Consider the following 57,671-nt stretch of genomic DNA (forward strand, 5'->3'; position numbering starts at 1 on the left):
GGGACATGACCCCCATAACCAGCGCGCCCGGAAGCAGCAGCAGACCGGACTGGAGCGGCGTAAAGCCGCGGATATTTTGCAAATAGATCGGCAGCAAAATCATCGCCCCGAGCATCGCCATATTGACCGCCGCCCCGATGATGGTGCTCATCGTGAACACATCGTATTTGAAGACGCTCAGATTGAGCAGCGGCTGGGCCGTCGTCAGCTCCCGCCAAATAAACAGGAGCAGGAAGATGACGCCGATAATGAAGCTGCACACGACTAGAACGTCGGTCCAGCCTTTGCTTCCGGCCTCGCTGAAGCCGTAGAGCAGAGCGCCGAAGCCGATCGTCGAGAAGATCGCTCCCGACAGGTCAAGGGGCGGATAGGTGAGCTTCGTGACGTTTTTAAGCCATTTGGCCGCCAGCAAGATGTCCAGGATGCCGAGCGGAATCATGGCGTAGAACAGAATACGCCAAGTATAGTTCTGCACGACCCATCCGGCCAGCGTAGGACCGATAGCCGGAGCGAAGATCATGACGATCCCCATCGTGCCCATCGCCGCCCCCCGTTTTTCCGGAGGGAATACGGCCAGGAACACGTTGGTGATCATCGGCATAAGCACACCGGCTCCGATCGCCTGTATAATTCTCCCGAGCAAAATGATCGAGAAGTTAGGGGAGATAGCGCAGATCAAGGCGCCTACTGTAAAGGCAACCATCGCGAACAGAAACAGCGAGCGGGTACCGTACGTCTCGATCAAATACGCCGTAATCGGAATCAGTACCCCGTTCACAAGCATATAAGCGGTGGACAGCCATTGAATGGTCGTGGCAGAGACGTTGAAATCGTTCATCATATGGGGAATGGCTACATTGATGAGCGTTTGATTCAATATGGCCACGAACGCCCCGGCCATAAGCACCGTCAGCGTGCGGCCGATCGATATATTCTCCATTCAAACCCCCTGCTAAATATGAATTCGTACGGATACGTTCATCCCGGGTACGATGGCCAGACCGTTGTAGCCGTCAAGCGTTATCGTAATAGGAATAACTTGAGTGACCTTGGTATAGTTTGCGTTCGTATTGGAGCTCGGCAGCAGCGAAAACGTGCTTGCCGTCGCCAAGCCGATTTTATCCACCCGGCCCGTCAGCGTCGTTCCCGGGAAGGCATCGGCGTAGATGTCTACCGACTGACCGATCTTGACGTTATTGATCTTGGTCTCTTCGATATTGGCCGTTACCCACAGATGGCCCATATCGAATCCGCGCGCCAGCGTGGAGCCGGTCGACACGAACGAGTTTGGCACGACCGATTGCTGTACGATCGTTGCATCGATAGGCAGCGTCAAATCGACCTTGGATGCGCCTCCGGCGGTTTGTATGCTGCCGAGGCGGTCTCCGGAACGATAAGCTTTGCCGACTTGGCCCGTCCATTCGACGAGCTGGCCTGAAGCTATGGCGGCAACCGTAACAGGCTGGCCGTCGAATTTCGCATTGTCCGTAGTGACATAGTTAATTGAACGGTTATAGTAGTAAATTGCTGCGCCGGCACCGCCCAATATAAGGATCAAAACCAAAATATTGATCAGTATTACTCTGCTCATGTTTTTTTCATCCTCCAAACATCCGATTTTCTGTAGACATTTTCCCCGATCGGCTGGCCGTTTATGCAGCAATTTCTAATTCGTTAATTTGCGGGAACTCTCATACTTTGTCGCTTCATGGGGAAAATTGATGAGGAAGCACTAGGACAGGGAGGACATACCATGAAAATCATAGTGGTTTACGATAGTGAGAACGGCCATACGGAAGCACTCGCCAGCTCCATTTATGAGGGAGCGACGAGTCATCCGTACGCCGAGGTGCATCTGCAGCACGTCAATCAGGCCAATCCGAACGATTTGGTCCATATGGATGCGATTATATGGGGCTGCCCGGGCCATTTCGGTACGATCAGCTCCGGGATGAAAACCTGGATCGATCAATTGGGTTATTTATGGGCGCAGGGCAAGCTGATGAACAAGATCGGCGCCGTATTTTGCACGACGGCTACGGTTCATGGCGGCATCGAAGCGACGATGCTGAATCTGATCACGCCGATGCTCCATCAAGGGATGATTATTGTCGGACTGCCCGGCAATGTTCCGGAAAATGCGCTGTACGGCTCCTATTACGGGGTCGGCGTCACTTGTCCTGTCGAGGCTTCGCCCAATGATCCGCCGAATTTGCCTAAGGCAAACGACTTGGCTTTGGGTCGGGCGCTGGGGAAAAGAGTCGCCGAGATCGCCTTCAAAATGAATCCAAAATAACAACGAATCGGGTGCTTTGCATATGCTATATATTATTTTTGGCGCGATAGCAGTAGTCGGCTTAGCCTTTTTAATCGTGTATAATTTGCGGGTGGATGCCGCACGGAAGAAGCGGGAGCAGGCGACGGAGCGGTCCGGCGAGCCGCCCGTTCGGGCGATGGAGCAGGAGAGTGCGGCCCGGCCTGCGCAGGAGGAACCGGCGCCTCCGGCCGAGCCTGCCCACGCTGCGGTGCCGGCGGAAGCCGCTGCTTCGCGGCCGGCCGCAGCAGCCCCCGTCGTAAGAGAAGCTGCGGCGGAGCGTCCGAAACCGGCGCAGCCGCCCGCCGCTCCGGCGGTTTCCGCCAAGGCGCATAGCGATAGCGATTACCGGCAGGCGCTGCGCAACTTCGGCGGCACAGGGGAGCAGGAGCGTCAGGATGAGTCGGCGGAGACGCCGCCCGGGAAAATCCCCACCGATCAGCAGTTCCGCGAAGCACTGCGGTCTATGAAAAACCAGAGGGAATAATGCGCAAAAAGGCCCGGCATCCGGAGGGGATCTCCGCGAGCCGGGCTTTTTGCCGCACCTACTGAATCTCTACCGCTTTGATGGACGAGGAGTCCTGAATCAGCGAAAGCAGCGGCCCCGCGCCGGTCGAGGTGGGAAGCTGGACCGTCATGTCCAGGACGATCTCGTCCGCATCCTTCTCCTCCGTTTCGGCGTGAAAGCTGAGTATCGACACGTTCCTGTCTTGCAGCAGCTGCCGTACCCGTTCGATGCATCCGGGTTCGTTAGCTACGCGCATTGTCAAATGCTCCGTCTTGGGCGCGGCCAGCCAATGAAAGCGGCTGTGCAGCAGCTTCTGGGCGGCCAGAATGATCAAGGTGACGCCGCCTCCGACCCAATACAGCCCGGCGCCGACCGCCATCCCCATGCCCGCCGTCGCCCAGACGCCTGCAGCCGTAGTCAGCCCCTTGACCGTCTGCTTCTGCATGAAGATCATCCCGGCGCCGAGAAATCCGACGCCGCTGACGACTTGAGCCGCTACCCGGGACGGGTCCAGCGTCAAATTATGCCAGCCGGTCTGGTCTTGAAAGCCGTATTTGGAGATCACCATCATCAGGGAAGCGCCGACCGCCACGACAAAATGGGTGCGGACTCCGGCTTCTTTCATCCGGTTTTTCCGTTCGTACCCGATCAGCGCCCCGCATATTCCGGCCAGAAGCACTCTAAGCAAATAATCGAATTCCATGCGAATCACCTTCCCGATCGTTCATATTAAGATATGATGAATGCGCTGCCAATTTCATCGGCGCTGCACAGAGCTGGGGTTCAGTATTGTTCATTTATATTACCATAACGGTTTTATAATTAAAGTAAAATCGTTCAAATTGAAAAAAGCAGACCCGCGCCTGTAACGGCGTCCGGATCTGCTGCATAACCCGATGCGATTAGAGCGCAAACGAGCTTTTCAACGATACGATGCGATTATATACGAGATGCCCCGGCTTGCTTAAGCGGGAATCGACATTGAAGTAGCCATGGCGGAAGATTTGGAACTTATCCTGCGCTTTCGCGTCCTTCATATTCGGCTCGACGAAGCCTTGAACGACCTCCAGCGAGTTCGGATTAATGTGCTCCATGAAGTTGTCGCTGTCGCCTTTTTCCTCATCCAAAATTAAAGGCTCGAACAGGCGGAACTCGGCGGGAAGCGCATGTTTGGCGTCGACCCAATGGATCGTTCCTTTTACCTTGCGGCCGGTAAAGCCGCTGCCGCTCTTCGTTTCGGGATCGTACGTGCAGTGGATTTCAACAATATTGCCTTCCGCATCCTTGATAAAATCATTGCATTTAATGAAATAAGCGTGCTTCAAGCGGACTTCATTACCGGGGAACAGCCGGTGATACTTGCTCGGCGGATTTTCCATGAAGTCGTCCTGCTCGATATAAATCTCCCGGGAGAACGGAATTTGCCGCATGCCCATTTCCTCGTTTTCCGGATTGATCTCGGCATCCAGCATCTCCACTTGATCTTCCGGATAATTCGTGATAACGACCTTCAGCGGGCGCAATACCGCCATCGTCCGGGGAGCCTTCAGCTTCAGATCCTCGCGGATAAAATGCTCCAGCATCCGCTCATCGGCGACGCTGTAGCTTTTGGCGACGCCGGTTTCCCGCACGAAGCTGCGGATCGCTTCCGGCGTATAGCCTTTGCGGCGCAGGCCGCTGATCGTCGGCATCCGCGGATCGTCCCAGGCGTCGACGATCTTCTCGTCGACGAGCTGCTTCAAGAACCGCTTGCTCATGACGGTATTCGTAATGTTCAGGCGCGCAAATTCGTACTGTCTCGGTCTATGCTCCATCTCGCATTGTTCCACGACCCAATCGTAGAACGGACGCTGGTCTTCGAACTCCAGCGTACAGATCGAGTGGGTAACGCCTTCGATCGCATCCTCCAGCGGATGAGCGAAAGCATACATCGGATAAATGCACCATTTATCGCCGGTGTTGTGATGGGTCGTATGCGAAATACGATAGATGACCGGGTCGCGCAGGTTAATGTTCGGCGAGCTCATATCGATTTTGGCGCGCAGCACCTTTTCGCCGTCCTTGAATTCCCCGGCCCGCATTCTTGCGAACAAATCGAGGTTCTCTTCAATGGAGCGATCGCGGTGAGGGCTGTTTTGCCCCGGCTGGGTCAAGGTGCCGCGGGTCAGACGGATTTCGTCCGCGGACAAGTCGTCGACGAAGGCAAGCCCCTTGTTGATCAGCAGCACGGCACGGCTGTACATTTCTTCGAAATAATCCGAAGCGAAAAACAATCCGTCCCATTCGAAACCAAGCCAAGCGACATCTTCTTTGATCGACTTGACGTATTCGGTATCTTCCTTCAACGGGTTGGTATCGTCGAAGCGCAGGTTGGTTCTGCCCTTGAATTCATCGGCCAGCTCAAAATTCAGACAGATCGATTTGGCGTGCCCGATATGCAAATAACCGTTCGGTTCCGGGGGAAACGGGTGACAATCTGGTCGACTTTGCCGGATTTTAAGTCTTCCATGACGATGTTTTTGATGAAATTGGATGATGCAGACGGGTTCTCCAACAGAATCAACCTTTCTTACGTAATAGTTTATCTTAATATAATACACAAAAATGCGCTGAAATATAATGGTCCCGTCTTTGAATCTATGAATTTTTTGGGGGAAATCCCGAGGTTTGCTTATACTTTAGGACAACACATACACCTTGACGTTTTTCTTGACGCCGAATTGCCGAGCCTGCGTCACATCGTCCATGAATACGTCGATTCGAGCTCCGCGTACGGCCGATCCGGTATCTTCCGCGGTGCGGATGCCGACGCCGTCAATAAAAACGGTAGAGCCTATCGGTATGACCTTCGGGTCTACGGCGATCGTCCGTCCTTCCTCCGCTTTGCTGCCGCTGTAGGTAATGCCGTAGCCGGTGCTGGAAGGGGTCTTGCCTGTCGATTCGATACCCGCCGTATACGCGGTGAGCGTGGAGCTCAGCACCTGCTTGATGACCTTCTGCTGTCCGTCCGGGAGCGGCAGCGTCGCCTCGGAGTCGGGGATTCTCAGCTGCTGCCCGACGGTAAGCAGGCGGGCATCGACGATATCATTCTCGGCCATGAGCGAGGCGACGCTCACATTGAAATCGCGGGCAATTTGGTACAGCGTATCACCGCTATTAATCTGGTAGACAAGAGGTTCGGGAACAGCCTCTTCCTCCGGCGCCGGGTCATCGCTGTCCAGCGATAGATGATAGGACGTAATCTCCAGCAGATCGTCGCCGTCGTCGGAGACATGATACGCATAGACATAAGAGGTTACAGTCAGGTTTATGGCGAGCAACACAAGCACAAGCAGAGTTAGATTCGGTTTAATGGGCATGATCGGTTATCCTCCTTACTTGAATCGATTCTAGTAACTAGATTTACCGAATCTGCTAGATTATAAACATCCGTTGTTCGCGAAGGCGGCATTAGGGTATAGTACGATTAGGATTGGAAATCTGCGGAGCCTGTGCCGGCCGGGCATGACGTTCGCGGCAGCGGGTACATCAGTGAACAAGAGTATATGAAGAAGAGGTGGCTGCATGATAACAAAAGCAACCCGGGGTGAACACGATGCATGTATGGACGGCGGGCCTATGGAAGGCGCTGAACGATTGGCTGCCGCTAATTAATTTGCTGTTCGCGGCGGCGATCATTTTTTTGGAACGGCGCAATGTGGGAGTTACATGGGCTTGGCTGATGGTGCTGCTTTTGCTGCCGGTCGCCGGTTTTTTGTTGTATATTTTCCTCGGGCAAAATTTAGCCAGACAGAAGGTATACCGCATACGTCCGCGAATAGAGCAGACGGTTCGCGAGGAGATGCGGGAGCAGGCGCAGAGCTTGCAGCGCAATACGTTTGCCTATAACGATCCGGCCGTTCGAGATCACCGAAGGCTGATCTACATGAATTTAATGAACGGGTTTTCTCCGCTGACGCAGAACAATGAGGTGACGCTGTATACCGACGGCGTCGAGAAATTCGAGGCGCTTATTCAGGAGATTGCCGGCGCGCGGCTGCATATTCATCTGCTGTATTACAAGATCGGCAGCGACGAAACGGGCGGCAGACTGGTGGCGGCGCTGACGGCCAAGGCGAAGGAAGGCGTGCAGGTCAAGCTGCTGTACGACGATATCGGATCGCTCGGAGTGAAGCGGAGCATGTTCGATGAGCTGCGGGCTGCGGGCGGAGAAGTGTTTCCCTTCTTTCCGGCCAAAATTCCTTATTTGAACTTTCGGCTGAATTATCGCAACCACCGGAAGATCGCTGTCATCGACGGGAGGAGCGGATTTATCGGCGGTTTTAACATCGGGAATGAGTACTTGGGTTTAGACCGCAGCATCGGCTACTGGCGGGACACGCATCTGAAGCTGCAGGGGGACGCCGTTCACCGTTTGCAAATCCAGTTTCTGCTCGATTGGGGCATCGCCTCGAATCAGGACTCGATGGTGGAGAAGGGGATGTTTCCGGAAACTCAAGGGAATGCCAAGACCGCCGTGCAAATCGTAGCGAGCGGCCCTCATTCGGCCAGGCAGCAAATCAAGAACGGGTTTATCAAATTTATATTTGAAGCCCAGAGGCGCATTTACATTCAGACGCCTTATTTTATCCCCGACGACAGCTTGCTGAATGCGCTGAAGATTGCTGCGCTATCCGGCATCGACGTACGGATCATGATTCCTAGGAAGAGCGATCACCGCTTCGTGCAATGGGCCTCCTTCGCTTATCTGGGGGAGCTGCTGCGCGCGGGGGCGAACTGTTATTTATACGATAACGGTTTTTTGCATGCCAAAACGATGGTGGTGGACGGGCAGGCCGCGTCCGTAGGGACGGCCAATATGGACCGCCGGAGCCTTGAACTGAATTTCGAGATCAATGCATTTTTATTCGATGCGGACGTCGCTTCGCGGCTCGAGCATATTTTCGAACGCGATATCCTTCACTGCCAGCTGCTGACGCTGGAGCATTACGATAATCGGCCGGCGCTGAAGCGGGCCGCCGAATCGGTGGCGCGGCTGTTGTCTCCGATTTTATGATTGAAAAGGGAATGGTTTCCATTATACAATGAAATTCGGACGAGCAAGCCGAAACAAGAGGTGACTTCTATGATACAGATCGGGCTCGCCGGCTGGGGGGATCACGACGACCTGTATATGCAAGGGACCCCGGCACGGGACAAATTGAAAGTATACGGCAGGCATTTTCCTATCGTCGAGGTGGACAGCTCCTTTTATGCGGTGCAGGCGGAGACCACGTACGAGAGATGGGTTCAAGAAACGCCGGACGGCTTCAGTTTCATCGTCAAGGCGTATCAAGGCATGACCGGCCATCTTCGGGGAAAAAATCCGTTCGATTCCGAGGAAGCGATGTTCCGCTCGTTCTGCGAATCGATTCGCCCGGTGCAGGCCGCGGGCAAGCTCAAAGCGGTGTTATTCCAGTACCCGCCCTGGTTCGACTGCACGCGAATCCATGTCGATTTGCTGCGCGAGGCGAGGGAACGCATGGGATCGATCCCGCTTGCGCTGGAGTTCCGGCATCAGAGCTGGTTTACCGCCGATATGAGGGAGCGGACGCTGAACTTTATGATGAAGGAAGGCTGGATTCACAGCATCTGCGACGAGCCGCAGGCGGGAGAGGGATCGGTGCCGATCGTGCCGCATCCGACAAGCCGCGAGCTGACTATTGTTCGCATGCACGGCCGCAATCAGCAAGGCTGGAATCAGGGAGGAGCGCCTAACTGGAGGGAAGTGCGGTATTTGTACCGGTATAACAGCGAGGAGCTTTCGGAGTGGAAACGGCGTTTATTGCACCTGCAGGAGCAGACGAAGGAGCTGTGCGTCATATTCAATAACAACTCGGGCGGGGATGCTGCGGCGAACGCCAAGCAGTTGATGGAGATGCTCGGCATGCAGCCTGAAGGCTTTTCCCCGAAGCAGCTTGATTTATTTTGACAGGAGGCGTGATTGATTGATCATGAACCACCGTTTGGTACATGAAAATGAGACGGCTTTATTTATTATTTGTGCGGTGATCAGTTCGCTGATCTATGTAAGCTTGATTTTTTCGGTGATCGGTATTTTTTATATTATTCTGGGAGTCGTGATTTCCGTTATTTTTCACGGGCTTGCCGTAGCGGGCATCCGCAGCTCGGGGGTGAAGCTGTCCGCACAGCAATTTCCGGTCGTTTACGAAAAAGTGCAGGAGCTGTGCGTCCATATGGAGATCGCAAAGGTGCCCGATGTGTTCATCGTCCAGTCGGGGGGCATTCTGAACGCTTTCGCTACCCGGTTCATGGGACGGAATTTCGTCGTTCTATACTCCGATATTTTCGAACTGGTCGAGCAGGGGAGCGACGAGGAGCTGAGCTTTGTGGTCGCGCATGAGCTGGCGCATATTCAGCGCAACCATATCCGTAAGCACGTATGGATTTGGCCGGCGCTGTGGATTCCGTTTCTCGGCAACGCCTACTCGCGCTGCTGCGAGTATACTTGCGACCGGATCGCGACGGCTTACACCGGCAACGCCGCGGCGGCCGTTCGTGCTCTTACGGTGCTTGCCGTCGGCAAGCAGCTGTTTGCGCGCGTCAATATCGGCGAATATGTCGAGCAAAGCCGCAATGAGCGAGGTTTTTTCGTCGCGTGGTACGAATGGTTATCCACCCATCCGCCGCTTCCGAAGCGAATCAATGAAATTTGGCGGTTTCATGCCTACCCGCAGCTGCTCGGCTATGAGACGAGCCGGTTTGAAACGGAGGATCGAACCGCTGCTTTATAACAAATCAGGTGGCATAAAAGGCCTCCCTTTGTTCCATAGTAAGCAGGGAATGAAGTTTATATCAAGGGAGGCGTTTCTTATATGGCACGACATGATTCCAGCTTGCAATCGCAAAATCCGATCTCGCAGGCACAGAACTCCGTTCATACGGCGCATCATGCCGTCAAGCAGGCTCAGAGCCATCCGAGCGCGCAGCTGATCGAGCAGGCGGAGACCGCAGTCGAGCGCGGGGAGCGCGCAGTGGATCAGGCGGGCTTAAGCCAAAACCGGCAGGCGGTCGAGGAAGCGCGCGCCGATTTGGCGGAAGACCGGGCGGCGCTGCAAAGCCTGGCGCCTATGGAGAGCCCGGAAGAAACGGAAACGAGATAAACCGGCTTGCGCCGCAAATCACGATAAGCATTAGACCTGGATCACCGGAGTCATCCGGCTTTCCGGGTCTTTTTTTTGCCGGTTCCGTTGCCGGAAAGCCCAGATGCCGCTCTGTGCGCTTCATACCGGACATAGGCGAAGGCTTTGCCTTTCGGATGAGCCCCTGGCGGCAGGCGGGGGCTTAAGGCTGCGTTCTGCCGCCGCCTTCGGGAGGCGTTCCGCTCTGCGATGCAGGCAGCCCGTTAGGCCGCTGCATGCCGGGGCCTTTCTCCTTATGCACCATCTGCCCGCCCAAATGCCCCGTGTAGGTAATGAGTAAAACGCCCACCAATGCGGCTGCCAAATAAGCGGGATTCCTGCCGTTTTCTTTTTCCATATGAACCACAGACGTACGAGCGACAGAACGATAAACAGCGCCATCGACAGCTGGCCGTACAAGGCATGCTTTTGGACGGCCGGATTCGGCATGGAAGGGCCGGTCAGCACGGATGCCACGGCCCCTAGCGTGCCTGCAAACAGGCAGAGCGCCGCCGCCGTGTGCCATTCGCGTTTGTTCAAGGTCCAAGCGAGCAGATCGAAGATGAAGCTGAAAATGAGCATTGAGAGCGGAATATGAATCAAAATAAAATGCAAATTTTTCACGATATAATCCATGCGGTTCTTCCTTTCTTTTTTCATACATCTAAACAGATCTCGGCAAAATTTCAACGAACGGAGCATCACACTCGCTTTTTTTGAACTTTTTACACTACATTATGTAGTTCTATTGAGGCTTTTACTCACTACATGACGTAGTGTTGTCTTCATTTTATCAGAACAGCGCCTCGCGCAGCCTTAAAGTATGCTTAAAATTTGTTTTTCTCCCGTTGTTCTTCACTGAACCTCCAACATACTTCACCGGCAATAAGGGCATAATAACGTCCGAGTTCGACAACTTAAGGAGGGTATTGTCAACTATGGCTGATGATAAAAGCATGAAGCCGGTATCCGGCGAAGAGGTTGAAACGGACGGAATTTACGAAAACGAATGGGGACGGGAAGAAACGCTGAAGCGCGGCGACGAATTTCCTTTCGATCCGGTCATGGGCCAAACCGAATGGGAGCTGACAAGCTTTCCTCTCGAAAGCCAGGAACAGGAAATGTATAAAGATACGAGCGGCAATACCAAACCCAGACTGCATATCGACCGCGGCGACAAATAAATGGGCTTAAGATCAATTATTACAGACAGGAGCGTGAATAATTATGGCGACAGCAACTACGGTGTCGGTTGAAAAGGTGTTAAATAAGCAGGTGGCCAATTTCGGCGTGCTCTATATTAAGCTGCATAACTATCACTGGTATGTGAAGGGACAGCAATTTTTTACGCTGCATGTCAAATTCGAAGAGCTGTATGACGAGGCTACGCTGCATCTGGACGCAATCGCCGAAAGGCTGCTTACGTTGGGAGGCAGCCCGGTCGCTACGATGCAGCAAATGGTGCAGGAAGCTTCCATCAAGGAAGCCGTCGGCCGGGAGAAGGCCGAGGAGATGGTCCGGCATTTAATCGAGGATTTCAACACGATCAATAAAGAGCTGCAGGAGGGTATGGAAGCCGCTGAGCAGTCCGGGGATGAGTCGACTTCCGATATGCTTCTCGGGATCAAATCGAGTCTGGAGAAGCACACCTGGATGCTGAAATCGTTTTTGGGTTCATAATCGACAATATGACGGCGCTCGCTTTCGGCGGGCGTTTTTTAATTGTTCCGCGGAAATGCCGCGGCTCGCTTTCCCAAGGGGCGTTTAGGTATAATAAGGAAGACGGGATAAGAACAGAAGAACGGAGAATGAATCATCATGGAATCGATAGCTTCATTATTGCAAGAGCTTGCCGAGAGCCGCGCCCTTATTCAGGGCACGTTCAGCCAGCCAAGGAAACGCGAGCAAGACGGGTGCGCCAAAGTAACCGTGAAGCCGGTGGAACTAAAGGGGGGATTGTTCTATCAATTCAGCTCCTTTGTCGGCAAGAAGGTGCTCCACGATAATGTAAGACCGGAGGAAGCCGCGGAGAAGATGGAAGCTTTGCTGGGGGAGACATTCCGGCAGGCGCTGCTTCAAGCGGCGGAAGCGGACTATCAGGTGCTGATCAGCAAGAAAGGAAAGGCCGGCATTCTGAAGAAGCCTCCGACGAAGAAAGCGGCGGTGCAGCTGGACCATAACCGCAAAAAAAATTATGTGCTGGAAGAAGGGAAGCCTGTTCCTTTCTTGGTCGAACTGGGCATTATGAATGCCGAGGGCAAAGTGCTGGCCAAAAAATACGATAAGTTTCGTCAGATCAACCGGTTCGTTGAAATGATCGCCGATGTCGTTCCTCATTTAGCCAAGGACAGAACGCTTCATATTGTCGATTTCGGGTGCGGAAAGTCTTATTTGACCTTCGCCTTGTATTACTATTTGCAGGTAGTTCAAGGATTGGACATTCAGGTCATCGGACTGGATCTGAAAGAAGACGTCATCTCGCATTGCGCCGGGCTGGCGGAGAAGTTCGGCTACGACCGGCTGCAGTTTCTCGTCGGCGATATCGCGCAATATGAAGGCTTGGAACGCGTAGACATGGTCGTGACGCTCCACGCCTGCGATACGGCTACGGACGCCGCTTTAGAGAAGGCAATCCGCTGGCGGGCGGACGTGATTTTGTCGGTGCCGTGCTGTCAGCACGAGCTGTTCCGTCAGGTCGAAAGCGAAGTGCTCGGACCGCTGCTTGAGCACGGCATCCTGAAGGAGCGCTTCTCGGCGCTGGCGACCGATGCGCTCCGCTCCAAGCTGCTCGATATTATGGGTTACAAGACGCAGCTGCTGGAATTTATCGATATGGAGCATACGCCCAAAAATGTGCTGATCCGCGCCGTTAAAGGTAAACGCCCCGCCCCCGCAGAGCTTGCCGCCCTTGTCGGCAGCTACGTAGAGTTTCGCAGGTTTCTGCATGCCGATCCGTATTTGGAGCGGGCGCTGCATAAAGAGCTTCAGCCGCTGCTGGAAGCATATGCCCCGGCTTCGGCGGCCGGAAGAGGTTAACCATCCCGGAAGCCCGGCTGCAGCTGCGAGCGGAGAACGTTTTTGCAGGCGCAGTCGGCGTCTTTCACATAGACCTTTGTAAACAAGGAGGGAGCCGGAAATGGAGAAGAAGCTGGTTAAAGGAGGCCTGTACGGCTTTGTTATCGGCTTGTTGCTGGCGCTGCTGTTTTGCTCCGACAAAGAGACGGTTCGTCAGGCGGGGAACGTGATTGCGAGCCGGGATTTGCCGATGAGGGATTATATTCTCAAGCTGCTGCGGTATGCAGCCGGTTGTTCCCTTGGCACTGCGGCGGTATTGTGGCTGCGGGAGTGGATCGAGCGAGACGGCGCCGCGGGCAGGGAGCCTTCCTTTTGGGCCGGATATTTCAAGGCCTTCTTCGTCGTGCTGGCCATCATTATCGTTCTGATGCTGCTAAGCGCTTTAGTTTCAAAGTGGCTGTAATCGGTTGGAGCACAAAAGAAACGCCGGAGCGAATTGTCGAATTGTTACATGAAATGTCATATTTGTCCAGTTGATACTAGGCCTATTTTCCTAAAAACATTGTATAATGGGTGGTATGTTTTGTCAGGAAACGGGGGGCTCTTACGATGAACTGGTTCTCATCTTTAACGGGAAAATTTATGATGTATACCGGCGTTATTTTATTATTGCTCATGAGCGGCATTTATGCTGTGGAATGGCACGAAATTAGCAGGGATGCAGAGGCTCAGCTGTTGGATAAAGGAAGCAGCCTGGCCATTGCACTGTCCAAAACGCTGCAAAGCATTACCGAAGACGATATCCGCAACGGAATCGTGATGAAAAACGGTACCCGGCTGTCCGGAGAGGAACTGAAGCAGCGTTTGTTCGACGATCGGCTGCAGGTTGTACCGGAAAGCGAGGAGGAGGCCAAGAAGCGCTCCAAGAGCGGCGGCTATGCGGAAGAGACGCAGAAGCTGTATGATGGCCGGTCCATCCCGCTTTCCCAATATGAGCTCAAATATATAAGCGCTTTCGACGATTATACCGACGATCGCTGGCAGGCGGTCATCGACAGCTTTCTGACCGACGATAATGTGTTGTTCGCCGTCCCGGCGATGAATTCGAGCAATCCGGATTTTGCCGGCTACATAGCTACCCATAACAGCAAATACAGCCTGCAGGGAGAGAACTCCGAGGACGAATGGGGCGCCTCCGGACTGCTGAGCCAGCAGTATCGCGCCAATCGGGTATTCAATGACGAAACCGGCTACAATTCGGCGGCAAGCCAGGATACGTCCAAAGCTCTGCTGCAAAAGTATCCCCGCAATATGGGCGGAAAAGTGGTCGAAACGTGGAATATCTCCTATCCGCTTGTGATCGACGGCAAGCATTGGGGCGGAGTTAGGGTCGCTTTATCCAAAGAGGGCTCGGACGCTTTGGTTGCGAAGCAGCGTACGCTAATGGGCGGGGCGTTCGCAGCCCTGTACGCCGCCATTCTAGTTCTGCTGTTCCTATTGTCGCGGTTCATCGTTGCCCGCAGGCTGCAATCCGTGCTCAAGGCGGCTGCGAATTTGAACTCGCATGAAGCCGACTTGACATACCGCATTCCGGTGAAAGGAAATGACGAGATGGCTATGCTGGCCGCCGAGGTGAACCGGTTCATCGTTCATTTGCATACGATGATCGGTACCGTACGGGACATGTCCGACCGAATCGGCGGTATCTCCGGGATGCTGACCGAGAGCGCCTCCCAGTCGACTGCAATGGCCTCCGACATATCCCGGACAGTGGGAGAGATGGCTGCGGGAGCCGAGAGTCAGGCTATCGGAGCGGAGGACAGCGCCAAGGCGATGGAGGAAATGGCCGCGGGAATTCAGCGTATCGCCGAAGCCTCGGCGCGCGTATCGGAAGCGACGCAGCAGCTTGTGCAAGAAGCCGAGCAGGGGAGCGGCGCCGCGGAGCACGCTATGCACCAGATGGGGACGATGAGCGAGGCCGCCCGCAAGGTCGGAGAGGCGATCCGCAAGCTCGATGAGGGCATGCAGACGGTCGGGGATATGGCGCATGTCATTTCCGGCATCGCCGCGCAAACGGGGCTGCTTGCACTGAATGCCGCGATTGAAGCGGCAAGAGCCGGGGAGCACGGCAAAGGCTTCGCCGTAGTGGCAAGCGAAGTGCGGAAGCTGGCGGATCAATCGGAGGCTTCCGCCACGAGCATTCATGAGCGGGTCGACGGACTGCAGGCTTCGATGAGGGAGGCCGTCGAAGCGATGGAGCTAGGCGGGCGCGAAGCCGATCTTAGCGTTCGCCAGGTAGGACATGTACGCGATGTCTTGGGCCAGATGAGCGAAAGGATTCACCGTATTTCCGAGCAGATGGAGGAAGCGTCGGCTGCGGCGGAGCAGATGACGGCAAGCACGGAGGAAGTGACCGCCGGCATCGAAGAGATGGCACGGATTGCCGGATCGGCATCCGATCACTCCCGGAAGGTGGCGGCCGCTTCGCAGCAGCAGCTGCGGGAATCGGAGGCGACCCGGGAGCAATCGGACAAGCTTGGCGAGGCGGGACGGCAATTACAGGAAACGGTGGGCAGGTTCAAGGTTTGACCGGTGCCCGTTCGGGCGCCTTCCTTCGGCCCGGCGAAACGGCTGGACCCTCGCCGCGTTGATCGGTCTCGGGCCGATTACGGGACTCAGCTTCAACTGGTTTGCGAAGTGCTGCTGAGTCGGCTTGTAAAGCAAGAGATCAAACCGGGAAGGACGGGAAGGTTCGAGAATAGACCGCTCGGGAAGCGCGGGGGTTATCGTTGTCGCTGGGATGACATCCGTTTAATGGCGGATACGGGCGACTGCGAACCCTCCGCCGCAATAACGGAAGAGGTGAGGGGGAGTTACGTTGAGTACGGAGCGAGAGAAATTGCAAGGACTGCCGCCTGTAGCGGGCGTTGCATGCAGGACGCTGGTGCTCGGCTCGATGCCCGGAGCGGCATCGCTTGCCAAGCAGCAATATTACGGCCATCCCCGCAACCATTTCTGGCGGCTGCTCTATGCGGTGTTCGAAGCCGGGGACGGCTTGAATGGCTCGGAGTATCCGGAGCCGGATGACAGCTACGGCCAGCGGTTGAGCTTCGCTCTGTCCCACGGCATTGCCTTGTGGGACGTGCTGGAGGCTTGCGAACGGAAAGGAAGTCTGGATACCGATATCCGCAGACCGGAAGCAAATGATTTTCCCTCATTTTTCCGGGCGTACCCGGCGATCGACAGGGTGTTCTTTAACGGAAAGGCGGCGGGCGAGCTGTTTCACAAACAGGTAGCTCCTCGCCTCAAGGAACAGGGGCTCGGCGATCGGATTCGCTGCGCGGTACTGCCTTCCTCCAGCCCGGCTCATACGGTTCGGTTCGATGAGAAGCTTGCCGCTTGGCGGCAGCTGCGCGATGCCGGGCGGTCCGAGATGCCGCAGGGAAGAACGGATGACGCCGACGGCGAACGCTAAGCATCGGCGCCTGCCGGAACGACAAAGAGGGCCGATAAGGCCCTCTTTATGCAATAACGCTTTGCATCGCTTCACTGGATACCTCATGGCCGCGGCGAAGGGGTCATTTTTGCATAAGCGCAGCGATGCAGCGATCTCTCTCTGATTGCTGCGGCAAGAAGCCGTGTTACGGCTTCTTTTTCGTTGTTTAGGAAATTATGCGCAGCAATATCCTGTGGATATCCGGGGGCTCCCCCGAAAGTAATCGGAATAAGCTTCAGAGCATCACGTCACTTTTGGGGGATTTGTTCTAATGGCCCCGTTCAAATTTTTGGTCGTTTTTACGCCTTCGACGGTATCGTTAACGAACTCCATATCCTGATTTTCCGCTTTCATCGAAGCGGTTCCTTCGTAATTGCCTTGATGCTTTTTGTTTTCGGACATGATTGCCACAACTCCTTTTTCTATTGAACTGACAATAGCGGTTGCCTCGGTCGTCCGCGCCCGCTGCCGACGGCATTACAGGATGCGAAGCGGCGTCTGTTCTTAAACTTGCCTTGACGGTGCACATTTATTCTTCGTGGCCGCATCGGCATGTTTAGAAACGCTGTTGGTATACTAAAGTGTAGCGGAAAACGATCACTGCGCATGTGAAAACGTCCTCTAGTCTCGGCCCTCCCCCGATTTCTTGAAACCCCGGGAACAAAGGGATATGCCAACTTTCTATAGACGTTTTTTGCTTAGCGAAGTTTTTTCAAACGCAGGTTTTAAGAGTAAAAATGACCGATGCTGGGAGATGGAGATATGGCTCGACAGACGGGTAAAGTACCTTTCGGTTATGTGGAGGAAGATGTACGCAAAAAGGCGAGAGGCACCGTATGGGTATACGACAGCTTCGAAGCATTCGGAGCGGAGCAGCTTGCAAGGCTGATCGGAATGGCCGAGCACAAACAAGTAACTAAGCTTGTATTTTATCCGCTGCATGAAGAGACGTTAAAAAGGATGGGATACCGCGATACGGCCCCGTGGTACCGCAGAGCCGAGGAGCTTGAGCTGCTTATAGAGCGGACGGAAAGTCCGGTCGATATCGTCCTGGACCGTTTCGAAAGCAAGCGCAAAAAATATACTCCGGCCGACACCGCCTTCCGCTACCTGGCGGAGAAATACGCTTCTCCTCATTTTGTTTGGGTTACGGCGGAAATGGCGAGCAAGCTCGCGTCCTTCGAATCGTTTAAGGAGTGGATTAAAAAACTGCGGCTTTGGATCGATCTGAAGTCGGCGGGGCAGACGCCGCAAGAGCTTCATCCCCGGCTCAGGGAGGCTGCCGGAAGATGGGATGCGGTTGAATAAGCCGCCGGTTGCAAGGCGTGCTGCGGATGAACCCGGAACGGAAGTATCGCCGGCCGAGATCCAGCGCGGTTGAATTCGGATATCTCAAGGACCCAAAACGGCCGTCCGGTTGCGAAGCTTATAGTAACCTACAGAAAGACAAAGAGTGCAGGAGGGGACTATGAGAACAATCGCATGGATCATCATCGGCTGCATATGTATCGGGCTGGTTTCCTATGGCGTTTTCGGCTATGGAGACGACCAAGCGTCGGCGGAAATTTCTCAGGAAGCCGCGGGGCAGTTCGTGCGGATGGATGACGACGGGAAGAAGATCGTTATGACTGTTGACGGCCAGCAGGAGGTTTATCCGGTTTCGTCAACCGTGTGGGTATACCGCGATAATCAAAAGTCGGGTACAGGCGATTTGCAAAGCGGCGATACGCTGGATGTTATCCTGAACAGCAAGCATCAGGTCGCGTATATAAAAGCCGCAAGCACGGGACAAGCCTCATCGGCTGCGTCCGAAGCGCCCGAAGCCTCCGGGGCGCCTGCACGGGAAAGAGAAGAAGCGGCGGCTTCGCAGGCAGAAGCGTCGCTATCGGCCCCATCGGCTCAGAAAGCGCCGATGGATTCGGCGACCGGCGATCAGAAGCTGATCGGTCCGGAGCTGCCGCAAGGATCGTTCCGGGCGGACGAGGCGCCGGCAGCGGGGATTGCCGGCAGCCCGGTTGACTCCGGTCAGCAGCCGAGAGGAGACGCGGCTTCCGGGGCCGGAGCGTCGGCATCTCCGCCGGTTTCCGCGAATGCGGGCGGCTGGGAGAAGCTGAGCTTCGATTGGAAGAGCCGCGGCTTCGAACTGAAGGTGAAGCAGGAGCCGGGTAAGCAGGGAGCTTCCTCCAAGGGAAAAAGCGAGCTGTATTTGAAGACGGACGATCGCTCCGTCATTCATCTGGACGGAAACGAAGCGGACTCTTTTATCCGTACGCTTATGCAGGGGCTTCCGATGGAGCCGAAATCGTTTGAACAAGCGTTAAAGCAAAAGATCGCTTCGGAATTCCGGTTAAAGAGCGTGCCGGCCGATTGGAAGGTTGACGTCAAATGGCCCGAAAAAAAGCCCGCAGATTCAAATCCGCCTGGGACGACCCCTGGAGGCAAGGTTAAAGGTTACGATAAGAATAAAGAGAAAGCGAACGATTATGGCAAGGGGAAGTACGGGGCGCGCGATGATTGACGGGCGGCCCGGACTAGAAATCCAAATACTGGTAAACAAAACTGCGTGCAGGCGGTATAAATAGAACGGCCCTGTCCATAACGCCCGATTGGGCGGCGGACAGGGCTGTTCTCGTATGGCTGCGGAAGGCGTCAATGCTCCTTCGGCTTGTTTTTTCCTTTGGACGATCCGCGGGAATTTCCAGGCGTATCCTTAGCTTCCCGTTTCCCCAAGCCCAGCTTCTCCCGAAGCGTTTGCTCCCAGGACGAGCGGACATTGGGCTGCGGACCGGACTTCGGCTCAGACTGAGGTTCAAGCTCCGGTTCGGGCTCATAATCGGGAGGTACGGTGAATGGCGCGGACGGTACGCCTTGCAGCGCCCGGCTCATGATTTCCTTGAACAGCCCGGCAGGCGCGGCTCCGCCTGTCGTCAAATAATGGTTCTTGTCGGTCTGGTCGTAACCGATCCAGACCGCCGCCGTCAGTTCGGGCGTGTAGCCGACGAACCAGGCGTCCTTAATGCCGTTCGCGCCGATATCCGCGAACTCCGCGGTGCCCGGCAGCTGCGTCGTGCCGGTCTTGCCTGCGATCGGCCGCTCCAGCTTAGCGGCCTGCCCGGTCCCTGACTTTACTGCGTCCTGCAGCAGTAAAGTCAGGGTATAGGCCACGGCCTGCGTCGTCACCTGCGCCGGCTGGGCCTTGGCCTCGACCAAGGGGAGACCCTCCTTGGTCGTTACCTTCACGATGGCGTGCGCCTGCTGCCGCACGCCGAGATTGGCGATGGCGCCGAAGGCCTGCGCCATCTCAAGCGGGGAGACGCCCTCGGACAGGCCGCCGAGGGCGATGCTCAGACTGCGGTCGGCCGCGCCGAGCTCGATGCCCGACCGCCGCGCGAAGTCGACGCCGGCGTCGATGCCGATCTCGTTAAGCAGCCAGACCGCGGGGATGTTCCAGGAGCGCATGATCGCCTCGCGCAGCGTGACCTGTCCGCGGGTCTGACCGTCCCAATCCCGGGGACGGTAACCCGCGATGTCGAGCTCGCCGTCGTACAGCGGCGAGCTCGGCTTGTACCCGCGCTCCAGCGCCGGCCCGTATACGACAAGCGGCTTGAACGACGAGCCGGGCTGGCGCTTCAGCTGGGTCGCATGATTGAAGCCGCGGTATACCTGCGTCCCGCGAGCGCCGACGAGAGCGCGGATGCCGCCGGTCGTTTGATCGAGGAGGACGGTTCCGCTTTGGATGAGCTGGTCAGGCCGGCTCTCGGGGAACAAGGCGTCATCGGAGTATACGTCCTGCGCAGCCTGCTGCACCTTCGGGTCCAGCTCGGTATAGATGCGCAGCCCTGCCGTTAAGATCTGCTCCTCGGTAAAGCCGTACAAATCGGCGGCTTCCTGAATGACGTAATCGACGTACGAAGGATATTTGCCCTTTAACGATTCTTCTTCGTTACGCTGCTTGAGGACGATCGGCTTGGAAACGGCCTGATCGTAGGCGGCATCGCTGATGAAATGCTGTTCCTTCATCAGCGACAGCACGAGATTGCGGCGTTCCAGCGCTTTATCCATATGCTGCAGCGGCGAATAAACGGAAGGAGCTTTCGGCAGAGCCGCGATGAGCGCCGATTCCTCCAGCGTCAGCTGCTGCGCCGGCTTGGCGAAATATTCTTCGGCCGCCCCTTCGACGCCCCATCGGCCTTCGCCGAAATACACGCTGTTCAAATAAAGCTCAAGAATTTCATCCTTGCTGTAAGTGGCGTTGATCTTGAGCGCATAGCCGGCTTCCTTCAGCTTGCGGCTCAACGTTTTATCCGACTGCAGAAACAGGTTTTTGGCAAGCTGCTGCGTCAAGGTGCTGCCGCCTTCCTTGAGCTCGCCCGACTTCAGGTCGCGCAGCAGCGCTCGGGCCGTCGACCACAGGTCGATACCGGCGTGCTCGTAAAACCGCCGGTCCTCGACGGCGATGACTGCATTGCGCAGATCGGCCGGAATTTGTTCGAGCGGCACCGGATCGATCCGGGAGGAGGATAGCTGTGAGGCGGGCCGGCCGTCGCGGTCCATGATCAGCGTAGGCTCGGGCAGCGGATGCTCAAGCTTGCCGATGTCGAGCCCGCGGACCCAGACGGCCGCCGCTCCCGCGGTAGCCAGGCTGGCGATTAGCACCGCTGCACCCGTGGCGAGGACGATTCGCAGCCGGCCTCGGCGAGTTCTTTTCCCCGCGGCTGAACCGCTCGAGGCACCGGAGGACGGGCTGCCTTCCGCCGCTGTTCCGGCTGCGGCCCGGGCCGCGGACTGCGTCTTCTTACGGCGCCATCGTTTGCGAAGCAGAGATAATAAAGATGTATTGGACATAAAGGACCCCTCATTGTGCATTGTGCTGCCGCTTGCCCGTACGGGCGGAACGAAGCTGTGTACTGCTACAATGTTCGGACGCCGGCGTTATTTTCCGAGGTTCTGCGGAGATGCCGGTGCCGGACGTCCAAATTGCAGGAGGAGAAAGGGGCGGTGGAGCGAGAGAACGGGAGCTGGCCCCGGCCATCGAGGGAGTACCTCCCGAAGAGCGGGCTTCTCCGCCGGCAGGCGTTTTATACGGAATGGACAGGATGCTTGTTGTGGCGCCGTTTGGCGGCTCGCAGCGCCGTAAAGGTCCAGACGGCTCCGCCCAGGTCAATCAAGCTCAGAGCGATGAAAATCGGCTTCAGCATGCCGAGCAGGACGAAGGTCGTCATAAAGACGATGATCGAGGCCCGCGTATATACGGTGAGGTAAAAGAAGCGGTACATTCCCGCCAGAGCGGAGGCGCAGTAATCGAACGCAAGGAACAGCAGGAACATGCCGATAACGCGAATCCATATTTCGCTTTCGGCCGTATATCCGAGCAGCGGAGCCAATAGGCCCGGCACGATCAGCAAAGTCAGGCTGAGCACGAACATATACAGGCTGAAATAAAATACGGTTTTCGCGGGATAAGACAGATGGGACAGCAAATGGAATACACCTCTTTTTCGATAGGATGCTTTTCGTAAACTGCGCTTTTTACATAGGACTATTTTACCAAACGAGGGATTTCGTGAAAATAGCCGATGAGCCTTCGGGTACCTTTTTGTTCCATTCCTCCCGGACATGATATAATGGTGGCAACCTTTTGATGAAGCGAGTGACCTGAAGGATGAGAATCAATAAATACATTAGTGAAACCGGCTTCTGCTCCCGGCGCGAAGTGGACAAATTGGTCGGAGCCGGACGCGTGACGATCAACGGTAAGCCCGCCGAGCTCGGCAGCCAGGTAGAGGAGGGCGACGACGTGCGCGTCGACGGCAGACCGATCAGCGATAAGAAGCGGGGAGTTTATATCGCGCTTAACAAGCCTGTCGGCATTACAAGCACGACCGAGCGCCACATCCGCGGAAACATCGTCGACTTCGTAGGCCATCAGGAGCGGATTTTTCCGATCGGCCGGTTGGATAAAGATTCCGAAGGGCTGATTTTACTTACTAACGACGGAGACATTGTCAATAAAATTCTTCGCGCCGAGAACCATCATGAGAAGGAGTATATCGTTACGGTGGACAAGCCGGTCACGCCGATGTTTTTGCAAGGCATGGCGGGCGGCGTCCGCATTCTGGGTACCGTGACCAAGCCCTGTCAAGTATTTAAACAGGAGGAGCGGGTGTTCCGCATTATTCTTACGCAGGGCTTAAACCGGCAAATCCGCAGAATGTGCAGCGCTTTCGGCTATGAGGTGAGAAAACTGAAGCGGGTGCGCATCATGAATATTCGGCTCGGAGGCTTGGCGTCGGGCCGCTGGCGCGACTTAACGGAAGGCGAACTGAACGACCTCTTCCGCAGCATCGATCATGAGCATAAATAATCCGGCGATCGGCTGCGTAGGGCAGGAAGGAACGGTCCCAACTTGGAGAGACTGCTCCTCCGCCCTGCGGGAGGTTTGCCGCGGCTCGTATTTCCATAATCAGTATCCTTTATTTATTCATTCCCATCTCTTGCGCGGCGGAGCCCGGTCATGTACAATGTCTGTCAATACTACACCGCGTATTCCTGGTCTCATTCATCCGAATTATCGGTATTGAAGGTGTTCTAGAGACGAAAACGATGCAAAACAGCTCAAAAATAATGAAAAATAGTTTGTATACCTATACTTTATCCTTCTTATCTTTAAATATAACGTCCTTTATCGGCAACTCGTTCCTTGGATGCCGTCATAAATTGCGATATAATAAATATAAGTGTTACTAAAGTATGATTATAAAAATCGGAATTTTTAAGGGAGGTGTACCTATCCGCCTCACCGAGGGGATAGGGAATTATTGAGTAGTGACCCGTTACCTTTATTGTGGAATCTTGTATTGATTGTTGTTTTAATCTTATTGAATGGCTTTTTTGTCGCAGTAGAATTTGCGATGGTTAAGGTTCGTAACAGCAGGATTGAAACATTGGTCAAGGACGGCAACACAGGTGCCAAGTTTGCGCAAAAAATTACGGGCAACTTGAATGCGTACCTGTCCGCGTGTCAATTGGGTATCACATTAGCGTCACTAGCTTTAGGTTGGGTGGGCGAGCCCACCGTATCAAGAATCATTGAGCCGGTGCTCAAGGATATGGGATTGAACGCTACGTTGATTCATACGATTTCGTTCATTATCTCATTTTCCGTTATTACGACGTTTCATATCACTTTGGGCGAGCAGTTCCCGAAAACGTATGCGATCCGCAAGCCGGAACAGATTACGATGATGGCTGCCGTACCTATGATCGTCTTTTACAAAGTGATGTTCCCTTTCAACTGGCTGCTGAATACGATCTCCAACTGGATGCTGAAAAAAGCCGGCATCGAAGTCGGGTCCGAGCATGACTCGGCTCATACGGAGGAAGAAATTCGCGTCCTGATGAAGGAGAGTCACAAAAACGGACTTATCGACAATACCGAGCTTACGCTGGTAGACAATATATTTGAATTTACCGAAACGAACGCCCGCGAGATCATGATTCCCCGGACCGATATGGGCTGCTTGTACGTCCAGTTGTCGTTCGAGGAAAATATGAAGATTGCGCTGGATGAGATGCGAACACGCTACCCGGTGTGCGATCCGGATAAAGATAACATTATCGGGTTTGTCCATATAAAAGATTTGTTGAAGGCTAACGCCAATAGCACGGACATTCGTAAAATCATCCGTCCCATTACCAAGGTGCCCGAATCGATGCCGATCAGCAATCTGCTGAAGCTGATGCAGAAGAAAAGAGCGCAGATCGCGCTGCTGATCGACGAATACGGCGGTACTTCGGGGATGGTGACGCTGGAGGATATTATCGAAGAAATCGTCGGCGAGATTCAGGACGAATTCGATACGGATGAACGTCCGGCTTTGGAGCAAAGAGACGAAAGAACGTTTTCTATCGACGGCCGGATGCTGATTGACGAAGTCAACGACCGGTTCGGTCTGGATATCGATTCGGAGGATTACGATACGATCGGCGGCTGGGTGTATTCCCACATCGAGATTCCGCCGAAGAGGGGCCAGAAGATCGCGTTCAACGATCAGTATGAATTTATCGTCGAAGAAACGGATGAATTGCGGGTTTCCCGGATTATCGTCAGAAAGACTGCCGTGGAAACGTTAACGGCATAAGCGAACGCGGCAAACCCAAAGAGCGGTGTCTTAACGGACATCGCTCTTATTTTTTATTGTTAAGGAAATGATGCGCAGCCATTTCCTGCGGATATCCGGGGGGCTCCCCCGAAAGGAATGTCTACCCATGGAACGATCCCAGAGGAATGGTTAGACGTCGATCCAGCTTAGGCTGGATGCGGACGGAATAAGCTTCAGAGCATCACGTCACTACCCTGGAAATTACTCTTGGTACCCCATTTCCATTGTCTGTGGTGCCGCGTCGGCGGCATGGATGGCTTTTGGGGGATTTGTTATGGCCGGCCGCTTCCGGCGTTCACGCCAACCGTAATGCAGCCAGTTATATAGGCCCAGTCTTATAGTTAGATACAGCTGTTGAATTTATAGCCGACTCCGCGCACCGTTTGCACGAATACGGGTTCGGTCGGGTTCGGCTCGATTTTTTTGCGCAAATTGCTTATATGTACGAGCAGGGTGCGGGTATCCCCGTTGCTGTCCACGCCCCATGCCATCTGATACAGCTGCTCGATCGGCACGACTTTGTTCGGCTTTTTGGCCATCAGCGCGAGCAGATCGAATTCTTTGGAGGAAAGCGGAGCGATGGAACCGTTCACCCAGACGTTGCGGCTGATCAGATCGATCTCAAGACCCGGGAACGAGAGCTGCTGCGATTCCTCCTTCTGCTGGTCGAGCAGCTGCTTGCGGCGCAAATGGGCCTTCACACGGGCTACAAGCTGGCTGGGGCTGAACGGCTTGGTTACGTAATCGTCCCCGCCGATGCTAAGGCCGAGAATGATGTCCATGTCTTCGCTTTTACAGCTGATGAACAGAATCGGAATATGATAGTTGCGGCGGATTTGTCTGCAAATTTCAATACCGTCCATGCCCGGAAGCAAAATGTCCAGGATGACCATGTCGGGTTTGTAACGTTCCATATAGTCCAGAGCGCTCGGCCCGTTGTCGGTACTTATGATTTCATAGCCTTCCTTGGCCAGGTACAGTCGAATAAGCTCGATAATCTCCGGCTCGTCGTCGACAATTAAAATTTTTTCCGCTGACATTGCTTCTCCCCATCTCCAATCGAAGTTCTATCAATCTAGTTTCCAAATGGCAAAAATTGCGTTACGATGAGAGAAAAAAGATAAGAAAGAATGTGGTATCCATTTCCAAAATCTATCTCTATTATATATGGATTCCAACTGTTTTAGCTATCCTTTTGTTGGGCGGTTGCAGCAGCGTTAACGACCAATCCAGGCGTACGGCCCCCGCCGCGGAGCACGGAGTGATGGATTTAAGGGAGTGGGATTTTAAAAAAGACGGCAACGTGTCGCTGAACGGAGAATGGGATTTTTACTGGAACCGATTGTTGGCTCCGGATGAAGCTGCGGATCAAGCGGCGGCCGGCCAATCGGCAGACTGGATCCGTCTTCCCGGCTCTTGGAACGGTCAAGCCGCAGACGGGCGGGAGCGAACCGGGAGAGGCTACGCCACCTTCCATCTGCGGGTGATGACGCAGCCTACGGGCAGCGTGCTCGCTATGGAGCTGCCGACGATCCGCACGGCCTACCGGCTCTGGATAAACGGCGATCCGGTGGCGGAGAGCGGGACCGTAGGCACGGATGCGGCCTCGTCCAAACCGGGCTATATGCCGCAGGTCGTTTATTTCAACACGAGCGGCACGATACAGGATATTGTCATTCAGGTATCCAATTTCGATCACCGGCTCGGCGGCATATGGAAAGATATGAAGATGGGAGAGGCTGCAGGGGTGGCATCTGACCATAGTCTGCATATGGGGCTCGATCTGATGCTGGTCGGCAGCCTGCTGCTGATGGGGATGTACCACCTCGGATTATTTCTGATTCGCTTCAAGGAGATCGGGGCGCTGTATTTTTCCATGTTTTGCGTAGTGATCGGGATTCGCGCGATGTTCGTCGGGGAAGGCGCCGTCTTCGAGCTGTTTCCCTCCATTCATTGGTTAACCGGCTTGCGAATCGAGTACTGGTGCTATTACATCGGCGTACCGCTGGCCGTGATGTTCTGCCGCACGTTATATCCCCGGGAATTTCCCCTCTGGTTCATTCGCGGCGTGCAGTGCGCCGGAGCGTTGTTTTCGCTGGCTGTGCTGGCGCTTCCTTCGTGGTTGTTTACCTATACGGCTCCGTTGTACCAGGCGATTACCGGCATCGTATGCGCCTATGTGATGGCGGGCATGGTCAGGGCGCTGCTGCAGAGGCGGGAAGGCTCCATGTTCGCGGTGCTCGGAGGCGGCGTATATTCCATTACGATTATGCTGGATATTTTATATTATAACCAATGGATTCATGTCGGAGATTTCGCTACGCTTGGGCTATTCTTCTTCATTTTTATGACGTCCTTTATTATTAGCCTGAAGTCGTTCAAAGCGTTTGCTTCCGTGGAGACATTATCCAGACAACTGCGGGAGCTGAATATGGGGCTGGAAAACCGGATCAAGGAACGGACGGCGGAGCTCGAACGTTCGAACCGGCGGCTGGAGAAGATGAACGAGGATCTCGGCCGTCTGGAGAATTCCAGACGCCATTTGCTGAGCAATATTTCTCATGATCTGGGTACGCCGATGACGCTGATTCAAGGCTATGTCGAGGCATTGATCGATCGTGTGGTTGTCGATCCCGACCAGCAGGAGAAATATTTGCGGCTCATTCTTGGCAGAATTACCGGCCTGAGCCGGCTGATCTCCGATCTGTTCCAACTGTCCAAGCTGGAGGCGCGGCAAATCGATTTCTCCATGCAGGAAATGACGGTAGAGGATGTCATCGGCTACTACAGCGACCGGTACGATCTGGAGGTTAACAACGCCGGACTGCGCTTCAGCGTGCAGGCGGCGGCCTTAGCTCAGGACGGGCGCGGCGCGGCGGGCACCGTATTTATCGATATCGACCGAATCGATCAGGTGCTGACGAATGTGATTTACAACGCGATTAAGCATACCCCCGTCGGCGGCTTCATTCAATTGCAGATTACCGTCGATACGCCGTCGCTGGTCATGCGCGTTCAGGATAACGGCAGCGGGATCGATCCGGAAGATTTGCCCTATATATTCGACCGTTTCTATAAAAAGGATAAATCCCGCAACTCCGCCGAAGGAGGCAGCGGTCTGGGGCTTGCCATCGCCAAGGAGATCGTGGAGTTCCACGGCGGGCGCATTTGGGCCGAAAGCCGGCTCGGGCAAGGAGCCTGCATCTGCTTTGCGCTGCCGCTGCAGCCGGCCCGCGTCTTGGGTTAAGGCTTTTAGCTCTCCAGCCGCTGCATCGCATGGCGGTAATCGGTCGGAGAGAGGCCGTAAATTCGTTTGAACTGCTTCGAGAAATAAAGCGGGTCATGAAAGCCGACCGAGGAGGCGATCTGCTCTACCGTCAGCTCCGGCCGCTCGCGCAGCAGCAGCCGGGCTTTGTCCGTACGCAGCCGCAGCAGGAACGTAACGGGCGTAAGCCCCGTATGCCGTTTGAAGAGTGTGGAGAGATAAGCCCGGTTATAGCCGAGAGCTTCGGCCATCAGCTCGATCGTGATCGGTTCCGCATACTGCGCGGACAAATAATGAATTGCCTGCTGCACGATATGCTCGCCGCTGCTCGTGAGCTGCGGCGAGCTGCGCTGTCCGGGCTGGAGCGCTTCGGCGTATTCGGCGAGCAGCAGGTGAAGGTAGCCGTTCGCCTTCAAGTTCGCATGAATCATGCGCGATTGGAACACGGTCTGGACGTGATGGTACAGCACGCCGACGGACCGCTTGCGGCCGGTATGGACGACCGGCTGCTGGGAGGAAAGCCCGATCTGCTGCAGCATTGCGGCCGCCATGGGCCCTTCGAAGGCGATCCAGCGGTAGAACCACGGCTCCTCTTCGTCCGCCTGGTAGCTGATCAGCTTCCCGGGCTCGATCAGGAAGCTGTCCCCGGGCCCGAGCGCATATGTCGTACCTTGGCATGTATAAGTGCCTCGGCCGGATTGAACGTGATGCAGCAAAAAATAATCGACGACCTTGGGCCCGGGCTTATGCCCGGGCTTTGTCTGGCTGCTGCCTGTGAACAGGACGGTCAGCTCGTCGTCCGCTGCGGGCTGAGGGTTCGATACGACGTAGTAGCTGTCGCTTTTTTTTGAATTGGACATGGATGACATCTCCTCCCATTAGTCGATGGGCTAAAGGCTTGCCGGTTGCTTATACTAAGGCTTGGTTGGTATCGATTGGTTCCGGTTTGTTCAGAAGAGGCCGTAAGCGGCGTTCAGAGCTCGGTTGTTGTCCGGATAGATTCAGTATATCATGAGAGAGGGGTATTCATTACCTGCCGATCTAACATTTTTCCATGCGATGCTGACATCGTTCCATAGTGGGATTGAAGTCCGGGCAGTATACTGAAAGCAAGAATAACAGCTGCGAGTTTAACAGCGACCAATTTATAACAGGTGGTGTACCTATGGCAGAGCTACAAGCGTTGAAAGAGCAATTCGTGAAGCTGTACGGCAGTGAAGGAGTCGGAGAAATTCATACTTTTCACGCGCCGGGACGCGTCAACCTGATCGGCGAGCATACGGACTATAACGGAGGCTATGTGTTTCCGGCGGCGCTGACGTTCGGAACGACGATGCTGATCCGGCGGCGCGCCGACGATCAGGTTGGCTTCGCCTCGACCAACTTTCCGCTTCACAAACATATTTCCATTAACAATATTGCCTTCGATCCGGCGGACGACTGGATCAATTATCCGAAAGGCATCATTAGCCAGCTGCAGCTTGGCGGCGTAAATGTCGGAGGATACGATATTTTGTACAGCGGCGCGATCCCGAACGGCTCGGGTCTGTCCTCTTCGGCCTCCATCGAGGTCGTCACGGCGTTCGGCTTGCTTACCATGGAAGGGCAGCCTGCGGACAAGGTGCAGATCGCCCTGCTTTCGCAGAAGGCCGAAAACGAATTTATGGGCGTCCAATGCGGCATTATGGACCAATTCGCGGTGGCGATGGGCAAGAAGGATCATGCGATTCTGCTGATGTGCGACACGCTCGAATATAAGCATGTTCCGTTCCGCAGCGGCGCTTACAATCTGGTGATCGGCAATACGAACAAGAAGCGGGGGCTTGTCGACTCCGCCTATAACGAGAGAAGAGCGCAGTGCGAGCAAGCGGTGCGCGATCTGCGGGCGCAATTCCCCGAGCTTACGCTGCTCGGCCAGCTGACGCTGGAGCAATTCAACGAGTATCAGCATTTGATCAAGGACGAGACGGTGCGCAAGCGTGCCCGCCATGTCGTGGAGGAAATCGACCGCGTGCTGCAATCGATGAAAGTGCTGGAGCAGGGAAATCTGGAGTCGTTCGGCAAGCTGATGATCGGTTCGCACGATTCGTTGCGAGATTTGTACGAAGTGACCTGCCTGGAGCTGGACGTTATGGTCGAGGAAGCGCTGAAGGTACCGGGCGTGCTCGGCTCGCGCATGACCGGAGCGGGCTTCGGCGGATGTACCGTATCGCTGGTTCACGAAGACAGCGTGACGACGTTCATTGATCAGGTCGGAAGAGTATATAAGGAAAAAACGGGGCTGACCGCCGATTTCTACGTCTGCGATATCGGCAATGGCGTAGAGGAGCTATAAATTACGTAAAGCTATTATCGCTGGATCAGGAGAGGAGAGGTTCATATGGCAATTTTGGTTACTGGCGGGGCGGGTTATATCGGTTCGCATACCGTGGCCGAGCTGTTGGCAAGAAACGAAGAGGTGGTCGTCGTCGACAATCTGCAGCAAGGGCATCGTGAGGCGGTGCTCGGCGGCAAGCTGTACGTCGGCGATTTGCGCGATGCCGATTTCATGGATACCTTGTTCAAGGAAAACGAGATTGAAGCAGTGATCCATTTTGCGGCCAACTCGCTGGTCGGCGAGAGTATGCAAAATCCGGGGAAATATTATCATAACAATGTGTACGGTACGTTATGTTTGCTGGAGAAGATGAACGAGTACGGCGTGAAGAAAATCGTTTTCTCTTCCACGGCCGCAACCTACGGCGAACCGGAACAGGTGCCGATTGTGGAGAGCGACCGCACGCTGCCGACGAACGCATACGGCGAAACGAAGCTGGCGATGGAAAAAATGATGCGCTGGTTCGACACCGCCCATGGCATCAAATATGTGTCGCTGCGCTATTTCAATGCCGCGGGCGCCCATGAAAGCGGGCGGATCGGGGAAGATCATTCGCCGGAGACGCACTTGATTCCGATTATTTTGCAGGTTGCATTGGGCCAAAGAGAGCACATCTCGATTTTCGGCGAAGATTACGCGACGCCGGACGGCACCTGCATCCGCGATTACATTCATGTTACCGATCTGGCCGACGCCCATATTCTCGCGGTCGAGAAGCTGCGTAAGGGCGGCGACAGCAGTATCTACAATCTGGGCAACGGCAAGGGCTTCTCCGTGAAAGAAGTGGTCGAGATCGCCCGTCAGGTGACCGGGCACCCGATTCCAGCGGTCGTTCAAGAGCGCCGCGCCGGCGACCCGGCCGTGCTGATCGCATCCTCAGCCCGGACTCAGGCGGAGCTTGGCTGGAAGCCGCAGCGGGACAGTCTGGAACATATTATTAATTCGGCATGGACTTGGCACAAAAATCATCCGAACGGATATGCGAAGTAAACCGGCTTATGGGGAAAAGGAGGACATAGCTATGAAGGAAGCTACCGGGAGCCATCCGGCGTCGGATACAGCCAAAGAAGCCGCACGGCTGGCTGTGGAGCAGCTGCTGGCATTCGGCGTTCGGCGCAAGCTGCTGGAGCCGCTCGATTGCTTCGCTGCGCGCAACGCTTTGCTGGAACTGCTGCAGCTTGACGAGCCCTACGCGGGCGGCGAGGTTAAGGAGACGGACGCGGACAGTCCGGCAGAGCTGCTGGAGCTGCTGCTGGATTATGCGGCGGCGGCCGGCATTCTGGAGGACGACAACACGACGCTCCGGGATTTGCTGGACGCCCAAATGATGGGCTGTCTGATGCCGCGGCCGTCCGAGGTGGCCTCCCGCTTTTGGAGCACGGCGAAGCGGGACAGCGTGGAGCGGGCGACGGGCGAGTTTTACCGGATGTGCATCGATTCCAACTATATTCGGATGGACCGGATCGCCAAAAACCAGTATTGGCTCGCCTCGACCGAATACGGCGATTTGGAGATTACCGTCAATTTGTCGAAGCCGGAGAAAGACCCTAAGGAAATTGCGCTGCTTAAATCAGCGCCGCAAAGCCATTATCCGAAATGCTTGCTGTGTATCGAGAACATGGGCTATGCGGGGAGACTGAACCATCCGGCCAGGCAGAATCTGCGGGTTATTCCGTTGGAACTGGACGGCGAGCCGTGGTATTTTCAGTATTCTCCTTATGTGTATTACAACGAGCACAGCATTATTTTCGACCGCGAACACCGCCCGATGAAGACATCCCGGCAAACGTTCTACCGTCTGCTTGATTTCATCGATCAGTTTCCGCATTATTTTATCGGCTCGAACGCCGATCTTCCGATTGTCGGCGGATCGATTCTGAATCACGATCATTTCCAGGGGGGACGCCACTGCTTCCCGATGGAAAAAGCGCCCGTTGAGGGCAGCCTGACCCATCCCGGCTTCCCGAATGTGAAGCTCGGGATTGTCAAGTGGCCGATGTCGGTCATCCGTATGTCGGGACATAATAAGCTGCAGCTGCTCAAGCTGGCGGAGACGATTCTGACCGCTTGGCAGGCGTACAGCGATCCCGAGCATGATATTTATGCTTATACGGAGCAGGACGGGGCCAAAGTGCCGCATAATACGATTACGCCGATTGCGCGCAGCAATGCGTCGGGCGAGTACGAGCTGGATCTTGTGCTCCGCAATAACAGGACGAGCGACGAGCATCCCGACGGCATTTTTCACCCGCATCGGAACCTGCATCATATTAAGAAAGAAAACATCGGCTTGATCGAAGTTATGGGGCTGGCTGTTCTGCCGGGCCGTCTGAAAGACGAGATGGAGCTTTTAGCCCAAGTGCTGACAGGTTCCCTCCCCTTGGACGGGGCAATAACTTCGAATCCGGAGCATCCGCTGCACAAGCACTTGAGCTGGATTGACGAGCTGATCGCCGCGCACGGCAATCGGCTTGCACCTGAAGCGGCCCAATCCTTGCTGCAAACCGCGATAGGGGAGAAATTCTCCGATGTATTACGGGATGCGGGGGTTTATAAACGTACGGAAAAAGGACGCGAAGGTTTCCTGACATTTATACGAACGTTCGGTTTTCAATAAGATTGACGCGTTATTTGCCGACCTATCCTCAGCGGGATGGGTCTTTTTTTCTGCAATTTAAGATTATATGATAAATTTAATGCGATAAATAGGAAATTTATCTCACATCAAAACGGAGTTTGTGTTATAGTATTTTACATATCTGTAACATGTGCAACGGGACGGGGGAGAGATATATGTTTGATTGGTTAGGGTTCAGAAAGGGGCTTCCTCTCTGGTGGTCTTACCGGCTAAATCGCGGCATAAAAGAGGATGTCGAAGATATATTCGAGGGGATTGCCAACGCCCGGATGGAGCTGCTCAGAGGCTGGGCAAATGAGTATTGGTCCCATCTCGACCGGCTGTTTACCCAGATGGCGGCCGAAGGAATATGGAGCGCCGGCGGCTTGCAAGAGAGCGGAATCGAGATGGCAGGCAAGCTGTTTGCGGCCGTTCGGAACCGGGCTGCGGATTTCTCGGAGCTGTTCTTGCTGGATGAACAATCCAACGTCATATTTTCCTCCTATCCGCGTCATATAGGAACAAGTTATAAGGAGAGCGGACTGCTGTCGAAAGGTCTGGAATATGCAAAAGTCGGGAGAAAATGTTTGTTCGGCCCCTACGCCGATCCGCTAACGCTGGAAATAGGGCCGACGACCTCGGCTTTTCACGATAAAATGACGCTGCTCTACATCGTGCCGCTCATCTCCGAAGGGCAGTGGAAGGGTGCGCTCTGCGGCAGAGTGCCGAACGACGTGATCGGCGATTTGATTCAGCGCGAATCCGGGCATGTGTACCCCGATTCCGGGGATAATTATATTTTCATGGCGCGGGCGGGGCTGAACGCCCATATTGCTCCGGGAACGGCGCTGTCGCGCAGCCGGTTCGAAGACCGTACGTTTACGCACGGGGAAAATTTGAAGGACGGCGTCGCCACCGATTGGGGCGTCGTTGCCGTGAAGGAGCATACGGAGCTGGAGCTCGTATTCACCGATCCTGCGACAGGCATGCTGCATCCCGGCGTCGCAGATACGATTGCGAATGGCAGCAATCTGTTCGTCGCGTTCCCCGGTTACTCCGACTATCGCCACATTCCCGTGATCGGGAAGGGCGTAACGTTCCAGCTCCCGCATTGTCCGGACGTATGGGGCATGATGTGCGAGGGCGATCTCGAGGAGGTGTACCGCGTCCGCGGCATCGGCTGGAAGCTGACCAAGCTGCAGCTGCCGTTGATCGCAATATTCGCCGTATTGTCGGGCGTATTGATTTATTTGGCGGCGGGCAAGCCGCTTCTCTCCCCGGCTGCGCTGGCCTGCGGGTTCGGAGCGCTTCAGCTGCTGTGCGGCCTGATCGTCGCCTGGACGGTTCATAAGCGGGGTACGCAGAAAATCGTCGGCAGTCTGCATGCGATCAACCGGTTTATCCGCATCAATGCCGAAGGCAAAGGCGACCTCACCCAGCGGCTCGATGTGACGCGGTTCGACAAGGACGAGACGCGCGAGCTGGCCAAATGGATCAATAATATGATCGATTCGCTGGAAGGGATCATGCTGCAGGTGAAGCAGGCGGCTTCGGACGTGCTGGACAACCAGCGGCGGCTGAGCGTTTCTACGGACAGCACCGCCGGCTCCACGGAGCGGATGAGCGGCAAGATTCACGATATGATCCGCAGCATCCGCAGTCAGCTGAAGGATATCGACGTCGCCAAGGACGCGGTCGAAGACATGCAGACGAAGCTGCGTATGATGGAAGACCGAGCGTCCGAGCAAATTGCCGTCGCTCAATCGGAGGTTGAGCGCATCGGCGGGAAAATGCAGCAAATTTCCGTCAAGGTTGCCGAAACGAACCGGACGATTTTGACGTTTATGGAGACGACGCAGCAGATCAAGAACGTTTTGCAGGTGATCGAAGAAATTTCGAATCAGACGAATCTGCTGTCCTTGAACGCATCGATTGAAGCGGCGCGGGTAGGAGAGCATGGCAAAGGCTTCGCCGTTGTAGCCGGTGAAATTCGCAAGCTGGCCGATATAACCCGCAAATCGACGGAGGAAATTCACGGCACGGTGCAGCAGATTTACCAAAATGCCCAAGAGGCGTTCTCTTCGATGGAGGAGGGAACTCAGGTCGTCCAGGAAGGTACGCAGCTGGCCGCCGCGGCATCGGGGATTTTGAATGCGGCCGCCGTTGACTCGCAAAAAACGCAGGTGGTCGATGAAGTTGTCGGTTTGATGGAGAAGATCGCTGCGGTCAGTATGGAAAACCGCAAAATATCGACCGAGGTGGAAGGCAAGGTGCAGGAGCTTCTGTTGGATACCGTCAATGCCCGTCATACGTCACAGCATGTTGAAGCGATCAGCGGTTTTTTGCAGCAGCTTGTGAACCAATTCCGGCTTCGGGAGGCGCGGAGAAGATAATCGCCGCAGAGCGGATGCGGGATACGGCAAGCGGAAGTCCTCGGCATAGGCGCGCCGGTATGGCGCGGCTGTATGCAGCCCCAGCCCGCATCGGAGACCGGCACGCAAAGAAGACGCCCCCAAACCGCCCGATCAACGGCGGAGGCGTCTTTGCTGCTTGTTTAGGAAATGATGCGCAGCCATATCCTGTGGAAATCCGGGGGCACCCCCGAAAGGAATGTCTACCCATAGAACGATCCCAGAGGAAGGGGTAGACGCCGATCCAGCTTAGGCTGGATGCGGACGGAATAGGCTTCAGAGCATCACGTCACTTTTTGGGGATTTGTTCCGTTTCGTCACGGCGCACAGCATGGTCTGTGGGATGAACCGGCCGCTTGCTTGCTTTCACCGTTTGTAGCCGCCCGAGCGTCAGCTGAATCGTCGGCCGAGGGCGGCCCGCTCAGCGCCGTTCCGCTGCAGCCGGAGCAGCGGCAGGACGGCGGGGCTGCCCGGTCAAGCCTGCCGCCCCCATTGTTCGGCGTAGATCAGGGGCTCCAGCTGCCGTCTCTTTTCCCAATTCGACGATTCCAGAATCGGTATGTCCGGATAGTGGTCGGTGTAGCCGACGGAGAGCAGCGCAATCGGATCGATGTGCGGCGGTATGCCCAGAATGTCGCGGACATCGTTTTTCTTATAAAAGCTGACCCAGCCCATGGCAAGTCCCTCTGCGCAGGCGGCCAGCCACATGTTTTGAATGGCGCAGGCCGTTGACATCATATCCGTCTCTGGAATGGAATTGCGCCCGAGCACATGTGAGCCGCCCCGGGTCGGGTCGCAGGTGACGCAAACGGTCAGCGGCGCTTGTTCGATTCCCTCGATCTTCAAGGACATGAACCGGGTCTCGCGCTCTCCCTCATAGTGAATGGCGAGCGCCCGTCTTTCTTTGTCGGCCGCCCAAGCCAGCCGTTTCTTCACGTCCGCCGATTGCACAAGGATAAAATTCCAGGGCTGCATGAAGCCTACGGACGGGGCGTGATGAGCGGCGTCCAGCAGCTTCAGGATCGTATCCGGAGCGACGGGATCGGGCCGGAATGTGCGTATGTCTCTGCGGGTGTAGATGGCTTTGTAGACGGCTTCTTTTTCCTCTTGGCTGAAATGCGGCATAGGAAGCACCCCTTTCTTGCAGCTATACAAGTACCATATCATATGCAGCCGCTCCCGCAAAAGGGGAAGGCGCTTACAATGTATGGTACGCCTTTTATGCAAAAAACCGCCGGAACATGCTCCGGCGGTTAACGATAGCAGGCCGTTCTATTGCGGATCGGACTGAGCCTTGCGTTTGAGTTCGATTCGGATCGTATCCTGGCCGCGGGTGATTTCATTGACCTCCATGCCTTTCCTTTTCAAGGAAGAGGTGATCAAGGCTTCGTCCTGCTTCGGAAACACGTAGGACGGATAGCTGTCCGTATGATACAGCAGCTGCTCGGCAACCTGAAGCAGCTTCTCCATGGAGAACGGCTTCCGCAAAAATTTCTCGATGTCCTTCTCATGGTAGTTCAGAGGAGGCTCAAGCGCGGTGGAGACGATGACCGGGGTCCGGAACGTCACCGGATGGTCGTACAGCGCGGCCATGAAATCCCAGCCGCTCTTCGTCCCCTCCAGCAGGATATCGACGATGCACAACCGGGGAGGATGCGTCCGTATATGCCGCAGCGCTACGATGCCTTCCTCTGCCGAACGCAAATGTACGGTCGGGATGTCCAGCTTGCCGAGAGCGACTTGGATAAGCTTGGCCAAGTTCTCGTCGTCTTCCAGTACGATGATGCTGCCGTCCGCATGAGGCACCGTGTAGCTGTCCAGCTCGACGGAGAAGGTCGTGCCTTCGCCCATGACCGAGTCGAAGGAAATGGCCCCTTGATGCGCGTCGACAATTTCCTTGACGATGGCCAGCCCCAGACCGGTGCCGCCGATCTGCCGCCTGTCCGAATTGTCGACCCGATAAAACTTGGAGAACAGCTTGCCTCGGGACTCTTCGGGAATACCGAGGCCGTAGTCGGTCACGAGCAGCTTGATACGCTCATTCTCCTGCCGGACGGCGATATCTACGCGATCGGCCTGCGGAGAATATTTGATCGCGTTGCTGAGCAGATTGTGGACGATCTGCTTGAGGCGGTCGCTGTCGGCGCGAACCCAAACTTCCGCATCGGGAGCGTCGACGAGGATCGCGTGGCTGTGCTTTTCCTTCCATTGGTCCGCCACATCCCGGACTACTCCGGCCAAATCGACCGGGGTAAAGTGATAAACCTGCTTCCCGGATTCCATCCGCTGCAGATCGAGAAAGTCGTTGATCAGCGTGGACAGGCGGTGGGCTTCTTTGTAGATCGTCTCCAAATACCGCTGCTGCTTGTCGGCAGTCAGCTTGCGGTGCAGCAAAATCTCGATAAAGCCGAGTACGCTGGCCAGCGGGGTGCGCAGCTCGTGGGAGACGATGCTGATGAATTCGTTCTTCATCTCGTCAACCTTCTCTTCTTCCGTACGGTCTCGGAATACGAAGAGGTAGCCTTGCTCCTGCCGGTTTTTCTTATCGCCCACCAGGGTGGCGTACAGCTCGATATAGCGGTGCTCCTCCCCGCCGGTCAAGACGAACCGTTCGGTCAGCTTGTCCAGAGAGCCTTCGAGAAGTCCTTCAATAGCTGTTCGCACAGGAGAGAAGGAAGGGGTGTGCGATTCGATGTCTTTGCTTAATTGCACCCAGTTTTCTCCGATGCGGCGGTTCAGGGCGAAATAGCTTTCCATGCGATGATTGGCGAACATCAGCGTGCCGTAGGCGTCGCACATCATCATGCCCTCGTGCGTCGATTCCAGTATGTTTTCGATCAAATCGCGCTGCTCCTCAATAAGCAGCTTCTCTTGGAGCAGCTGCTCATTCAGCTGCTCCAATCTTGCCGCCTGGCGGCTGCGCTCCTCGTTCATCAGCTGGGCGAGGAAGGCGAGTCCGAATTGGCGGACCAATCCTTTGCCGGCGCGCAGGGTCTGCTCGCTGTGGGAGGACAAGTACCCGGTCAGCAGCAAAAAGCCGATCACTTCCTGATGATCGTCGAACAAAGGATGGTACTGGTCGAGCGCATAAGTCATCGATTGGTGGACGCCGGCTTCCTCGGCGGACAGCTCCCTGCGCAGATCGATCTGCGTCCGTTCGCGGAATACGCGAAGCGCGGGGCCGAACAGCTCCTGCTCGATCCGGGAAGGGAGCTCTTTGGGATAGCCTACGGCATATAAAATATCGTACGCCGGTTCGCCGCGGCCCGAGTCAGGCGCCGGTCGGCCGGGAGACTTCACGACCAGCAGGGCGGCGTCCATCTGCAGCAGCTGGAGCAGGTCCGGTATCGACGAGTCGAGAAATTGGCCCATATTCAGCGCCCCGGTCAGCTTCTCCTGGTACGTGCTGATCGTCTCCAGCTCCTACTCCCGTTGGGACAGCTTCTCCAGCGTCTGCTCCTGCTCTTCCTGCTGGGCAATGATCTCTTCATTTTGCGCTTCCAGGCTTTCCGCCATGTAGCGATACGTTTCTTCGCTTCTGCGCAAAGCGGTTTCCGCCCGATCGGCCCGCTTGAAGACAAACGCACAGCAAATGCCGATAATGATCGCGATAGCTCCGCCGCCGGCGATGATGATCCGCGTATAGTGGCCCGTTTTCTGCGCATGGCTGTAGACATCGGTGCCGATCGAGTCGATCTCGGTGCGCAGCTTCACATGAAGCTGGCGGAAGCGGTCCATCAGCTGTCTGCCGCTATTCACCCGGCTCAGCACCTCATCGGTCTTGCCCCCGCGGACTAAGGCGATCTGGGATTCGTAATAATCCTGGAGCTTATGAATTTGCGGGACGATATCTCCCTCCATCAAGCTTTTTAGGGAGGGGTAGTGACTTTCGTATCGGGCTATCGCTTCCAGGTCCTGGACGAGCTGCGCTTTACCTTGGTTGTAGGGCTCCAAATATTTCTCTTCATGTGTGACCTCAAAGCCTCGAACCCCGGTCTCCTGATTGATCATGTCGCCCAATATATTTTCCGCGACGGAGGAAAGAGGGATCGTTTCCTTCACGAAGCTGTCCAGCTCGGCTTCCATATTCGTGGATGCGACAAAGCTGGAAATGCTGATGCAGGCGAGCAGGAAGATAATGAGGATGACATAAAGCAAGGACACGTTGGATCGGGTAACGTTCATACAACACCGCCTAAATGATTTGAAAAAGCATGTCTTGCGTCTTTCCGCCGGTTGGGCGGCGCAAGGCCGTTGCCGGATGATGACGATGTAACGTATTCGACAAAGCTTCGACAAAATCCTTTCGTTTCCAATGCGTTGTGGGCAGCTCGCCTGCTGCGGCTTGATACATAATGAATTGCCAGTCGGACGATTATCACTTACAATAAGGAATATGTTAGAAAATATATCACAAAACTGACGTGTGGGCTTGTAGGAGGGCAAACATCATGTTAAGCGGGTATCGGATGCCGCAGGATGAACAGTTGGTTCCTTATTTTCAACCGATCCTATCGCTGCAAACCCAAAAAATTACGGCTTACGAAGCATTGGGGAGGATGGTAGATGAAGGGGGCGTGCGGAGCCTAGGCCCGTTTTTCCAAAACGATGTCATTACGGATGAACAGCATCTTCATGTCGACCGCATTTTGCGGGAAAAGGCGATTGCCCGGATGGCCCGGGCCGGTTCAGGTGCCATGTTGTTTCTGAACTTGAAGCCTTCCTGGATCTACAGGATGTATAAGGCGACGGGCGAACTGCCGACGCTGCAGTTTATCGAGAAGCACGGTCTGGACCCGTCCCGGGTCGTCATCGAGGTAACCGAAGAGGAATTTCACGGCCGATTGGACGAGCTGTCGTCCGTCGTCGACGTCTACCGCCGTCATGGCTGTCTGGTCGCTATAGACGACATCGGAAGCGGGTACAGCAACTATGACAGAATCGCTTCCATTCAGCCGAATATTTTGAAAATCGATTTGAAGCTGCTCAAAAAAAGCGCTATGCATGACGGCTACAAGGCGCTGCTCAATTCGTTTTCCATTTTATCGTCCCAGATGGGTTCTTCATTATTGATCGAGGGCGTGGAGACGAAGCGGGATTTGTACCATTCGCTGAGGGCGGGGGCGAGGTACGTGCAAGGTTTCCTGTTCTCCGAAGCGGGCCCTTGCCTGCAGCAAGAGGACGCGTACGAAAGCTTGTTGAAGGAGGAGCTTCGGAGATATACGGAACAGGAAATTGCCCGTTACCGGGAGCTGTTCTCTGTGCAGAACGGCCTGAGCGGGTTGGTCAGGCCGGATGCGCAGATCGCCTCGGCGGAAGAGGCGGATGCGATGATCGAGAGCTTGCTGCCGGGCATCGAACTGAATGTCGTACGAATTTATATTTGCCGCGATGACGGATGTCAGGTTTCCTCCAACTATGTCCGCGATGCGATCGGGGAATGGGAGAAGGATGCCCGCTATCGGGGCTCCAATTGGATATGGCGTCCTTATTTCATCCCGAACATGCTGCGTATGAGCCATCAGAGGCAAGGCATGCTGTCGCAGGAATATACCGATCTGGACACCTCCAGGCCGATGCAGACGTACTCGTGCCCGATCGGAGACACCCATTATTTGTTTCTCGATCTGCAGGCCTAGCCTGCTGCCGGAGTATGCCGCTACATCTCGACCCAGTCGTTGCGCAGGGCAAACAGCTCTTTCAAATCGTCGGTAGACAGTTCGGTGATCCACTGCTCGCCGTTGCCGACGATTTGTTGGCTTAAGCCCTGCTTCTTCTCGATCATTTCATCGATTCGCTCTTCCAGCGTTCCAAGAGTCACGAACTTGTGAACCTGCACGTGGCGCGTCTGTCCGATCCGGAACGCGCGGTCCGTGGCCTGGTTCTCAACGGCCGGATTCCACCACCGGTCGAAGTGAAAGACGTGATTGGCCGCCGTCAAATTCAGCCCCGTCCCGCCGGCTTTGAGCGACAGCAGGAATATAGCCGGCTGCTGCTCCGCAGGCTGCGCATCGTCCTGGAACTCGGCGATCATGCGATCCCGCGCCGCCTTCGGAGTGCCTCCGTGAAGGAATAGCACGCGGGAGGCGAGCTCCTGTTCCAGAATGCGCTGCAGCATGTGGCCGGTCTCCACGAATTGGGTGAAGATCAGGCATTTATCGCCTTCCTGCCGCAGCTCCTGCACCATCTCCAGCAGCCGCTCGACTTTGTTGGAACGCTGCTGCCACGGAGCTCCCGCCGGCTCCTTGAGCATCAAGGACGGGTGGTTGCATATTTGCTTAAGCTTCGTCAGCGCGGCCAGAATTAATCCCCGCCGTTCCATCGGGCTCAGGCTGTCCAGCCTGTCGAACATCTCTTTGATGTAATTTTCGTACAGCGTTCCCTGTTCGGCCGTGAGCGAAACAAAGGTTTTGTATTCGTATTTATCCGGAAGGTCGAGCTGAATGGCCGGGTCTTTCTTGACTCGCCGCAGCAGAAACGGGCGAATAAGCCGCTGCACTTTGGAGACGAGTTCCGGATCGTTCGAGCGCTCGATGGCCCCGACGTAACGATGCGTAAACTCGCGCAGCGTTCCGAGGTAACCCGGGTTCAGAAAATCGAAGATCGACCACAGCTCGGTCAGCCGATTCTCGATCGGCGTGCCGGTCATCGCGATCCGGTGCCGGCTCTTCAAGCTGCGTATCGAGGTCGCCTGCTTGGTATAAGCGTTTTTAATATTTTGCGCTTCGTCCAGGCAAATGGAGCTCCATTCGAGCTGAGTCAGCTCCGTTTCGTCCAGATGGGAAAGCGTATAGGTGGTCAGCACCAGATCATAGCCTTCGCAGCGCGACTTGAACGCTTCGCCTTTGGCCCGGCCCGGTCCGTAATGAAGATGGACGTTGAGCTCGGGGGCGAACCGCTGGAGCTCCTTTTGCCAGTTGCCGAGAACGGAGGTCGGGCAGATGAGCAGCGACGGCGCCGTTTCGGCTCCGGCTTCGGAAGCCCCGCCGGCGCGCTGAAGCTCCCGCAGATGAAGCAGATAGGTAATCATCTGAATCGTTTTGCCGAGGCCCATATCGTCGGCCAAACAGCCCCCAGGCCGCAGCGGCGCAGGAACAGCAGCCAGGAGATGCCCTCGACCTGATAAGGCCGCAGGGTGCCTCTGAAGGATGCGGGCGGCTCCACCAGCGGCGGGCGCTTGGCGTGATTGAGCAGGTCTACCATCTCCTGCAGCTGTTCGTTCAGCTCGACTTCCATCTGCAGCGAGCGCTGGAAGCCGAACTCTTCCTCGCCTTCGGAGGAGCCGAGCAGATGCAGCTCCAGCACGTCGCGCAGCGAGAGGCCCTGCTTCTTCTGCACCTGCTTCATGACCTGCTGCAGCTGCAGCAGGTGGGCGGGGTCGAGCTGAACCCATTGGCCGCGGATTTGCACCAGCTTGCGGTTTTCCTCCAGCAGAGCGCGGAATTCCTCTTCCGTCAGCTCGATATCTCCGAGCGCGATTTTCCAATCGAACTGCATCAGCTGCTCCAGCCCGAACATCGATTGCGGTCCGGAGCCGACGGACGATTTGATCTTCGCCTTCAGCCGCGGCCGCCAGCGGCGGATGCGCTCCCACCAGGCGGGCAGGAAGACCGCATAGCCCGCCTCCATCAGGCGCAGGCTGCCGTCGGTCAGCAGCTGCCAAGCCTCGTCCTGCGTCAGCTCGCGGCGCAGCGTGCCGGGCTCTTCCGCTTGCTCGAGCCAAGGCAGGATGCGCCGCCACTTGGCGAGGTCGCGAGCCGCGCGGGCGAGCTCGGGCTGCCAAGCCTCCGGCAGCCCGCTGAGCGGCTCCGCCGCGGCCTGGCCGCCGCCGGGCCCGCCCGGGGCAGCGGTCGCGTCTGCCGCTGCGGTCGCAGGCGCCGCTGGGCTGCCGGCATCGGCCGGCCCGGCCTCTGCGCTGCCCGCGGCGCGGGCAGCCAGCGCGCGGGCAGCCAGCGCGCTGGCGTCGACCTCGCGCAGGACCGCCTTGTCGGCGCGGTCCTGGAGCACGACGCGCAGCGGCCAGCCGTCGCCGCTGCCGCCATGGGGCGGCTCGCTCAGCTGCAGGCACGTCCGAAACGGCGTGCTGTCCGTCTGCCAGCCGATCGATACGAGCCAGTCCTCCTCGTCCATCCACAGATCGGCAGGCAGCTTACCGCGCTGCAGCAGCGGATACGTCGCCTCCAACTGGCGGATGCTCTGCCGCAGCAGGCTGTCCTCCTCGCCCCATTCGGGATAAGGCGGTCCATCCACTGGCGGGCCAGCTCGGATATGCCGTTCTCGGTCACGGGTTCCGGCAGCTGCAGCTTCCAGCCGAGCTCGCCGGCCTTCCACTTGGCGAAGTCGGGCATGCAGCGGCCCTGGACGAGCGCATCCTTCACGTGCGGCGCAAGGCTCATCAGCTCTCGCAGCTCGCCGCTCCACTCCAGCTTCGTGTGAGAGACGGCGGCGGGGCTGCAGAAGTAATCCAGCGCCTCCAGAGCGGATAGCTGAAGCCCTTCGACGTTCATCGACTCGGCCACTTCGATGAACGTTCCGTAGAACGAAGGCTCATGCCATGCGAACAGCAGGCTCTTCAAGTCATGGGCGTCGCAGATGCCGCCGTTGTAGCGCGAACCCCACAGGAAAAAGCAGCCGGGAGCGATCCACCGGGCGTGAACGTTTATCGCAGTCGTTGAGGTATCGATCATGGAATCCACTTCCCTTTCCGCAGCTCTTCTTGCAGCGCCCTGAGCCTGGCGTACCGGGTCGCAAGACGGTAGATGTATTCCTCCCACGTATTCTCCCTGTCCAGCTTTTTATAGTAGGCGTGCAGCTTCTTAAGCAGCTTGATGGCCATCTTGTACGCATTGCGGTTTTTCTCCGCGATGCAGCGCTCTACCGCCTGATGGTATAGCGGCAGCAGCAGGGAGGGGTTATGCTCCTCCACCGTCTTCAGATCGAGCGTATATAAATCGATCGGCGAGACCCGATTGGCAATCTGCAGGTCGACCCACGATTTGAACCGGCCTGCCTTCAGCAAATAGGAGGTGTAAAAATAATACGTGCGCGGCAGCAGAGCGATCATCACGTCGACCCATTCGCCATCGTCCGGCTGACGGCTGACCGCTTCCATCCAGTACGTGCAAAACGTTCGCAGCTCCTCCTGCTGCGCCCGCTGCATTACAGGCAGCATCCAGCGCAGCCATGCGAGCATCCGGTCCCACTGCTGCCGCTCGTAGCAGCGGTGCAAATAGAGGAACGAGTCGCGCGCTTCCCGTTTGCTCAGTTCTTCCAGCATCGCGCGCGCCTTGTCGTCATGGCCGTCCATAACGTCAAAATGCGCCAACGCCACCAGCAGCGCATCGCGCCGACGCGGCAGCAGGGAAGTTTTCGAGAGCAGGAGCCGCAGCCGCTTTTTCTCCTTGTCTATCCGTTCCGGGTAGTCTGCAAGCAGAGACCAGATGCTGCGGTAAGCCATCAGCCAGTCGAGCGGAGATTCCTTGCCGCTTAGCGCGATGTCGCCGAGCATGGTCAAGGTCTCATCCAATGCGCCCGCATGACGCTTCGCGAGCTGCCCCATGTCCGCCCCCGGAAGCTGCTTCGCGAGCTGCTCCATACACTGCTTAGCCGTCGTCTTACAGCCCGTTTCAATGTAATAGGACATGTAGGAGGTTTTGGTTTCCGAATAAAACTGCTCGATTTTGCGCATGGCGAACAGCAGCACATGCAGGTCGTAGAGCCCGCGCAAGGTTTGATCCCAGGACGCCGCCAAGGGCAGGAGCGATTCTTGGGAGGTGCTGTAGAACAGCTCGATCGAATGCTGCTGCGACAAGGAATAGCCGTAAAATTGCTGATCGAAGAAACGCTGCCAGACGGAAGGAGGCTGGCTTGGTTTGGGGGCTTCCAGCCTCTCCGCTTTTTTCTCCGGTTTCGAGGCGCCCGTACGGGATTGCTGCTGGCGGTTTTTTACCATGATCGTCTGTTTCAAGTGCTGTAAGAGCAGTTCCGGGCGAGCGAAGGACGCATATAATGTGAACAAGGTAGCGGCCATATGCTTGCAGCAGCCTTCGTGAGAGCAGCCGCATTCGCTCTTCTCGAAACGGTCCATGTCCAGAACAACCTCGTACGATCGGGAACCGCCGACGAGCGAGTGAATCTCCACGCCGTGCAGCAGTTCGATATTCGATACGCGGCCTTTGTGGTAATATTCCCACCCTTGCTCCAGGACGGCCAGCTCGAAATCATGCTGCATCCGTTCGATCAAATAGTTCATTCGGTTTTTCGGGATTTGCAGCTTCAGCATAGGAAACGTTCCGCCTCCGAACTTTTTGTGTATCCTTACAGTGTAACAGATTTTGGGTTCAAATGCTTTATTTCCGTCGGGTTGCATGAGAAGGATTTTTCAGGTTAAAATGCTTAATAAGCTTTTTCATTCCATTTCCATCCGGAAGGACTGAACTGATATGGGCGTTAAATTTGCACGCGAATATAATGACATTATTGACGATTTCACCCAAGCTTTACACAGCATCGACGAATGTTACGAGTTTCTGGAGATGACTTCGGAGGACTGGAACGGGCTGGATAACGAAGAGCGCCGGGAATGCATCAAGACGCTGGCCGACGATTTGTTCTACGGTCTCGGCACCGAGTCGAAAATGCGGGTAGGCAGCTGCACCGTCAGCCATGACCGCGAGAAGCATGTCATTGTGATTTATCATGAAGACCAATTGATCAGCGTCGTTTATTTATTGTAAGCGTTTGAAGTACCGCGGCGCATCCGTCGGTCGGCTGGACAGCCTATGATCCGCGCGGAGGTGCCAGTCCGAACAAGTTGGCGGGCGAACCGGCCTGAATCGGCAGCGTCGAGGCGAGCGCCGGGAGCCGCGGCATTTCGGGGAGGCGTTTGCCGCCCGCGGCGGCATTAGACGGAAGCTCCTGAGTGCTTCCACACCATGCAGTGAAAGGGCTCCATGCCTGTCGGCGTCATTCGTTCATAAGTGTCCGTATGGACAAATCCGGCTTTCTCATAGACGCGGTACGCGCGAATATTCCAAATCAGCACCTCCAAATCAATCTCATCGGCAGGTGCTCTTCGTGCGGCTTCGGCGGCGATCGCCCGGACAAATTCGGCCCCGTAGCCTTGACCGCATAATTCGGGCCGCATCCCGAGACCGAGGCGGGTGACGCCGACCATTGGAAAAAATTGGGCGAAGCCCACCAATTCTCCATCCGTATCCAGGACAGCGCGGTATTGCTCCTCCCGCAGCTGAGGATCGGCGAACTCCTCTTGTTTCTTCAGCATTTCCTCCCATGAGGGCCAATTATAAATATCGTAAGGTACGGGGTACCTCCAAGTGCATATGTCGCGGCAGTGTTTTTCCGTCAAAGGGATGATTCGTAATTCGGCAGCTGTATTCACGGAGGAATCGACCTCTTTTCCAGTTTATTTCCATACTTATTGTACCTACAGAGAGCCCGTTTGTCGACCGGAGCCTCTAGGCCGATTGTCGTCTTGTATAAATCCGTATTTTGCTGCACCCTTATTCCGTGTATACTAGAGTATAAAAACATCCAAGTCCGGTGAGCTTTCGATCCGGAGGAGCCGCCGGCATGACCGGAACGGACCCGGAGCGATACCGCATTTCGCCAGGCTTCCAAACTCCAGTAAAGGAAGTGAGCTTTCGATGCAGCATATCGTAAGTCAGGAATGGTTGTTCGAGCATGGAACAGACGAGCATATCGTGATTGTAGACTGCCGGTTTGCTCTCGGTCATCCGCACTCAGGAGCCGAGGCATACGCCGCTCTGCATATTCCAGGGGCCGTGTACTTCGACCTGGAGGAAGATATGTCCGCCGCCAAGAGCGCGCACGGCGGGAGACATCCGCTGCCGGATTGGGAGGCGTTTGCCGCCAAGCTCGGCAAAGTCGGAATCGGCCGCGACTCGACCGTGATCGCCTACGACGATCAGGGGGGCGCGATGGCCTCGAGATTCTGGTGGATGCTGCGCTATCTCGGGCATGAGAAGGTGTATGTGCTCGACGGGGGCTTTGCGCGTTGGAAGGAATCCGGCTATCCGGTAACCGACGAGCCGCCCGCTGCGCATCACGAGACGACGTTCACGCCGAAGCCGCAAGAGCATCTTGTGCTAAGTATGGAGGAAGTGAAGGAGCGGATCGGCCGGCCGGGAACCGTGCTGATCGATTCCCGCGAAGAGCGCAGGTATTTGGGGCTGGAGGAAGCGATCGATCCGGTCGCCGGACATATTCCGGGAGCGAAGAACTACTTTTGGAAAGACAGCCTGGACGATCAAGGCGGCTGGAAGGACGGAGCGAAGCTGCGCGAACGGTTCGCCGCGCTGCAGGACGCCGATGAAATCGTCGTCTACTGCGGCTCCGGAGTGACGGCCTGCCCGAACGTGCTGGCTCTGGCCGAAGCCGGCTTGCCCAATGTGAAGCTGTATGCGGGGAGCTGGAGCGACTGGGTGTCTTACAAGGACAATCCGGTGGCGACGGGGAAAGAGTAAGGGGCTAGAAAGCCGCGTCGGACGCGGATTGGAGGGCCGTGACAGGCTTGGGACGAGTGACCTGCCTGTTGCGGCCCTCTTTGGGCTTTTCTGTCGATATCGCATATGTTAAAATTGCAATAGAAAGACCGAGTGCGGCGAACACTCGGCCTATACAATTGGCTTGGATGGGATGCCCTTCAAGTTCATGAATAGCGTAAAAACCCACCTTTGGCCGCTAAACCTTGGGGTGGGTTTTTACTTTCTCTTATAGTTGTTCGCGATGGCTTCACCTCCTTTTGAAGGGAAACCACGCCCAACCAAGATTCAATTGTACAACCCTATCTTAACGCTTGTTCAGTATGCGATCAAGCCTACAGCTGATCTTTGTGGCTTCTTCGTTATCATGCAGTATAATTCGTAACAAGGAAGTGAGATCTATGGAAGCGCAGCATATTATCTCCAATATCGTCGACAGTTTAAAGCAAGTCACCGGAGTGAGCGCCCTGGTACTTGGCGGTTCAAGAGCAAGGGGGACTGAAAGCCCCAACTCGGATATTGACATCGGTATTTACTACGATTCCGGCAAAGTGCTGGACATAACCGGGCTTCGCCGGGTTGCGGCTGCATTGGATGACGATCATAGAGCAAATTTAGTGACGGAAATAGGCGGCTGGGGACCATGGATTAATGGCGGCGGCTGGCTGAAAGTGAATCAGACTCCGGTCGATTTTTTATTCCGCGATCAAACCAAAGTGTCGCAAGTAATTGAGCAATGTGTCGGGGGAGATATCACCATTGACTATCAGCCAGGGCATCCCCACGGATTTGTCAACTCGATTTATTTTGCTGAGATAGCATTATGCAAAGTGTTATGGGACCCTTCGGGGATTATAGGACAATTGAAAAGTAGAACCATTCCATACCCATCGGCTTTTCAAAAAGCGATCATTCAAAAATTTTATTGGGAAGCAAGCTTTTCTTTGGAAAATGGATATAAAGGGATCTACAAAAAAGATTTATCTTATATCGCCGGATGCTGTTTCAGGTCGGCAGCTTGCTTGAATCAGGTTTTGTTTGCAATTAATGAAACCTACTTCATGAATGAGAAGGGGGCTGCTGCCATTGCCGATTCGTTTGACGTGGCGCCAAGCGATTACTCCCACAGAATCAATCGCATTTTTACCTTGCTTTCAGCAGAGCAAGACGGCTCGAGGAAAGCTATAGGCCTGCTGCGTGAACTAATTGATGAAACGGATCATCTCATGAAAACCAAAATGCCCCCGAACTAATCTGTTTTGGAGCCCTCAGGGCACAGGGGGATGGAGGTAAGAAGCTGGGGCGGCTGGATGACTTATAAAGGTAACCCGTTGGCGACGGGGAGGCAAACTATACACGATGAGAAGTTGGCGTGCAGCGCTTTTAAAGGCTGTGCGCCTTTTTTTGATGTTGAAGGAGCGGGGCTGAAGAGGAAGCATTCGCTTCGCTTTACGGTCACGTAATGATTTTTCAAGTGCATCCAAAGATTATCGGAGCGCCGTATTTCCCTGCGAAATCCGGCGTTTTGCGTTGTCACGAATTGATTATAGGCGGTAAACGGGGGACCCGATAAGATAAATAGCGAGGCAACCAACACTACGAAAAAAGAGGTGTGAGACATTGAACAACCGGGACGCAAGCGCTGTCCGCGTATTTGACGCCGGACGGGCTGCTGGGCGGCGCCGCGCAGCATAATGCCGGCGGCATGAAGCTGCAGCGCGGCGGCTATCGGGTCATCTCCCAGATGGGGTTAGGCTTATGGGCGCAGCTGTATGCGTATGTGAATGCGGAGCGGGGGGCGTAGCTATGGGAATGAATCGGCCGCAAAGGTTTAAAGCTGGCGGAGACCGCTCTATCCGCTGGCAATTTGGGAAAATTAGCGAAACTAAATTCAACTGCCGGCGTCTCATGGTAATAAATTCATTTTGTTACTTATTAAGGGGTGTGCTGCGAGTTGAAAAACTTTTTGATAGGCATGATATTTGGAGTCGTTATTTCATTGGCAGCGGCGGTGTCCGCTTCGGATTCTATCCGGGCGACGATCTTCCCGGTCAATTTCGATATCAACGGGCAGACTCGTCAGCTGGACGGCGAGTATTCCGTTCTCAACTATAACGGCCATATTTATACGCCGGTGCGATTTATAGCGGAAAGCTTAGGCGCGGTCATCGATTATGATGCCGATAAGAAGCAAGTATGGATAAAACAAGGAGACCTCGCTTTATATGATCGCAATTTCAGCGGCTTCTATGTCGGAAATTTAATTGCTGTAAAAGAGGGGACGCGTACAAAAGTAACCGGGCAAATGAAAGTACAAACTCTTCTGGAGGAAGAAAACGCGGTCGAAGCCAGTCTGACGTTTTACAATAACAAATCGGAGGTGATCGGCATAGCCGGAATTTCATCTCCTAGCTTAGGGAGGAACGTGCAAACCTTCGAAAGTTACGCCGATGGAGATATTACCGGCTATACGACGGTAACCCTGAACATAAATGCAATCAATGGCCGGGTAATCGGCGAAAATACCAGCCTCAACGATACAAAAATCCCTTTGACGCAAATATTGAATAATGATTTCAATCATATTGCTCGAATTGAGATTCGATATATGGATCGATCTCTGCTTGAAATTAAAGACAGCGACGTTATTGACGATATCGCTGCAAGGTTGAAAAGCGTGGAGTTATTAACCGCCTTACATCAAGATAAAACGGCAGGCTGGATGTATTATATGGACATTTATACGGGAGAAGAGAAGGTGAGGTATATCAACACTTTGCAGTTAAACGGCCGCAGATACCTACATTCCAGCGCAACCGATTCACTGGATGCATTTATTCTTAGTTTGCAGAAATAAACCTTGTTTCCCGGATACTGTGAGTGTTCAATGGTTTGCCTCCATTTCGAGGTGTGGTTGTGATAAAAATCACATCGCTAAATTTTTCCGCTTCTTACAATGTAAACAATCACTTGCTGGACAGCTTGTAAAGAAAGTCGGGATGACTACGTTTGGAGGACACCACGATGACGATGAAACATTTATTTGTTCCGGGAATTACTGTTTTAAATCGGTTTAGTTACAAGGTCAAATTTCTGCTGATCGGGAGCTTACTGGGATTAATTCTAATCGCCGCGGCTTATTGGATCGTTAGTCAGCTGAATCAGCGTATCGACAACGACCGGAGCAGGGTCGAAGCTATCGCCGCCAATCAGAGCGTAACGGTCTTAATCGATCTAATGCAGCAGCACCGCGGCACGGGCACGATCTATTTAAACGGGGACAAGTCGGTGCAGGACAAGCTGAAGCAGCTGGAAAATCAAATCGGCCAAGCGATCGGCGGAGTGGATGAAATAAACAAGACGTCAGGCAGCCGCTATGCCATGAACGAAAGATGGGGCGGGTGGAAAAACGATTGGAGCAGCCTCTCGTCCAAGTACATAAGTTTAACGAGCGCGGAATCGTTCGAGGCTCATTCGCAGCTCATCGACAGCTTGTTGATCATGCTGACCGAAATCGGCAGCAGGTCGGGGTCTTTTTTAAGCGATGATCTGATGGTCGATTATATGAGCAATAATGTGTACACTACGGCGCCTTATCTGATGGAGAAGATGGGACAGGCCCGCGGGCTGGGCTCGGGAGCCGTAACGGCTAAGAAGGTCACCCCGGAGCAGCAGAAGTCGCTTACTTCGCTGCATGCGCAAATCGAGGTATATTTTGAGCGGATGAAGCTGGAGATGGGCAATGCGCTCACTCAGGATGCGGCAGCATCAGAAGCGGTGAAGCCATTTTACGATCAAGCCCGCGGTAGCACCGATACCTTTTTTACGATGCTGGATAAGGATGTGTTGGGCGCGCCTTCCATTACGATTGCATCGGCTGACTACTACGATACGGCGACCGGCGCGATTAGCCGCACGTATCAATTGCACCAAAAAGAGCTGGAGCTGCTTGCGGGCAAGCTGCAAACCAATATCCGCGAGATGAGCGGCGTCAGAGCGGGATTTATAGCGGTCATCGCCGTCCTGCTGCTAGCTGCGCTCTATGGCTTCGTAGCTTTTTATTTCTCCGTATCGGATGCGGTGAAACGGCTGAAAACGGCAGCGCAAGCTGTAGCCTCCGGGAATCTGCACGCCCGGGCGGACCTTCGCACGAGGGACGAAATGCGCGAGGTTTCCGTTGCTTTTGACGCTATGGCATCCAATCTGCAAGAGGTGATCGCTCAAATCCGTACGAATTCCGTGGAAGTGGCGCGGCTGTCCGGCGAGCTGGCCGAAGGGGCCAAGCAGCAGGCAGGCGCATCCCAACAAACCGCCGCCCTTATTCAGGAGGTTGCGGCGGGAGCCGAGGAGCAGATGGCGAGCTTCGACGAGAGCCGCAAGGCGATGGCGGAGATGGCCGGCGGCGTTCAACGGGTTGCAGAGGCAACGTCGCAGGTGGCGGAAATATCGCAGGACGCGAGCGGTCTGGCACAGCGCGGGCTTGCCTTGGTGCGGCAGACGATCGACCAAATGGGCAGTATTGCGAACTCATCCCAAGCGACGGATAGAGCAATTCATGCGCTTATCGAGCATTCAGGGCAAATTAGCAGCGTCGTCGATTGGATTGCCGGGATCGCGTCCCAAACGAATTTGCTGGCGCTTAACGCCTCTATTGAAGCGGCCCGCGCAGGAGAGCAGGGCAGAGGCTTTGCGGTCGTTGCCGGAGAGGTGCGCAAGCTGGCGGAGCAAACGCAGCATTCCGTGCAACAGATTGCGGGGCTTGTTGAAATCATTCGCAGCCATTCCGCCGGCGTGAAGGAAGCCACGAGCCAAGGGTTGATGGAAGTGGAGCGCGGTGCGGAGTCCGTGCGGGAATCCGTCGAGCTATTCGAGGCCATTCTGGAAGGAACGCGGCATGTTTCCGGCCAAGTGGAGGAAACGGCGGCCGTGTCCGAGCAAATGTCCGCAGGAACGGAGGAAATGCTCGCCTTTACGGAGGAGCTGGCCCGCATCTCCGCCCACGCGGCGAATCAGGCTCAAGGGGTGGCGGCTGCTACGGAGGAGCAGCTGGCCCAGACGGAGGTTTTCTCCGAAATGGCGCATCGCCTGGGCGAGATGTCGGGGGGATTGCAGCGAATGATTCAGCATTTTAAATAGTCTCTAGACATAGAAGGCAGCGGCAGGGGCGAATCTGTCGCTGCTTTTGTTAGGCTGCCGTTCATGATAGGTTTCCGCAGTTTGTTTTCTGCCGGTCCGGCTCAGTTCTTGGCATATTGATTCATTTTGACGGTAGATTCTCTTACGATGAGCCGCGGCTCGAATTCCACCCGCTCATATCCCGTCGTATTCGGATACTGGATGCGCTTGAGCAGCAGCTCCGCCGCGAGTCTGCCTACTTCGCTGCCCATGATGGAGACGGAAGTGATCTGCGGCGTCGTCACCGTCGCCCACAGATTGTTGTCGATGCCCGCCACCGCCACGTCCTCCGGTACTCGCACTCCGAGCTCCTTGAGCCGGTTGACGATGCCGATAGCTACCATGTCGTTCACTGCGTAGATCGCGTCCGGCATATTTTTGAGGCTGTAAAAATAGTTCGCCGCCTGGCGGCCCGTTTCAAACGAGAAGTCCTCTCCGAAATAGACGAGCGACGGGTCGACATGATTCAGCGACTGCTCATAGGCAAAATAACGCTCCTCGATCTTCTGCTTCGGCGCGCCGGCATAAGCGATTCGGCTGCGGCCTACTTGCTGCAGATGCTCCATTACAAGCTTGCCTTCCTGGCGCGCCATACCGACAATATCCGCGTTTAACTCCTCGCTCATTTTTTTACCGTAATTAATGACAGATACCGGAATGCCCGCCTGATTGATCATCGGCTCCAGCTGTTTAGGGTAGGCCAAGGGCATTATGACCAGCCCGTCCACATGCAGCTTCTCCAGCTCCCGCAGCGTCTCCAACTCAAGCATCGCGTTGCCGAGCGTGTTGATCTGCACGACCCGGTATCCGTGCTGCTTGGCGGCTTGCTCGACCGACCAGGCGATATCCGGAATAATCGCATTGCGAATATCCGGGACAGCCAGCGCAATCTGGCGCGTTTGGCGAATCTTCAGGCTTTGGGCCGAGGTGTTGGGAATGAAGCCCATCTCCTCAACGACCTGCAAAATTTTGGCCTTCGTCTTGGCGCTGATGCCTGTATGATTGTTAAGCGCCCGGGATACGGTGGCGATGCCGACGCCGGCCCGTTTGGCGACATCCTCGATCGTCAGCTTTTTGGTGTTCGTCATAAGGGAAGGTTCCTTTCGTTCCGGAATCGTTTCCATGGTATTTCTGACTATTCTCTTATCTATTCTTTATTATAGCATAGCGAATCCACTGCAAAACGAGTGAAGCAGCGAAAGCGACCGAGTCATTATTAACGCGGGAAAAATGCGCCCGGGGAACGATTTGTCATTTGACAGTTTGACGTAATTGTGACATGATAGTTACCGGAAACGTTTCCTATAACGGCTTTCAAAATGGGAAAGCCCTATCAATTATTTCTTAATTCCTACAGGGAGATGACGAATATGCAAGCGTTAAGATGGCATGGTGTGAAGGACTTGCGGGTAGAAACGATCGATGAGCCTGCTCCTAAGAAAGGACAGGTCAAAATTAGAATCGAGGCATGCGGCATTTGCGGAAGCGATCTGCATGAATATGCGGCAGGTCCTATTTTTATTTCTGAAGGTACACCCCATCCACTGACGAATGAAAAAGCGCCTATCGTTATGGGGCATGAGTTTTCCGGCCAAATCGTAGAGGTCGGTGAAGCGGTAACCCGGTTTCAAGTCGGCGACCGCGTGGTGGTCGAGCCTGTTTTCTCATGCGGCACATGCGATTCTTGCAGACACGGCAAATACAATCTTTGTGAAAAAATGGGTTTCTTAGGCCTCGCCGGAGGAGGCGGAGGCTTCTCTGAGTATGTCGCGGCGGATGAGCACATGGTCCATAAAATTCCGGACAGCCTTTCTTACGAGCAAGGGGCTCTCGTCGAGCCGTCCGCCGTTGTGCTCTATGCCGTCCGTTCGAGCCAGCTGAAGGTGGGCGACCGCGCGGTGGTGTTCGGGACAGGCCCGATCGGATTGCTGCTGATCGAAGCTTTGAAAGCATCCGGCGCTTCCGAGATTTATGCCGTCGAGCTGTCCGAAGAAAGACGCAACAAAGCCGCCGAGCTGGGCGCCGTTGTGCTGAATCCGGCAGACACTGATGTGGTCGCGGAAATTCAGCGCCTAACCGACGGCGGAGCGGACGTATGCTATGAAGTGACAGGCGTTCCTGTCGTATTGAACCAGGCGATCGCTTCGACCAAAGTAAGCGGTCAAATTATGATCGTCAGCATTTTCGAGCGCGAGGCGTCGATTCATCCTAACCTAATCGTGCTGAAAGAACGCAATATTGCCGGCATTATCGGCTACCGCGATATTTTTCCGGCCGTGATCAGCCTGATGGAGCAAGGCTACTTCCCTGCGGATAAATTGGTGACCAAACGGATTGCGCTCTCCAATATTGTGGAAGAAGGCTTCGAGGCGCTGATTAAAGAGAAAAGCCAGATCAAGATTATCGTGTCCCCGAAGAGCAAGTAATATAAGCGCGGAACATAAAGCATTCATTCTTTCCTTTGTAAAATAAATAGCGGGTATGCGCACAAGCGCGCTGCACCCGCGCCAACGACGAAGAGGGAGCCTATCGAGGCTCCCTTTAGCGTTTTCTAATGAAAAGCCGCCTGGAAGAACTTAGGGCTTGGTTACCCTTCAACAATCGCCTGCACGCCATAGGCGTTGCCATTCGGGCCGTCGATTTTCTTCGGAGCCGCCTTGGCAGATGATGACTGTTCTCAGCCGATTTTACCTATGGACCCGTAGCCCAAGCGGATGTGATACGGATTGTTGCTAAATTGACAGACAAACGGAGCCCGTTTCTAGGTAAAATGGAAGTGCGGCCTGCCGCTGAATAGGGGAAGGGGCTTTGAGGCTCCTCAGATCGAGGTACACTACAATGACCAAAACAAAGCTGATGTACCGCTTCATGATGATTGCAGTCATGGGACTCATTATCTATTTTATATATATGAATTTTATAAAAGATCCCGGAGCGTCCGCATTTCTAAGCCATAAAACCGGGGCAAAGCGGCCCGTGCAGCTTCCTGTCTGGCTTCCGGTCATGTATGTCCATGTTGCGTTCGCCTGCTTGGCGATGCTGACGGGCCTCATTAATTTTTCCAGGCTGATCTGGGAGAAGCGCCGCAGGGTTCACAGATGGAACGGCTACGCGTATTTGCTTAGCGTCGTTATCGTAGACGTCACCTCCGGGTACATGGCTCCTTATGCGACCGGAGGCAAGCTTACCAGCATCGCCTTTAACCAACTAAACGCTTATTGGCTGATCGTGACGATTGCGGCGCTGGTCATGGCCAAAAAGAAGCGGATCGACCGCCATCGGAGATGGATGCTCCGAAGCTACGTTTTCTGCTTTACGAACGTGCCGATTCATTTCATTACCTGGGTTTGCTATGCCGGAGTGGGGCTTTCCTATACGGTGAGCTATACGATCGGTGTGTATGGCGCAATCGTGCTGCTCGTGCTGCTTGCGGAGCTGATCGTTCGGACGGGTTTTAAGCAGAGCGGATTGTCGAATCTTTGAAAAAAAGAAGATGCCCCATTGCGAGGCATCTTCGCGTTTTTTTTGAACGCGGTTATGAAGTCAAGTTAACGTTCAGGTGCGTTTATATGATGTATTAAGCAGCGGCGATAATGCCATTGGACTGGAGGATTGTCTGCGAGTAATCGTCTGCAGGACGTTGGGAAGCGTGTCGAAAAAAGGCCAGCCCTGGCGGCCGTGCCAGGAGTTACGTTATTAGCATTGATCGGGAAGAGAACGGTGTCCGTGCCGATTCTTTTGTCGCGTTTTTACAATACCTGCCGTCCCCCAATTCATATAATAGAGACGCTGGCTTAGTGAAGCTTGCACCATTCCATCAATGAACGGAGGACATGTCTTGGATCTTAAATATGTCATTTATGTCGGAGCAAAGCCTGAGGACGTTTGGAACATTTTTGTAAAACCCGAAGCGACGAAAGCGATCTTCTTCGGCTCTACGCTCGAGTCGACCTTCGAAGTCGGAGCGCGGTATGAATATGTCGGACCAGGCAGTGAAGGGGATGAGACCGTGCATGTGTACGGCGAGGTGCTGGCGTTCGAGCCGTATCGGCTGATGAGCTTCACCGAGCATCCCGGGCCGTCTTACCGCGACAACCATGAGGAGCTGGAGACGCGAGTCACGCTGACTCTGGAGACGGTGGGGGGCAGCACCAAGGTGACGCTGATCAACGATCAATGGCCGGAGAATCATCCTTCTTACGAGAATACCAAAGAGAGCTGGCCGATGATTCTCAGCAATATCAAATCGTATGTGGAGACAGGTAAAACGCTCGATTTCGGCTGGTAAACCGAAGCGAACAAACTGAGGCTGCCGGAATAAAGGAAGAGCCCCGCGTAGGGGAAGGGATAGGGCTGTAATAAGCTGAAAGCGGCTTAGTGCAGCCTTTTTTGCGTGTTTAACGCGTAACATAAATCATAAGTTCGATTTGATCCAAGAAGCTAAGTTAACTAGGGCTAGAAAGTAATCCGCGCTGCCTTCGGTACGGCATGGGGGTTATCCGAACTGCTTACGCGCTGCTCAATAGCGTATTCGTCGGGATAGATCATTATATAGCGGGTTATCCCGACGAGGCGAAACAAGGCTCCGCATGACGGATGCAAACCGTGGGCAAACACCCGCGAACC

General features: G+C 55.1%; 49 protein-coding genes and 3 pseudogenes (2 of these 52 running past the window's edge). 31 read left to right on the forward strand and 21 right to left on the reverse strand.

Annotated features, from left to right (window positions below; translation table 11 throughout):
• A protein-coding gene (locus SK3146_RS20240; protein ID WP_249860518.1) for a DHA2 family efflux MFS transporter permease subunit crosses the window boundary here: on the reverse strand, positions 1-940 show its 5' portion. Its footprint begins 590 nt before the window's first position; the window shows 940 of its 1,530 coding nt (coding positions 1-940); it begins with the start codon at positions 938-940; the stop codon falls past the left edge of the window.
• Positions 941-952: 12 nt separating this feature from the next.
• On the reverse strand, positions 953-1,591 hold the full coding sequence (locus SK3146_RS20245; protein WP_249860519.1) for an HlyD family secretion protein: 639 nt from the start codon (positions 1,589-1,591) through the stop codon (positions 953-955).
• A 162-nt stretch (positions 1,592-1,753) separates the two neighbouring features.
• On the opposite strand from SK3146_RS20245, the gene SK3146_RS20250 reads away from it, so the two are divergent.
• Both SK3146_RS20250 and SK3146_RS20255 read left to right on the forward strand, forming a co-directional pair.
• Positions 1,754-2,296: an NAD(P)H-dependent oxidoreductase gene (locus SK3146_RS20250; RefSeq protein ID WP_249860520.1), complete on the forward strand. Its 543-nt coding sequence runs from the start codon at positions 1,754-1,756 to the stop codon at positions 2,294-2,296.
• A 22-nt stretch (positions 2,297-2,318) separates the two neighbouring features.
• Positions 2,319-2,801 (forward strand): hypothetical protein, encoded by a 483-nt coding sequence (locus SK3146_RS20255; protein ID WP_249860521.1) that lies wholly within the window; start codon positions 2,319-2,321, stop codon positions 2,799-2,801.
• Between the two features lie 58 nt (positions 2,802-2,859).
• Here the strand turns inward: SK3146_RS20255 and SK3146_RS20260 are convergent, their stop codons facing one another.
• From SK3146_RS20260 to SK3146_RS20270, 3 genes and pseudogenes are all read right to left on the reverse strand, one after another.
• Positions 2,860-3,525 (reverse strand): MgtC/SapB family protein, encoded by a 666-nt coding sequence (locus SK3146_RS20260; RefSeq protein WP_249866380.1) that lies wholly within the window; start codon positions 3,523-3,525, stop codon positions 2,860-2,862.
• A 199-nt stretch (positions 3,526-3,724) separates the two neighbouring features.
• Positions 3,725-5,331: pseudogene (locus SK3146_RS20265) on the reverse strand (glutamine--tRNA ligase/YqeY domain fusion protein).
• Between the two features lie 169 nt (positions 5,332-5,500).
• Entirely contained in the window at positions 5,501-6,181 is a 681-nt protein-coding gene (locus tag SK3146_RS20270; RefSeq protein WP_249860522.1) for a 3D domain-containing protein, read from the reverse strand.
• A gap of 236 nt (positions 6,182-6,417) precedes the next feature.
• Between SK3146_RS20270 and cls the strand changes: the two genes are divergently transcribed.
• The 4 genes from cls (at position 6,418) to SK3146_RS20290 (ending at position 9,985) form a co-directional block, all read left to right on the forward strand.
• On the forward strand, positions 6,418-7,878 hold the full coding sequence (gene cls, locus SK3146_RS20275; protein ID WP_249866381.1) for a cardiolipin synthase: 1,461 nt from the start codon (positions 6,418-6,420) through the stop codon (positions 7,876-7,878).
• A 69-nt stretch (positions 7,879-7,947) separates the two neighbouring features.
• On the forward strand, positions 7,948-8,793 hold the full coding sequence (locus SK3146_RS20280; RefSeq protein ID WP_249860523.1) for a DUF72 domain-containing protein: 846 nt from the start codon (positions 7,948-7,950) through the stop codon (positions 8,791-8,793).
• A gap of 22 nt (positions 8,794-8,815) precedes the next feature.
• Positions 8,816-9,616: a M48 family metallopeptidase gene (locus SK3146_RS20285; RefSeq protein ID WP_249866382.1), complete on the forward strand. Its 801-nt coding sequence runs from the start codon at positions 8,816-8,818 to the stop codon at positions 9,614-9,616.
• 81 nt (positions 9,617-9,697) lie between these two features.
• Entirely contained in the window at positions 9,698-9,985 is a 288-nt protein-coding gene (locus SK3146_RS20290; RefSeq protein ID WP_249860524.1) for a hypothetical protein, read from the forward strand.
• Positions 9,986-10,166: 181 nt separating this feature from the next.
• Here SK3146_RS20290 and SK3146_RS20295 read toward each other — a convergent pair whose 3' ends face one another.
• A complete protein-coding gene (locus SK3146_RS20295; protein WP_249860525.1) occupies positions 10,167-10,370 on the reverse strand; it encodes a DUF2231 domain-containing protein in 204 nt (67 codons plus the stop codon).
• 38 nt (positions 10,371-10,408) lie between these two features.
• Positions 10,409-10,705: pseudogene (locus tag SK3146_RS35300) on the reverse strand (DUF2231 domain-containing protein); the annotation flags it as partial.
• Between the two features lie 236 nt (positions 10,706-10,941).
• Here SK3146_RS35300 and SK3146_RS20305 point away from each other — a divergent pair.
• The 6 genes from SK3146_RS20305 to SK3146_RS20330 all read left to right on the forward strand — a co-directional run bounded on the left by SK3146_RS20305 (position 10,942) and on the right by SK3146_RS20330 (position 16,493).
• Positions 10,942-11,187, forward strand: coding sequence for a hypothetical protein (locus SK3146_RS20305; protein ID WP_249860527.1), 246 nt, complete (start codon positions 10,942-10,944; stop codon positions 11,185-11,187).
• A 43-nt stretch (positions 11,188-11,230) separates the two neighbouring features.
• On the forward strand, positions 11,231-11,683 hold the full coding sequence (locus tag SK3146_RS20310; protein WP_249860528.1) for a Dps family protein: 453 nt from the start codon (positions 11,231-11,233) through the stop codon (positions 11,681-11,683).
• 138 nt (positions 11,684-11,821) lie between these two features.
• Positions 11,822-13,039 carry a class I SAM-dependent methyltransferase gene (locus SK3146_RS20315; protein ID WP_249860529.1) on the forward strand — a complete coding sequence of 406 codons (1,218 nt, stop codon included), beginning with the start codon at positions 11,822-11,824 and terminating at the stop codon, positions 13,037-13,039.
• Between the two features lie 100 nt (positions 13,040-13,139).
• Complete coding sequence (locus tag SK3146_RS20320; RefSeq protein WP_249860530.1) at positions 13,140-13,481, forward strand: hypothetical protein; 342 nt, start codon at positions 13,140-13,142, stop codon at positions 13,479-13,481.
• A 146-nt stretch (positions 13,482-13,627) separates the two neighbouring features.
• Positions 13,628-15,607, forward strand: a complete 1,980-nt coding sequence (locus SK3146_RS20325; protein WP_249860531.1) for a methyl-accepting chemotaxis protein — start codon at positions 13,628-13,630, stop codon at positions 15,605-15,607.
• Positions 15,608-15,896: 289 nt separating this feature from the next.
• A complete protein-coding gene (locus SK3146_RS20330) occupies positions 15,897-16,493 on the forward strand; it encodes a DNA-deoxyinosine glycosylase (protein ID WP_249860532.1) in 597 nt (198 codons plus the stop codon).
• A gap of 264 nt (positions 16,494-16,757) precedes the next feature.
• On the opposite strand, the gene SK3146_RS20335 is transcribed toward SK3146_RS20330, so the two are convergent.
• Complete coding sequence (locus SK3146_RS20335) at positions 16,758-16,916, reverse strand: hypothetical protein (RefSeq protein WP_249860533.1); 159 nt, start codon at positions 16,914-16,916, stop codon at positions 16,758-16,760.
• A gap of 360 nt (positions 16,917-17,276) precedes the next feature.
• On the opposite strand from SK3146_RS20335, the gene SK3146_RS20340 reads away from it, so the two are divergent.
• Together SK3146_RS20340 and SK3146_RS20345 are read left to right on the forward strand one after the other, a co-directional pair.
• Complete coding sequence (locus SK3146_RS20340; RefSeq protein WP_249860534.1) at positions 17,277-17,822, forward strand: hypothetical protein; 546 nt, start codon at positions 17,277-17,279, stop codon at positions 17,820-17,822.
• A gap of 160 nt (positions 17,823-17,982) precedes the next feature.
• Positions 17,983-19,032: a hypothetical protein gene (locus SK3146_RS20345; protein ID WP_249860535.1), complete on the forward strand. Its 1,050-nt coding sequence runs from the start codon at positions 17,983-17,985 to the stop codon at positions 19,030-19,032.
• A gap of 131 nt (positions 19,033-19,163) precedes the next feature.
• On the opposite strand, the gene SK3146_RS20350 is transcribed toward SK3146_RS20345, so the two are convergent.
• Positions 19,164-21,359, reverse strand: a complete 2,196-nt coding sequence (locus SK3146_RS20350) for a transglycosylase domain-containing protein (protein WP_249860536.1) — start codon at positions 21,357-21,359, stop codon at positions 19,164-19,166.
• 233 nt (positions 21,360-21,592) lie between these two features.
• Positions 21,593-21,994 (reverse strand): hypothetical protein, encoded by a 402-nt coding sequence (locus tag SK3146_RS20355; RefSeq protein WP_249860537.1) that lies wholly within the window; start codon positions 21,992-21,994, stop codon positions 21,593-21,595.
• A gap of 182 nt (positions 21,995-22,176) precedes the next feature.
• On the opposite strand from SK3146_RS20355, the gene rluF reads away from it, so the two are divergent.
• A complete protein-coding gene (gene rluF / locus SK3146_RS20360; RefSeq protein WP_249860538.1) occupies positions 22,177-22,878 on the forward strand; it encodes a 23S rRNA pseudouridine(2604) synthase RluF in 702 nt (233 codons plus the stop codon).
• A gap of 454 nt (positions 22,879-23,332) precedes the next feature.
• Positions 23,333-24,655 carry a hemolysin family protein gene (locus tag SK3146_RS20365; protein WP_249860539.1) on the forward strand — a complete coding sequence of 441 codons (1,323 nt, stop codon included), beginning with the start codon at positions 23,333-23,335 and terminating at the stop codon, positions 24,653-24,655.
• A 362-nt stretch (positions 24,656-25,017) separates the two neighbouring features.
• Here the strand turns inward: SK3146_RS20365 and SK3146_RS20370 are convergent, their stop codons facing one another.
• Complete coding sequence (locus SK3146_RS20370) at positions 25,018-25,716, reverse strand: response regulator transcription factor (RefSeq protein ID WP_249860540.1); 699 nt, start codon at positions 25,714-25,716, stop codon at positions 25,018-25,020.
• A gap of 224 nt (positions 25,717-25,940) precedes the next feature.
• On the opposite strand from SK3146_RS20370, the gene SK3146_RS20375 reads away from it, so the two are divergent.
• Complete coding sequence (locus tag SK3146_RS20375) at positions 25,941-27,923, forward strand: sensor histidine kinase (RefSeq protein WP_249860541.1); 1,983 nt, start codon at positions 25,941-25,943, stop codon at positions 27,921-27,923.
• 5 nt (positions 27,924-27,928) lie between these two features.
• Here the strand turns inward: SK3146_RS20375 and SK3146_RS20380 are convergent, their stop codons facing one another.
• Positions 27,929-28,801, reverse strand: coding sequence for an AraC family transcriptional regulator (locus tag SK3146_RS20380; protein ID WP_434006806.1), 873 nt, complete (start codon positions 28,799-28,801; stop codon positions 27,929-27,931).
• A 305-nt stretch (positions 28,802-29,106) separates the two neighbouring features.
• Here SK3146_RS20380 and SK3146_RS20385 point away from each other — a divergent pair, with 305 nt between their 5' ends.
• The 4 genes from SK3146_RS20385 to SK3146_RS20400 all read left to right on the forward strand — a co-directional run bounded on the left by SK3146_RS20385 (position 29,107) and on the right by SK3146_RS20400 (position 35,328).
• Complete coding sequence (locus tag SK3146_RS20385; RefSeq protein ID WP_249860543.1) at positions 29,107-30,276, forward strand: galactokinase; 1,170 nt, start codon at positions 29,107-29,109, stop codon at positions 30,274-30,276.
• A 45-nt stretch (positions 30,277-30,321) separates the two neighbouring features.
• Positions 30,322-31,308, forward strand: coding sequence for a UDP-glucose 4-epimerase GalE (gene galE, locus SK3146_RS20390; RefSeq protein WP_249860544.1), 987 nt, complete (start codon positions 30,322-30,324; stop codon positions 31,306-31,308).
• A gap of 31 nt (positions 31,309-31,339) precedes the next feature.
• On the forward strand, positions 31,340-32,935 hold the full coding sequence (locus SK3146_RS20395) for a UDP-glucose--hexose-1-phosphate uridylyltransferase (RefSeq protein ID WP_249860545.1): 1,596 nt from the start codon (positions 31,340-31,342) through the stop codon (positions 32,933-32,935).
• 176 nt (positions 32,936-33,111) lie between these two features.
• The gene (locus SK3146_RS20400) at positions 33,112-35,328 is read left to right on the forward strand and encodes a methyl-accepting chemotaxis protein (protein ID WP_249860546.1); all 2,217 of its coding nucleotides are present in this window, start codon (positions 33,112-33,114) and stop codon (positions 35,326-35,328) included.
• Between the two features lie 492 nt (positions 35,329-35,820).
• On the opposite strand, the gene bluB is transcribed toward SK3146_RS20400, so the two are convergent.
• The 3 genes from bluB to SK3146_RS20415 form a co-directional block, all read right to left on the reverse strand.
• The gene (gene bluB / locus SK3146_RS20405) at positions 35,821-36,513 is read right to left on the reverse strand and encodes a 5,6-dimethylbenzimidazole synthase (protein ID WP_249860547.1); all 693 of its coding nucleotides are present in this window, start codon (positions 36,511-36,513) and stop codon (positions 35,821-35,823) included.
• Between the two features lie 105 nt (positions 36,514-36,618).
• Complete coding sequence (locus tag SK3146_RS20410) at positions 36,619-38,718, reverse strand: ATP-binding protein (RefSeq protein ID WP_249860548.1); 2,100 nt, start codon at positions 38,716-38,718, stop codon at positions 36,619-36,621.
• A gap of 51 nt (positions 38,719-38,769) precedes the next feature.
• Complete coding sequence (locus SK3146_RS20415; RefSeq protein WP_249860549.1) at positions 38,770-39,531, reverse strand: CHASE3 domain-containing protein; 762 nt, start codon at positions 39,529-39,531, stop codon at positions 38,770-38,772.
• Positions 39,532-39,797: 266 nt separating this feature from the next.
• Between SK3146_RS20415 and SK3146_RS20420 the strand changes: the two genes are divergently transcribed.
• Positions 39,798-40,985, forward strand: coding sequence for an EAL domain-containing protein (locus tag SK3146_RS20420; protein WP_249860550.1), 1,188 nt, complete (start codon positions 39,798-39,800; stop codon positions 40,983-40,985).
• 20 nt (positions 40,986-41,005) lie between these two features.
• On the opposite strand, the pseudogene SK3146_RS20425 reads toward SK3146_RS20420, so the two are convergent.
• The 3 genes and pseudogenes from SK3146_RS20425 to SK3146_RS20435 all read right to left on the reverse strand — a co-directional run.
• Positions 41,006-43,470: pseudogene (locus SK3146_RS20425) on the reverse strand (DEAD/DEAH box helicase); the annotation flags it as partial.
• The gene (locus tag SK3146_RS35305; RefSeq protein ID WP_249860551.1) at positions 43,401-44,033 is read right to left on the reverse strand and encodes a hypothetical protein; all 633 of its coding nucleotides are present in this window, start codon (positions 44,031-44,033) and stop codon (positions 43,401-43,403) included. The pseudogene SK3146_RS20425 and the gene SK3146_RS35305, both read right to left, overlap by 70 nt.
• On the reverse strand, positions 44,030-45,628 hold the full coding sequence (locus SK3146_RS20435) for an SWIM zinc finger family protein (protein WP_249860552.1): 1,599 nt from the start codon (positions 45,626-45,628) through the stop codon (positions 44,030-44,032). The genes SK3146_RS35305 and SK3146_RS20435 overlap by 4 nt, the downstream gene beginning before the upstream one ends.
• A gap of 160 nt (positions 45,629-45,788) precedes the next feature.
• On the opposite strand from SK3146_RS20435, the gene SK3146_RS20440 reads away from it, so the two are divergent.
• Positions 45,789-46,082: a hypothetical protein gene (locus SK3146_RS20440; RefSeq protein ID WP_249860553.1), complete on the forward strand. Its 294-nt coding sequence runs from the start codon at positions 45,789-45,791 to the stop codon at positions 46,080-46,082.
• 167 nt (positions 46,083-46,249) lie between these two features.
• Here SK3146_RS20440 and SK3146_RS20445 read toward each other — a convergent pair whose 3' ends face one another.
• Positions 46,250-46,747, reverse strand: a complete 498-nt coding sequence (locus tag SK3146_RS20445; protein WP_249860554.1) for a GNAT family N-acetyltransferase — start codon at positions 46,745-46,747, stop codon at positions 46,250-46,252.
• A 265-nt stretch (positions 46,748-47,012) separates the two neighbouring features.
• Here SK3146_RS20445 and SK3146_RS20450 point away from each other — a divergent pair, with 265 nt between their 5' ends.
• From SK3146_RS20450 to SK3146_RS20470, 5 genes are all read left to right on the forward strand, one after another.
• On the forward strand, positions 47,013-47,852 hold the full coding sequence (locus tag SK3146_RS20450) for a sulfurtransferase (protein ID WP_249860555.1): 840 nt from the start codon (positions 47,013-47,015) through the stop codon (positions 47,850-47,852).
• 419 nt (positions 47,853-48,271) lie between these two features.
• Positions 48,272-49,123 carry a nucleotidyltransferase family protein gene (locus SK3146_RS20455; protein ID WP_249860556.1) on the forward strand — a complete coding sequence of 284 codons (852 nt, stop codon included), beginning with the start codon at positions 48,272-48,274 and terminating at the stop codon, positions 49,121-49,123.
• A 401-nt stretch (positions 49,124-49,524) separates the two neighbouring features.
• Positions 49,525-49,674 (forward strand): hypothetical protein, encoded by a 150-nt coding sequence (locus SK3146_RS20460; RefSeq protein WP_249860557.1) that lies wholly within the window; start codon positions 49,525-49,527, stop codon positions 49,672-49,674.
• 195 nt (positions 49,675-49,869) lie between these two features.
• Positions 49,870-50,727, forward strand: a complete 858-nt coding sequence (locus SK3146_RS20465) for a stalk domain-containing protein (protein WP_249860558.1) — start codon at positions 49,870-49,872, stop codon at positions 50,725-50,727.
• A gap of 167 nt (positions 50,728-50,894) precedes the next feature.
• Entirely contained in the window at positions 50,895-53,006 is a 2,112-nt protein-coding gene (locus SK3146_RS20470) for a methyl-accepting chemotaxis protein (protein ID WP_249860559.1), read from the forward strand.
• Positions 53,007-53,107: 101 nt separating this feature from the next.
• On the opposite strand, the gene SK3146_RS20475 is transcribed toward SK3146_RS20470, so the two are convergent.
• Positions 53,108-54,133, reverse strand: coding sequence for a LacI family DNA-binding transcriptional regulator (locus SK3146_RS20475; protein WP_249860560.1), 1,026 nt, complete (start codon positions 54,131-54,133; stop codon positions 53,108-53,110).
• A 282-nt stretch (positions 54,134-54,415) separates the two neighbouring features.
• Between SK3146_RS20475 and SK3146_RS20480 the strand changes: the two genes are divergently transcribed.
• The 3 genes from SK3146_RS20480 (at position 54,416) to SK3146_RS20490 (ending at position 57,333) form a co-directional block, all read left to right on the forward strand.
• Positions 54,416-55,471 carry a 2,3-butanediol dehydrogenase gene (locus SK3146_RS20480; protein WP_249860561.1) on the forward strand — a complete coding sequence of 352 codons (1,056 nt, stop codon included), beginning with the start codon at positions 54,416-54,418 and terminating at the stop codon, positions 55,469-55,471.
• A gap of 412 nt (positions 55,472-55,883) precedes the next feature.
• On the forward strand, positions 55,884-56,528 hold the full coding sequence (locus SK3146_RS20485; RefSeq protein ID WP_249860562.1) for a DUF2306 domain-containing protein: 645 nt from the start codon (positions 55,884-55,886) through the stop codon (positions 56,526-56,528).
• 355 nt (positions 56,529-56,883) lie between these two features.
• On the forward strand, positions 56,884-57,333 hold the full coding sequence (locus SK3146_RS20490; protein ID WP_249860563.1) for an SRPBCC family protein: 450 nt from the start codon (positions 56,884-56,886) through the stop codon (positions 57,331-57,333).
• 167 nt (positions 57,334-57,500) lie between these two features.
• On the opposite strand, the gene SK3146_RS20495 is transcribed toward SK3146_RS20490, so the two are convergent.
• On the reverse strand, positions 57,501-57,671 hold the 3' portion of the coding sequence (locus SK3146_RS20495; protein WP_249860564.1) for an STAS domain-containing protein. 312 nt of this gene lie beyond the right edge of the window; 171 of the gene's 483 nt are visible here — the last part of the coding sequence; the start codon falls outside the window, past its right edge; the stop codon is at positions 57,501-57,503.

It is taken from the genome of Paenibacillus konkukensis, from assembly GCF_023523925.1.
GTDB classification, from domain to species: domain Bacteria; phylum Bacillota; class Bacilli; order Paenibacillales; family NBRC-103111; genus Paenibacillus_S; species Paenibacillus_S doosanensis.

What these genes read in the sequence shown, in the direction of transcription:
- SK3146_RS20245 (WP_249860519.1), bottom strand. Translation starts at nt 1,591, where the DNA reads ATGAGCAGAGTAATACTGATCAATATTTTGGTTTTGATCCTTATATTG.
- SK3146_RS20250 (WP_249860520.1), top strand. Translation starts at nt 1,754, where the DNA reads ATGAAAATCATAGTGGTTTACGATAGTGAGAACGGCCATACGGAAGCA.
- SK3146_RS20255 (WP_249860521.1), top strand. Translation starts at nt 2,319, where the DNA reads ATGCTATATATTATTTTTGGCGCGATAGCAGTAGTCGGCTTAGCCTTT.
- SK3146_RS20260 (WP_249866380.1), bottom strand. Translation starts at nt 3,525, where the DNA reads ATGGAATTCGATTATTTGCTTAGAGTGCTTCTGGCCGGAATATGCGGG.
- SK3146_RS20270 (WP_249860522.1), bottom strand. Translation starts at nt 6,181, where the DNA reads ATGCCCATTAAACCGAATCTAACTCTGCTTGTGCTTGTGTTGCTCGCC.
- cls (WP_249866381.1), top strand. Translation starts at nt 6,418, where the DNA reads ATGCATGTATGGACGGCGGGCCTATGGAAGGCGCTGAACGATTGGCTG.
- SK3146_RS20280 (WP_249860523.1), top strand. Translation starts at nt 7,948, where the DNA reads ATGATACAGATCGGGCTCGCCGGCTGGGGGGATCACGACGACCTGTAT.
- SK3146_RS20285 (WP_249866382.1), top strand. Translation starts at nt 8,816, where the DNA reads ATGAACCACCGTTTGGTACATGAAAATGAGACGGCTTTATTTATTATT.
- SK3146_RS20290 (WP_249860524.1), top strand. Translation starts at nt 9,698, where the DNA reads ATGGCACGACATGATTCCAGCTTGCAATCGCAAAATCCGATCTCGCAG.
- SK3146_RS20305 (WP_249860527.1), top strand. Translation starts at nt 10,942, where the DNA reads ATGGCTGATGATAAAAGCATGAAGCCGGTATCCGGCGAAGAGGTTGAA.
- SK3146_RS20310 (WP_249860528.1), top strand. Translation starts at nt 11,231, where the DNA reads ATGGCGACAGCAACTACGGTGTCGGTTGAAAAGGTGTTAAATAAGCAG.
- SK3146_RS20315 (WP_249860529.1), top strand. Translation starts at nt 11,822, where the DNA reads ATGGAATCGATAGCTTCATTATTGCAAGAGCTTGCCGAGAGCCGCGCC.
- SK3146_RS20320 (WP_249860530.1), top strand. Translation starts at nt 13,140, where the DNA reads ATGGAGAAGAAGCTGGTTAAAGGAGGCCTGTACGGCTTTGTTATCGGC.
- SK3146_RS20325 (WP_249860531.1), top strand. Translation starts at nt 13,628, where the DNA reads ATGAACTGGTTCTCATCTTTAACGGGAAAATTTATGATGTATACCGGC.
- SK3146_RS20335 (WP_249860533.1), bottom strand. Translation starts at nt 16,916, where the DNA reads ATGTCCGAAAACAAAAAGCATCAAGGCAATTACGAAGGAACCGCTTCG.
- SK3146_RS20340 (WP_249860534.1), top strand. Translation starts at nt 17,277, where the DNA reads ATGGCTCGACAGACGGGTAAAGTACCTTTCGGTTATGTGGAGGAAGAT.
- SK3146_RS20345 (WP_249860535.1), top strand. Translation starts at nt 17,983, where the DNA reads ATGAGAACAATCGCATGGATCATCATCGGCTGCATATGTATCGGGCTG.
- SK3146_RS20350 (WP_249860536.1), bottom strand. Translation starts at nt 21,359, where the DNA reads ATGTCCAATACATCTTTATTATCTCTGCTTCGCAAACGATGGCGCCGT.
- rluF (WP_249860538.1), top strand. Translation starts at nt 22,177, where the DNA reads ATGAGAATCAATAAATACATTAGTGAAACCGGCTTCTGCTCCCGGCGC.
- SK3146_RS20370 (WP_249860540.1), bottom strand. Translation starts at nt 25,716, where the DNA reads ATGTCAGCGGAAAAAATTTTAATTGTCGACGACGAGCCGGAGATTATC.
- SK3146_RS20375 (WP_249860541.1), top strand. Translation starts at nt 25,941, where the DNA reads ATGGATTTAAGGGAGTGGGATTTTAAAAAAGACGGCAACGTGTCGCTG.
- SK3146_RS20380 (WP_434006806.1), bottom strand. Translation starts at nt 28,801, where the DNA reads ATGTCCAATTCAAAAAAAAGCGACAGCTACTACGTCGTATCGAACCCT.
- SK3146_RS20385 (WP_249860543.1), top strand. Translation starts at nt 29,107, where the DNA reads ATGGCAGAGCTACAAGCGTTGAAAGAGCAATTCGTGAAGCTGTACGGC.
- galE (WP_249860544.1), top strand. Translation starts at nt 30,322, where the DNA reads ATGGCAATTTTGGTTACTGGCGGGGCGGGTTATATCGGTTCGCATACC.
- SK3146_RS20395 (WP_249860545.1), top strand. Translation starts at nt 31,340, where the DNA reads ATGAAGGAAGCTACCGGGAGCCATCCGGCGTCGGATACAGCCAAAGAA.
- SK3146_RS20400 (WP_249860546.1), top strand. Translation starts at nt 33,112, where the DNA reads ATGTTTGATTGGTTAGGGTTCAGAAAGGGGCTTCCTCTCTGGTGGTCT.
- bluB (WP_249860547.1), bottom strand. Translation starts at nt 36,513, where the DNA reads ATGATATGGTACTTGTATAGCTGCAAGAAAGGGGTGCTTCCTATGCCG.
- SK3146_RS20410 (WP_249860548.1), bottom strand. Translation starts at nt 38,718, where the DNA reads ATGGGCCAATTTCTCGACTCGTCGATACCGGACCTGCTCCAGCTGCTG.
- SK3146_RS20415 (WP_249860549.1), bottom strand. Translation starts at nt 39,531, where the DNA reads ATGAACGTTACCCGATCCAACGTGTCCTTGCTTTATGTCATCCTCATT.
- SK3146_RS20420 (WP_249860550.1), top strand. Translation starts at nt 39,798, where the DNA reads ATGTTAAGCGGGTATCGGATGCCGCAGGATGAACAGTTGGTTCCTTAT.
- SK3146_RS35305 (WP_249860551.1), bottom strand. Translation starts at nt 44,033, where the DNA reads ATGATCGATACCTCAACGACTGCGATAAACGTTCACGCCCGGTGGATC.
- SK3146_RS20435 (WP_249860552.1), bottom strand. Translation starts at nt 45,628, where the DNA reads ATGCTGAAGCTGCAAATCCCGAAAAACCGAATGAACTATTTGATCGAA.
- SK3146_RS20440 (WP_249860553.1), top strand. Translation starts at nt 45,789, where the DNA reads ATGGGCGTTAAATTTGCACGCGAATATAATGACATTATTGACGATTTC.
- SK3146_RS20450 (WP_249860555.1), top strand. Translation starts at nt 47,013, where the DNA reads ATGCAGCATATCGTAAGTCAGGAATGGTTGTTCGAGCATGGAACAGAC.
- SK3146_RS20455 (WP_249860556.1), top strand. Translation starts at nt 48,272, where the DNA reads ATGGAAGCGCAGCATATTATCTCCAATATCGTCGACAGTTTAAAGCAA.
- SK3146_RS20470 (WP_249860559.1), top strand. Translation starts at nt 50,895, where the DNA reads ATGACGATGAAACATTTATTTGTTCCGGGAATTACTGTTTTAAATCGG.
- SK3146_RS20475 (WP_249860560.1), bottom strand. Translation starts at nt 54,133, where the DNA reads ATGACGAACACCAAAAAGCTGACGATCGAGGATGTCGCCAAACGGGCC.
- SK3146_RS20480 (WP_249860561.1), top strand. Translation starts at nt 54,416, where the DNA reads ATGCAAGCGTTAAGATGGCATGGTGTGAAGGACTTGCGGGTAGAAACG.
- SK3146_RS20485 (WP_249860562.1), top strand. Translation starts at nt 55,884, where the DNA reads ATGACCAAAACAAAGCTGATGTACCGCTTCATGATGATTGCAGTCATG.